The organism is Clostridium sp. CMCC3677 (assembly GCF_023845585.1).
GTDB classification, from domain to species: Bacteria; Bacillota; Clostridia; order Clostridiales; family Clostridiaceae; genus Clostridium; species Clostridium aquiflavi.
The window spans coordinates 230,687-288,357 of sequence record NZ_JAMQHS010000001.1 but is presented as its reverse complement, the minus strand read 5'-3'; the positions used below and the strand labels follow the sequence as shown (position 1 = coordinate 288,357).

The following is a 57,671-nucleotide window of genomic DNA, read 5'->3' as shown; positions in this document are numbered from 1 at the left end:
AGTTCTTCTTTACCTGACTTTTCTAATTCAAATTCTAATTCTATAGATTTATCAAAGTGATCTTCTATACACTTTTTATTTCTCCCTGTTATAATAAGTATTTCTTCAATGCCCGATGCAACGGCTTCTTCAATTATGTATTGAATTGTTGGTTTATCAACTATTGGTAACATTTCTTTAGGTTGTGCTTTAGTAGCTGGTAAAAATCTTGTTCCAAGTCCAGCTGCTGGAATAATCGCTTTTTTAACTTTCATCTTTATATCTTCCTCTCATAAGGTTATATTTTTTTGATTGTGCCCTAAATAAAGTTTTTACTTATAATTTTAACTATTCTTATGTTATCACATATTTACTAAAGTGTTAATATGTAATAGAAACTCTTAATATATACTTGCTTAATTTTTAAATATTTAAATGTTTTTTTAATATTTTTATAAAATTATAATATTTTTATTATTGTTTTAATTTAAATTACTGGTCATATATTGTTATTTTGTATTGAGGATATACTAATGTTATGTTAATATCTAAAAGTATCACTTATTAATAATAATTAGTATTACATATAATATTCTCAATAATTTTAGGAGGAAACTATTATGAAAAAAAACACAAAAGATATAATTATAATAGGATTTGCTTTATTTGCTATGTTTTTTGGTGCTGGTAATTTAATATTCCCACCATTTTTAGGTCACATGGTTGGTGATCAATATATTTTAGGTATCATAGGATTTGTCTGTACTGGAGTTGGATTACCGCTTCTTGCTATAATAGCTGCAACAAAAGGTGATGGTACATTTGAAACTATGGCTTCTAAAATAGGTCCAAAATTCGCTATAATTTTTGCGACAATATTATTTATAGCAATTGGTCCTATGCTTGCAATTCCTAGAACTGCTGCAACTACATATGAATTAACAATAAGTCCTTTAGTACCTAGTCTTAGTCCTCTTGTTTCAATGATAATATATTTTGGAATAAATCTAATTTTTGTACTAAAGAGATCTTCTATAATTGATACTATTGGTAAATACCTTACTCCCATGTTAATACTTATATTAACATTTATAATTGTGAAAGGTATAATATCCCCTATAGGACATGTTGTTTCTACTAATGTAACCGCTGTATTGTCATCTTCATTTATAGAAGGCTATCAAACAATGGATGCATTAGCTGGGTTATTATTTGCTACAGTTATTACAAATACACTTAAAGAAAAAAAATATTCGAACAAAGAATTACTTCCTATGACCTTAAAATCAAGCGGTGTTGCTGTAATTGGTTTAGCATTCATTTATGGTGGTTTAATGTTTTTAGGTGCTCAAACAAGTGGAGTTGAAATTCCAGATTTATCTAAAACAAGCTTACTATTATTAATTTCAAATGATATATTAGGTAATATTGGTACTACTATAATAGGAATTGCTATTGGCCTTGCTTGTTTAACAACTTCTATAGGATTATTAACTGCTGGTTCTTCATTTTTTGAAAAAGCATCTAATGGAAAACTATCTTATAAAATGAATGCATTAGTAATTTCATTAATAAGTATTATAATTGGTTCTCTTGGTGTTGATAAAATAGTTAAAATATCTGGTCCTATTTTAACTATCTTATATCCAGTAACTATAACTTTAATAGTTACTACACTAGCTAATAATTATATAACAAACATAAAAGCAGTTAGAATAGGTGTTTATACCTCATTAGTATTTGGAATATTAGAAATAATACCATCTATTAATTTAAACTTTATTCCTCTTGGAAAGTTAGGATTTGCATGGCTTATTCCAACTATAATTTCTATCTTAATAGGATATATTATATTTCCACTAAGAAAACAAGATGCAAGTTCATTAATATAATAAATATCTTTATTAAAACAAAATGCAGAAGGAAAAATTCCTTCTGCATTTTGTTTTAATTACTTTCTTCCTTTAAACTCATCTTTCATATCTAAAGTACTAAAGTTTTCTAATGGAAATTGCACTGGCATACCAGTCTTTCTTGATTTATATGCTGCAAGAATTATAGACATAGCATTTCTTCCCTCTTCACCGGCTATTAAAGGCTTTCTATTGTTATTTATAGCATCTATTACATCCTTAAATAATGGTGTGTGTCCTTCGCCATATACATTGTCTATTTTAACATTAACTTCTTCTTTAACAGCTTCTTCATTTTCGCCATCAAATCTCCAAGTTTCAAGTTCATTATTTGCAAGACCTCCAATGCAAACTGCTCCAGTTTCTCCAAAAATACTTAAAGTCTCTTCTAAATTCTTTGGATAAACACAAGCTGAACCCTCAACAATACCAATAGCTCCATTTTTAAATCTTATAATTATTGCTCCAAAGTCTTCTGCTTCAATGTCTCTTAAATAAGTATCACATTCAGCGTATACTCTTTCGATTTCTCCACCCATCATCCATTGAAGTAAATCTATATTATGTATACATTGATTCATTAATGTTCCACCATCTAATTCCCAAGTTCCTCTCCAAGGTGCTTGTTCATAGTATCCCATATTTCTATTCCAAAGGATTCTTGCTGTACCATTAACTAATCTACCAAATTTATTTTGTTCAATAGCTTCTCTTAACTTTTTAATTGGCTTATTAAATCTATTTTGATGACAAACTGCAAGCTTAACATTGTTTTCTTCTGCTACTTTAATCATTTCATTAGCATCTTCAATTGACATAGCCATTGGCTTTTCTATTAATGTATTTATTCCTTTTTTCATACAGTAAATAGCTATTTCTGCATGATATCCACTTTCAGTGGCTATTGTAACAACATCTATATCTTCTTTTTCAACCATTTCTTTGTAGTCTGAATATGCATGAACAGTATCTTGTGATACTCCACATTTTTCTATGTATTCAGCTTTTTTCGCTTCTGCTTTTTCTAACATAACGTCACATGTTGCAACTAATTCTGCTTCTTCAATATTTTTTGATAAAGCTTCAACATGTTTATAAGAAATTCTTCCACAACCAATAATCGCAAATTTTAATTTTTTCATAATACTACACGACCTTTTCTATATATTTAATATGCTTAAATTTTATTATAAATTATAACACTTGACCTATAAGCTTACTGTAAATTACTCTTAAGCTTAAGAATATTGTTTATACTACAATATCAACTTTATTTTAATTACATAGTTTTTCTATATACATTTTAATATAGTTTTTACTATTATATAAATATCAAAAAATACATTACTTTTGTTTATGTATTCTAAATTTAATGCTAATTTATTAGGCATAATTGTATTTATGTAAAATTCTTCTGGATTTTCAGCTTTTCCAAGCAGCGCATTTTCATCCTTATATCTTATAGATGCCAAATCAGTTATTCCTGGTTTTACTTCAAGTACCTTTCTTTGCTCATCATTATACATCTTAACATACCTTGGCACCTCAGGTCTTGGTCCAACTAAGCTCATATCGTCTTTAAATACATTTATTAATTGTGGTAATTCATCTAATTTATATTTTCTTAAAAATGAACCTATTTTAGTAATTCTATTATCATTTCCTACAGTTATTTGCTTTCCTAATTTTTCAGCATCAACTACCATAGTTCTAAACTTTAATATTTCAAAGTCCTTGCCATCTTCTCCGACTCTTATCTGTTTAAAAAATACTGGACCATCAGATCCTGTTTTTATCATAATAGATATTAAAATAAATATTGGACTTAAAATTATTATTCCTAAAGTAGAGCATATAAAATCAAATACTCTCTTAACTATCTTATTAAAATTGTTCATGAATACACTCCTACAAAATCAATTCTAAATTTACTGTTATAAATTTTTTCTATATTATTGCATAATTTATCAACAATATATTTAATAGATATTTTATCATTTTTAAATAACTTAAGTTGTAAATATATTAATTCTTCATAAATTCTTAACTTATTTCTTTAAAGCATTTAAAAATTTCACTGCTAAACCATGATAAGTATGATTTTTTAATACATAGTCATTTCCGTTTTGACCCATTTTATCCTTTTCATCATCACTTAATTCTTTAATTTTTAATACTGCTTCAACTACTGCTTCAGGATCTTCCGCTGGTACTGTTATTCCACAGTTAGAATCCTTAACTGGATCATTTGAAGCTTCTATTGCATAAATTACAGGTCTTGCTGCCATCATATAATCAAATAATTTATTTGGACTAACCCCGTAATTAAATAAGTTTTGTTTCTTTAAACTTATATAACAAATATCTAATAATTGTAATGCATTATCCATATTATCTTTTAATACTGGATCTAAAAACTCTACATTTTTTACATCATTAGCTTTTGCATAATTAATTAACTCATCTTTGACATTACCTTTTCCAACTAAAACATACTTAACTTTTTCATCTTTAGTTTTCTTTGCTGCATCTATCATTGTATCTAATACATTTGCTGGTGAATGATTTCCTGTATATCCAACTAAGAAATAACCTTGCTCTTTTAATTCTTTAAGTCTTTCAATAGTCTTTTCTGTTGGTGGATTTTTCTTTTCACCAAGTATTATTCCATTTGGAACATACACATACTTATCAGTTGAAAATCCTCTTTCTCTTATATGCTTATCTGCATTAGGTAAAATTGATACGATAACATCTGAATTTTTATAAGCAAAGTCTTCAGCTCTTTGAAGTACTACTATTGCTGGATTTTTTTCAGAAAATCCTCCAATTTCCATAGGACTAAGTGGCCATAAATCATGTATTTCAAAACAAAGTTTTGCATCACATCTCTTAGCTATTCTATGAGCTGGATATATATCTAAAGGATATGTAGATGATGCTATAACTGCATCCGGTTTATACTTATCTGCAATTTTTTTATAATTCATTCTTAATTTATACATAAAAGTTGATATGTTTTTTATTCTTCCAATTCCATTTCCACTGTATTCTGGTGTTTTCACCCATACATATGTAATTCCATCTATTATTTCTTCTTCAAAATCCTTTGTAATCTTAGGATTGTTTTTTCTTAAATGAGAAAAATCAGCACCTAATATAGTAACATTGTGCCCCATGTTTTTCCATTCTCTAGCCATATAATATGGTCTAAATTCCATTCCATGATAATCAGAACCAGCATAGTGGTTTATAAGTAAAATATTCATTTAAAATTCTCTCCTTAAATTATGTAATATATAACTTAACATTTACATACTTATAAATAGAAACTATATTGTTTTTTCAATTCCATTTGTTATACTTTTCATATTTACATTATACTAATATTTTTTATCTCATAGCTAGCATTCATAATACTCCTACCTGTAAAAGTAGGAGTATTATGAATGCTAATTCCTTATGAATATAACAATTTCTAAGTCTCAAATAGAGTAAAAATCCCATCTAAGATAAAATTTTTGTTTATAATTCTAGTAGATTATAACATAAAAAAAATTTTATTTAAATCCATAAGAATTAAATAAATAAAAAGCTTACAATCTTTATTTTATAAGATTATAAGCTTTTAACATATAATTTACTTTTAAGTCTATGATAATTTAAACTTCTCTACTGTATTGTTAAGTTTTTCAACTAATTCTTCTAATGTATAAGTTGATTCTACAATTTGATGCATAAAAGCAGTTTGCTCTTCATTTGATGCAGTAACCTCTTCTGTAGATGCTGCATTCTCTTCTGTTACGGCTGCAACATTATTTATAATATCAGCTGTTACATTCACTTTCTTTTCCATTCTATTAGTGGCCTGTGATACATCTGATACAACACTATTAACTTCATTAAATGCTTTTTCTATTTCTTCAAAATCATTACCAACTAATGTTGCCATTTTAACTCCATGCATAACTTCACTTGTTCCAGCATCCATTTTATTTGATATGATTTCAATTTGTTTTTGAACCCCGCTAATAAGTTCTGATATCCTTTTTGAAGAATTACTTGATTGTTCTGCTAATTTTCTTACTTCATCTGCAACTATAGCAAATCCTCTGCCTTGTTCACCGGCTCTAGCTGCTTCAATGGCTGCATTAAGTGATAAAAGATTAGTTTGTTCAGCTATACCACTTATTACATCTACAATTTGTCCAATTTCTCTAGATTGCTCTAATAAATTTTGTATTTCTTCAACATTATGTTTATTAGTTGCAGCTATATTCTTTATACTATCTACAGCTTCTTTAACTCCTTGTGAAACTGTGATACTCATATCACTTGATTTTTCTACTATATTTATCATATAGTTACACTTTTTAAATACTTCATTTATATCTTCAACTAATTCTCCTGTTACAATAGATGCTTTACTTGCTCCTTCTGCTTGAGATACAGCACCTGTTGCTATTTCTTGCATACTTCGTGAAACATCTTCACTTCCCTTTAATGATTCACTTGTTGCTGACGCTAAACTATTAGATACTACCATAACCTCATCAGCTGAACTACTTATGTCACCTATCATTTCCTTAAGTTTTAAAACTGTATTGTTTAATCCTTTTGTTACTTTGGAAATTTCATCTTGTCCGTGAATTTCTAATTCATTTGTAAGATTCCCCAATGCAATTTCTTCTGCAAAATCAGACAACTTAGTTAATGGCAATGTCATTTGTTTTGCTACAAATGCTATTACAAGTGCTATAATAAATACAATTGCTATTGTTATGAAAAGTAAAATTGTCATTAACCTATTTGAAGAAGCAAATAATTCTTTTTCAGATACAACACTTGCTACACTCCAGCCTGATAATGGAACTTTATTGTAAAATACAATGGATTTATTATCTCCATTTCCAAATCTAAATACACCAGATTCTTTTTCCATCATTTCTTTTCCTAATGATTGTATATTTTCATCTTGTATTTCTGATATTTTTGTTTTCATTACTAATGACTCATCTGGATGTTCAAGAATGGTTCCATCATTTCCTATTAATAAACTATATCCTTTATCACCATATTTAAATTCCTTAACCTTTTCCTGAATATGTAAAAGATTTACAGCAGATATCATTGTTCCTATTGTTTGCTCTGATTCATTATTAATTGGGGCCCCTATTACAACCAAAGTTTTACCAGTTCCCTTTGATACTACTGGATTAGATATATTATATGGCACTCCACTCATTAAATTTTTGTACCATGCTTTTTCTGACACATCACCATTTACAAAATTTCCATTTGAATATTGAGCTCTAGATTTACCATCATTATTAAATAAAGTTGCTGCTGCATTGTCATATTCTCCCGGATAATTTTTTTCTAAAAATTTAATTCTTTCTGCATTAAAATTATCTACAGCAGAAATATCTGTTTCTATTAGTTTTGCTGTAGGTGTATTAGCAGAACTTCTTACTTCTAATAGTTTCCCTTCTAGCCAAGTGTTTATATTCTCAGTTAGTTTTTTTCCTTCCTCTAATTTATTATTGATAAGTTCATTCTCAATATTTTTTCTAAATTGATAAAATGTTGTAAAACTCAAAATTGACATTCCAATTATCACAACAGGTAAAATCGTAATTAATAATTTCATTTTAAAAGATAGCTTTTTCAACATTTTTATCACTCCCGTAATTCTATTTGTAACATATATATTCTCCGCAAAACTCCCCTAAAATTAATAAACTCATTTATATAAATTATCGAATTACACTATTTACACTTAAGTATAAAATAAAAAATTATATATTATATGTTGCAATAAGAGATCTTAAATAAATCAAATAGATGTTTACTCTATTATTGTATATTTTAAATTGCAACATATAATATATTTTTTAATCAAGTAATATATTTTTTAATCAAGTTAACACATTTATAATTTTTTATAGTAAAAAGTATGTGTTATTAATAATATGTTTTTCGAATAATATACATAAAATTTTTTTATATAAATTTCTGCTTATAGTATTTGTATTTTACTTATATGCTACTGTAAATCTACTTTTTATATGTTTAGGAGTTTCAATTTCATCAATAATAGCTACTGCAAAATCTTCAAAAGAAATTTCACTTTTTCCCTTTTCATCTACAACTAAATATTCATCTCCAACTGAATATTTTCCTGTTCTTACTCCTGGTGCTATTAATGCTGCTGGACTTAGATATGTCCAATTTATTTCCTTTTCATTTCTATATATATCTAAAGACTTTGAATGAGCTAATGCTATTGGTTTCCAATCTTCAGGGAATCCTTCTGTCTGAACTAATTCAATACCACTTTCAACTTTTAAACTTCCAGCTCCACCCATTGCTACAAGTCTATTAACACCTGACTTTTTAACCAAGCTTATTAAATTATTAGTTGCATCTATTAGTGTATTCTCTTGTCCAAATTTAGGCCCAAAAGCACTAACTAAAACATCTACTCCCTCTAATTTATTTTCTAATGTATCTAATTTTAAAATATCCCCTTGTAAAACAGTTAATTTTTCATTAGTATCTTTTACCTTTGATTTGTCTCTTGCAATAGCAATAACCTCATATCCCCTATTTAGAGCCTCTTTTAAGATCATCTTTCCCGCATTTCCTGTTGAACCAATTAAAGCAATTTTCATAATATATCTTCCTTCCATTTATAAAATTAATTATTTTTTAACAATTGTCTTTTTATTATTTCTTCTAAATTTTCTTTTGATGTAATACCTTGTACTACTTCGTCACCTATAAATATTGTAGGCACGGCTGTAATGTTACTCTCTTCATAAGCCTGCTTCAATACTTCTTCTTGCTTATCTTTATATTTTCTAGTATTTAAAACCTCACTAAATTTTTCTTTATTTAAACCTATTTCTTCCGCTAACTTAGATAATATTTCAACTTTTCCAATATCTAATTCTTCTTCAAAGAACCCTCTAAAAACTCTTTCAACATATTCATTTCCTTTTCCAAACTCAACTGCATAATGATATCCTTCAAAAGCTAAATTAGTATATGGATGAGGTGAAAGCTTGGGTAATTTCATATCTATACCTAATTTTTTTGCCATTGGTTCAATAAAATTATTCCATGAATTTAATTTTGAAGAATCCTTCCAAGGATCAATTCTAGGCGATGGCTCTGGTCTTAATTCAAATGGCATCCATTGAATATTTACATCCTTTCCTTTTACAGCCTGACTTAAAGTCTCCTTTCCTAAAAAACAAAATGGACAAACAAAATCAGAATATACCTTAATATTTAATGTCATTTTAATAACCTCCTTACTTTTGTTGTAATTGATATAGTTACAACATTTTCAAAAAAATTTGTTTTCTATAGTAAGTATTAATTTGCAACAATTTATAAAATTATTAACAGTTGTAACTATGTAAGTTACATCTATTTTAAAAAAAATTGATTTACTTCTCAATTTTTTTCCTTATGCCTTTAACTATATATTCCATTGTTACATTTCCTAATACTTGTTCCATAGCTTCTTGAGCACTTAATAGTACACCTTCAAGCACACCTTGAATATTTGCACCAATAGGACAATTTATATTTGGTGATTCATGAAATTGAAATAATTCTCCTTCTTTGACAACCTCTACAGCTCTGTATACATCTAGCAATGTTATTTGATCTAACTCCTTTAATAAATAAGCTCCACCAGCACCTGCTATGACATTAACTAAACCAGCTCTCTTTAACATTCCCATTACTCTTCGTATAACAACTGGATTAGTATTTACACTACCTGCTATCCATTCAGAAGTACATAAATTGCTATCTTCCATAGATAGTATAGATAAAATATGAACTGCTACAGAAAATCTACTGCTTATTTTCATTTTTATCACTCCTGTTGTAACCATTGTAGTTCTATCGAATGCTAAAGTCAATAGTTTTTATAAACTTTTTAAGTTAAAGAATAAAAAACGAAACATGGTTATTCATATTTTTATCTTACCAAAATATAAAACAACCATGTTCTAACCTATATATTTTAATAAATCTACTTATCTTAATATGGTTGTATTTCTTTCGAAAAGCCTTGGAAATTATTCTCACCACAGAAATTTTCTAACCATATTTCACGACATTTCTCTCTAAATTTTTGCTTTTCTTCATCAGAAAGTTCTGCCATTCCTCTAATCTTATTTCCACATTCCTCTAGTTTAAAATTAACATCTAATAAAAATCCTGTTTCTTCATTTCTTACTATCTCGCTAGTTCCTCCAACATCAGTAGCTATAGTTGGAATTCCAAATGAACAAGCTTCCATAATACTTACAGGTAAACCCTCTGAACTACTTGTATTTACAAATAAGTCAACTGGATTATTTGAATAATAATTCATCAATTCTTCATTCTTTACTGATCCTTTAAAATCCACATCCATAAAGCTTAAGTTTTCTTTTGAGTACTCTTTTACTTCCTCTAGTCCATCCCCTGCACCAAAATGTATCCATTTTAATTTTAATCCAGAATCTTTTAATGTTGCTAATGATTTTGCTAATAAATCAATTCTTTTAACTGGTGACACATGACAACAACTAACTATTCTATACACACCATCATTTGATGAATTAGATATACCATAGTTTCTAGTTCCAAGATAAGCTGTTTTTATTTTCTCTTTATAAGCTGGGTATAAACCTTTTAAATAATTACTACCATCATCAGAACATGGATATACTTTATCTAAATTTTCAAGCAAATAATATCTAAGTGGTAAATAATTTAATGAATTTTTATCAGCATAAAGATCATATCTATGTGTACGACTTACTACTTTACTAGTTTTATCTCCAAACTTTTCTTTTAATTTTATAACTGCATATGCTATATCATATAACCAGTAACTATAAAATGTCTTTTTATCATAACTCTTTATATCAGAACTCATAAGAATATTCTCACATTCTTTGTATACACTCTCTGCCTTAGCTAAAAAGTATGTTAAGTAACCTCTTCTTTTTAATGATCCCTTAACTTCGTTGCTTTCCTCTTTTAAAACATATCCTTTATACTTTGAAAATGGGAAAAATTTTATTGCATTCACAGGTAACTTACGCTTTATTCCTGATGCTTTAATTCTATGTACTTCAAAATTTTCAGGAACCTCTCTAGTTTGTATTGCATTATCTGCAGTACTAGTAGCTATAAGAATTATTTTATCAAAAGCTTTTGAAAGCATTGGTATTTCATCTTCAATAAATTCCTCTCCTTTATCAAAAGGAAAGACTTTAGTTAAAAGAACTAAACAGTTTTTCATTATTTTCCCTCCATTGTTGTAATAGTTTAAGAATAACATAGCAAATTATCCATTTCAACTCACGATTGTCCACATTGATAGTTTACAATTAATACTGAGCAATTAGTATATAATTAATGTAATTAATTATAATTTAAGTTTGATTAATAGTGCCGATATGCTAAAATAATACTCATGAAAACAATTATTTAAATCTTAAGGAGGCGTACTATATGAAAGTACTAACTGTAATCGGAGCTAGACCACAGTTTATAAAAGCCGCAACAGTCTCAAATAAAATTAGAAAAAATGGAAATAGTGAAATATTAGTACATACTGGTCAACATTATGATAATAATATGTCTGATATATTTTTTGAAGAATTAGGTATTCCAAAACCTGATTATAATTTAAATATTGGTTCTTCAAATCATGGAAATCAAACTGGAAGCATGTTATGTGCACTTGAAGATATATACCTAAAAGAAAAGCCTGATATGGTTTTAGTATATGGAGATACTAATTCAACTCTTGCTGGTTCATTATGTGCTAGTAAATTATTAATTCCAGTAGCACATGTTGAAGCTGGACTTAGAAGTTTTAATAAAGCAATGCCAGAAGAGCAAAATAGAATCTTAACAGATCATATCTCTGATTTATTATTTGCACCTACATTAACTGCAGTTAAAAATTTAGCTACAGAAAATATTACAAAAGGTGTTTATAATGCTGGTGATGTAATGTATGATGCTATAAACTTATTTAAAGAAAAAGCTAAAGAAATATCTAATATTACTGAAACTTTAGACTTAACACCAAATAGCTACATACTTTCAACAATACATCGTGCTGAAAATACAAATAGTTTAGAAAGACTTACTTCAATAATAAAAGCATTAAGTGAATGCAACAAAAAAATAATATTACCTCTTCATCCAAGAACAAAGAAATTCATTAGTGAATACAATCTACATGTAGGAGACAATATTAAAATAATTGATCCAGTAGGATATTTAGAAATGATTTCTCTTCAAGAAAATTCTGCTAAGATTGTAACAGATAGTGGTGGAGTTCAAAAAGAAGCTTATTTCTTAAAGAAACCATGTATTACAATGAGAGACGAAACTGAATGGATTGAAACCGTAGAAAATGGTTGGAATGTTATTGTTGGAAGTGATTCTAACAAAATTTTAAATGCTATTGAAAGCTTTAATCCAACTGGTACTCCTGCCTCTGCATTTGGTGATGGAGATACTTCTTCAAAAATAACAGATATAATTCAAAATTATAAGAAATAATAAAAACGTGGCTTTATGCCACGTTTTTTAGTTGAAAGTGGAGAATTGATAATTGAGAGTTTTGGTTGAAAGTCTTAAAGACTTTCTAAAAATATATATTTGAAATTCCATCAGGAATTTTTTCATAAACTCTCAACTTTCCACTTTCAACTCTCAACAAAAAAGGACTACCACTGTAGTCCTTTTTTATATATTTTAAAGATGAAATTCTTTCATTGATAATTTAGAATTATATTGATTATCACTTCTTTTATAAACTTGCATGCATGATACTGCAAAACCTATAAGTATCCAATATGAAAATACATAAGTTATTGAACTTGGTCCAAAACTTGCTGGTGCAAAAGCAATAAGACCGGTTGCTGCTGCAAAACATGCCATACTCTTCTTTTTTATTCCAATAATTATATTTCCTATAAGAATATATAAATAATATATTCCATATAATGCTACTCCAGGTAATCCAAAGTCACCTAATATTTCTATTGCGTAACAATGTGGACTATATATTTTTCCTGTATGCTTCTGTTCTTTAATGAAATTTTCTACATTTCCAACACCATATCCTAGATAATTTTTATCTGTTATAGTCCCTTTTAATACATCATTTATTATAGTAAATCTAACATTAACAGAACCTTCTCCGCCTTCTTGAAATTCTATATTTTCTAAACTATGCATCTTATTATTAAGTCCATTTTCTACTATCTCTTGTCCCTCAACAGGCTTTATATTCATAACAAGATAACTATACTTATAAGATAATGAAAGAGTAATACATAATATAAGTGGATAAATTATATTTTTAACTCCAATTTTCTTAATATTAAATATTGAAAAAATTAAGAAAACTCCTACTCCAAATGCCGCTGAAGCAAATCCAGTTCTTGATGTTGTTGTACCTATTAATATAAATACTATAGTTGATATTACTACATACCATACTTTCCCAAAAATATTTTTACATCTATAAATAGCATAAAAGAAAAGTGGCGATAATATAGCAAGTGTAGCCGCTAAATTGTTAGGATTAAACGAAAATGCCATTGGTCTTGCATTTATTTGATTTTGATCCTTTTGAGGTAATCCGTCCATAAATGCATCAGCATAATGTTTTATCGGTAATTGCTTTCCTAACAATACCTCTATAAATGCAATTAAAGTAATAAGTGATATTAGAAATAATAATAAATTCACTGTTTTCTTAAGTCTATCTTTGCTCACATTATAAACCATCATATTAAATATAAATGCAAACATCATTAAATATATTGCTATATATTTAATAGATAGGCTTTTACTCATTGCCCAAAAAACACTTGCACACATATAAACAAACCATATAACATATATGATTAAAACTTTCTTATCTATATGTCTTATAACATCTCTATCTTTTATTAGTTTATATAGTGACATTAGGGTAAACACGCCTAATACTATATGAAACATATATACACTTTGAATGCCTGGTGCATAAAGTGTATAATCATAGAATGCCGACACTAAAAGTACTGCATACATTTGATTATATATATCTTTTTCTTGCACTATGTATGATGATATAACTAAGGTTATTATATACATAATAGGTATTACATAATTTCCATTAGTTACTCCAAAAATCATAGCAATTATCGATATCAGTGTTATAAATATAATTCTAGTCTTATCTTCTCTACTCATAATTACTCCTTATCAGCATTTTCTGCTGCAACTTCATCCTCATTTTTATAATGATATGTTGGAACAATAGTTTGCATTTGATGTTTAATTTCATTTATGTCGTTTAATTCTAATAATCTGCGTAATTGTTCAAGTTTATAATTTAATGTATCCATATCTTCAAAAGTTGGTTTTCCAACATATATCTTTTGATGTGCAGTATCTTTTAAACCTTCTTCGCTCATTAAAAGTTCTTCGTATAATTTTTCCCCTGGTCTAAGTCCAGTAACAACTATTTTAATATCTCTATTAGGTTCGAAACCTGAAAGTCTTATAAGATCGCAAGCTAAATCATAAATTTTAACTGGTTTTCCCATATCTAGTACAAATATTTCTCCGCCTTTAGCAAATGCACCCGCTTGAAGTACTAGTTGAGCTGCTTCTGGAATCAACATAAAGTATCTAACTATTTTTTTATGAGTAAGGGTAACTGGACCACCATTAGCTATTTGCTTTTTAAATAATGGAATTACTGATCCATTACTACCAAGAACATTTCCAAATCTAACGGCAACAAACTCAGTTTTTGATTGTTTATCCATAGCTTGAACAATCATTTCACATAATCTTTTAGTTGCTCCCATTATATTAGTTGGATTAACAGCTTTATCAGTAGAAATCATTACAAATCTATCAATATTAGCTTTGCTTGCTTCAGTAGCTAAATTTAATGTTCCAAAAACATTATTCTTAACAGCTTCTTTAGGACTGTCCTCCATTAATGGCACATGTTTATGCGCTGCTGCATGGAATACAACATTTATTTTATGTTTATTAAATACCTCATGTAATCTTTGTCTGTCTCTTATTGAACCAATTAAAACAGTAAGATTCATATCTGGGAACTCTTCTTTTAATTCATTTTGAATATCATATATATTATTTTCATATATATCAAATAATATAAGTCTTTTAGGATTATATACTGCTATTTGCCTACAAAGCTCAGAACCTATTGATCCACCTGCTCCAGTAACTAATATTGTTTTTCCTTGTATATAATCTGAAATACCTTTGTTATCTAATACAATAGGATCTCTTCCTAGTAAATCCTCTAAATCTACATCTTTAATCCTACTAACATTTGCTTCTCCACTTAGTATTTCATACATACCAGGAATTATTTGAAGCTTACAATTAGTTTTTTTACAGATATCAATAATTTCCGCTTTATTCTTTGAATCAAGAGAAGGAATTGCTATTAATATTAAATCAATTTCTTGTTCTCCTACTACACATGGTATATCATATCTATTTCCTACTATCTTTACACCTGAAATTCTTCTTCCAAGCTTTTCTTTATCATCATCAATAAGAACTATAGGGTTATATTTTAATTCTCTTCTTGCCATCATTTCATTAATAATCATAGTTCCTGCTGAACCAGCACCAACAATCATTACTCTTCTTTGATCTGATGAATATTTAAATGGTATGTATAAAAGTGTTCTTCTATATACTCTATATAAAATTCTATAACCTAATACAAAGAAAATACTTAAAAGAATACCTACAACCGAAACATTTAATGGTATGACAGAACCCCAAAATCTAGTATATCCAATTGATACTATCCCTGCTAAAATTGATCCTCCAACACCTAATAGAAATTCATCGGTTCCAGTTAAATGCCACAAGCTTTCATACATTTTAAATAAATAAAAACACACTAAATATATTAAACTTACAGCTATAACGTCTTCTGTATATATTTTTGCAATTTCTGTGAACCTTCCACTTAAAGTTATATTTATAGCAAAAAGGTATGCCATATTTACCATAAATATATCAATTATCATAATTATCAGTGTCTTCCATTTTTTCATTATAGTTTCCTCCCGTCTGGAGAGATTCTTGCCATAACTTACAGCAAGTAAGACTCTATTTTAATTATCTCATTTTATTTAAAACATTTATTAGTAGCTTTGGACAAAATCTCATGCCACTACATTGAATTAAGTATCTTATATTATTTTTATCAAACTTTTGAATTTTATAATTTTTTAGATATGACTTAACATCCTCTTGACTTAAAAATTTAAATAAATCCTTATGGAAATTAGGATCTTTACCTAAAATTGAAAAAACATGTGATATCGAGTATTGTATTTTAAATTCTGATAAGAAATTTTCTATTTCTTTTAAATTGCTATCTTTCTTTACATAATTTAATAAATCTATATATGAATAATAGCAATCAAGATGCTTTAAAGATACATTTTGAGTTACAGAATTTCCCCATATTACATAAAAAGCTAGTATTTCATTTACACTTATAACTTTATTTGAATATAGTAATGCCTTTACAACAAAAACCATATCTTCTCCATATTTTCTATTAGTGTCAAATAATAAATTATTATTTTGAATAACAGAATTTTTATATATAGCACTTCTCATGCCTATAGTTATTTCATCCTTTAACTGTAAAAGTGCTGCTTCTTTTCCTGATATGAAATCATTTAAGTAATTAGTTCTATTCTTAACTAATACATTCCCGTTGTTATCAACTTCACTATAGTCACAAAATACAATATCGCATTCAGTTTTCTTTGCTTTTTCATACATAAGTTCAACAAACCTAGAATCAATATAATCATCACTATCTAAAAATGTTATATACTCTCCACTGGCTATGTTTATTCCTCTATTTCTAGCACAACTGACTCCTGCATTTTCTTGAGTTATAATCTTAAAGTTTATATCTGAGCCTTCTAATAATGATTTTGCTATTTCAATACTTCTATCTTTTGAACCATCATCTATAAGCAAAAATTCAAACTCTTTACAAGTTTGATTTATAACAGAATTTACACTTTTTTCAATACACTCTTCTACATTATAAACAGGAGTAATTATAGATACTTTAAACAAAATTATTCTCTCCCTTTATTTATTATAATAGATTCTACATGACTTTTTAGAATCTTTTATTTAAAATTTCTTACTTTTTTCTTACATTTTAAATATTATTATTTTTTTACTATTTGAATTATACTAATATTGATCATTATATGCAATGTTTACTATATTAGTGCCTTTAGCTAAAATGCACCCATGTACTTCATAATAATAGTATAATTCAAATTACAAGTTTAAATACTTTTAAGCTTTTTTATTTCTTTTGCATGCCATACTCTTTCTTCTTCTTTTGGTAATGTCATATAATCACCATAAAGCCCAGTCAAAATTGCATCTGCATTTTTAGGTCCATAAAAATGTTCACCTTCAAATTCTAATTTAATCAAATCAAAATAATCATCTTTTTTATAGATATATTCGCTCCATGCAGTATCAACGCCATATCCCATGTACTTTGAATTTTTATCATTCCATTTGACTAAAGCTCCAAAAAACTTTCTTCTTCTTTTAGCTGTAAATATTTTTGTTATTATTTTATAAAAAGAAAATGTAATTTTATTTTTGAAAGTTAATTTTTCTGGGATATCCCTCAATCTAACGAAACTTTTTAATATGTTTCCACTTATTGATCTTTGAATTTTATAAATAAAATTATGCTTTGGTAAACTATCATAAGGGAATACATCTATATATACACCATTATGCATTTTTTCATTTTCTCCAATTGCTTTTTCAATAAGTACAGTACCATTATATCTAACCTTACAAGGTACTTGGTAAATATCATAATATTTATCACTTTCAAAAGTTTGTAAAAATAAATGGCTAGGTAAATCTTCCTTAGCTATTTTAAGAAACTTTTCATAGTCATCTCTAAGCATTCCAATATCCATATCATCATCCCATGGAATAAATCCCTTATGTCTAACTGCTCCTAATAAAGTTCCTGCATCTAAAAAGTATTTTAATCCATGTTTTTCACATATCTTATCAACATCCTTTAAAATACTAACCATCAACATTTGAGCATCTTTTAAACTTAAATTTTCATATTCTTCATCGGTATCTTTATTTTGATAATTTTTTTTTGATGTATCATCTATATTACTCATTTTTGCCACCTTCTCGATGTACTTAAGATTTTTATAATTTCCTAAAGAATAAAATATAATGCCTATTTCAGCATACATTTTAATGTTATTATCAAAATTGACTTATGTCAACAAAATGAGAACATAAGAACAATAAAAAGTGAATTTTGTACTAACATAATAATGTATATAATGATAAAATAGTTTAAGAATCAATACTTAAGAAATAATGGAGATAATAAAATATGATTAAAAATTATAAAAACTTAAATGACAATATTAAAAACTCTGAAGTTTTAATAAGTATTATTATGCCAATATATAAAGCTGAAGATTACTTAAATAACTCTATCACAAGTATATTAAATCAAACTTTAGAAAACTTTGAATTAATATTAGTAGATGATGGTTCCCCTGACAACAGTGGAAAAATTTGTGATGAGCTAGCTCTAAATGATAATAGAATAAAAGTTATTCATAAAGAAAATGGTGGTGCTAGTACTGCTAGAAACGCTGGTTTAGATATAGCTCAAGGTGAATTTATAGCTTTTGTTGATAGTGATGATTGGATTGAACCTAATATGTTTGAAACACTATTTAATTTAGCAAAAGAACATAATGCAGATATTTCACAATGCAATTATATAAAAGTAGAAAATGAAGATGAAAAAATTACAAATGATAATAAAGAAATAATAATATCTTTCAATAATATAGAATCATTAAATAATTTATATAATGAAATGTATGTTTCAACAGTAGTACTTTGGAATAAAATTTATAAAAAATCACTATTTAATGAAATAAGATTTCCTAATATGAGAATATTTGAAGATGAGGCTATAATGTATAAATTATTATTTGAATCTAACAAATTAGTATATACAAATAAAAAATTATACTACTATAGAAATACTCCTGACAGTATAATGAACGCTAAATTTGATAAAAAAAGATTATGTATGCTAGATGTTTTTGATGAAAAAGTAAAATTCATGAATAAATTAAATGATGAAAACTTATATGCTAAAACTTTAAAATGGTATATGTGGTCAATCATCGATCTTTACTTTGGATGTATAAATAATATTTCAGATGATCATGAAACAATAAACTTAATCAAAAATAAAGCTATGAATATATCAAAAAAATACTACAATAGCCCTAGCCACGAATTTAAGTGGATTATCCTATTCTCACTATTCAACAAAACACCAAAACTTTATAAAACTATAATGAATATATTAAATTAAAGCATGTGTTGATATATGCATAATTAAAGTTGGACTGGGTGATTATTAATATTTTAGTATAATGGCGGACTGGCATTGGAATTTGCTTTTTAGAATCTCTTAACAAAAACTTGTTGAATTAATTGCTTGTCAAAAGTAAATGTCCAAATTTTATATTTGGTAACATGAACTTTCACACAGTACAATGTTTCATTGGGAGCATGCATTAATTAGACTAGTATTTGTTTTTAGAGTTCTTAAAGTGAATTCCTCCGTCCAGTGAGCTTTATACTAAAATATTAACGAATTTCTAAAACTATCCCTTCACCCCTGTATCGCCAATGCCTTTCATAAACCACTTTTGAGCAATTACAAACAATATTAATAATGGAAGTATTGTTATTGTACTTGCTGCCATAACTTGTGACCATTTTATTCCATATGCTCCGCCTTCAATAAAAAATTGTCTAAGTCCTGATGAAATCAAAAACTTTTCTGGATTCTTTAAAATTAGAGATGGATACATATAATCATTATAATAAGTAACAAAATTTATTAAAATCAAAGTTACAAAGGTTGGCTTTGTTATTGGGAATACTATCTTCCATAATATCTTAAAATGAGAAGCTCCATCTATTCTTGCAGCCTCTATTAAACTTTTATTAACCTGTAAAAATGCTTGTCTTAATAAAAATATTCCAAATATACTAACTAAATTGCTTACTATCAATCCTGAAAGTGTATCTATTAAATTTAAATTAGAAAGTAAAATATAACATGGAACATATGTAACTGCTGATGGTAACATATATATTGCCATTATCACTCCAAATAGTAACCTTTTACCTCTAAACTCTAACAAAGTTAACGCATATGCTATCATTGCTGCTGTAAATACTTGAAATACCACTTCAATAAAAGAAGTAAAAAAACTATTAAACATATATTGTCCAAATTGAGCTTCTTCGAATACATCTATAAAATTGTTCCATTGTGGATTAGAAGGCATTAATTTAGGTGGAAAAAGAAATACTTCATCTTTTACTTTTAACGCACTTGATATCATCCACAAAAATGGAAAGAAAGCTATTATGCTTGCTAATATAATAAAAGCATATCTTATTACATTAGCTATTATTTTTTTATAATTTACTTTTCTTTTACTAATATTACTTTTAATGTTTTCTAAATACACCTCATTATCTCTATATAATTTTCTTTCTACCATACACAATTTACCCCCTACATAAAAAAAGTGGCTGCGCCACGCTTTTTAGTTGAGAGTGGACAATTGAGAGTTCAAAGTTTTTGTTGAAAGTCCTAAAGACTTTCTAATAATATATTTTAAAATTCCATCAAGAATTTTTTTCCTTAACTCTCCACTCTTCACTCTCACTTCTCAACTAATATTTACTCACTCCTAAGTCCTACCTGTTTTTCAATCTTATAAAACTCTATGATTTTCCATCTTAAAATAAAGTAATTAATAATGTACCCATTTTTTTGAAACAACAAATTGAATTAATGAAAGTATGCAAGTTATAGCCAAAATTACTGTTGCTATTGCAGTGGCTTCTCCCATATTGAAATTTTCAAATGCACATTGATAATACATGTATAATAATGTTCTAGTACTTCCAGATGGTCCTCCCTGAGTCAAAACCTGAATTTGATCATATGCCTGCAAAGAATTTATCATTGTTATTACACTAAGAAAAAATGTAGTAGGTGAAATTAAAGGTAATGTTATACTCTTAAATTTATTTAATGAATCAGCCCCATCAATTGAAGCTGATTCATATAAATCTTTAGGTATTTTCTCTAGTGCAGTTAAATAAAAAACCATAGCCCATCCAATACTTTTCCAAACAGTAACGATAATTACTCCAATCATAGCAGTATTTGAACTTTGCAACCATTGTAATTTAGGTAAATTTAACAAAGTTAATATATAATTTGCAAATCCATAGTCAGGTTCAAATATCCAACTCCATACAATAGAAATTGCAACTGTAGGTGTAATCCATGGAGAAAATATTATAACCTTATATATTGCTGAAGATTTAAACTTTGTTCTTAGCAATAATGCTAAACTTAATCCACCAACTATTGTTGGAAGTAATGTTCCCACTGTAAATATCACTGTATTTTTTAACGCCTCATAAAATAATTTGTTAGAAAATAACTGTTTATAATTTTTCAATCCAACAATACTATATTCAGCACTTATATAATCCCAATCTGTAAAACTTATAAACAGTGATTTAAAAATTGGAACTATCCAAAATATCATAAGTGGAATAATAGCCGGCAATACAAATATAAGTATAGTAAAAATTTGATCAAACTTTTTAATATTAGACTTCTTCATAACGCTCTCCATAACCCCTTAAATAAAATTTGGATTTCTATTGAATACATCTCTATCTATTTAATAAGCAAACTTACAATATCAACACTCTATTAAAATAGTTGTTAAAATTCCAAAACTTATCCACAGTAGTAAATACTTTTCCACCATTTTTGTAAACGTTCTGTTGATATATTATAAGACTTTAATTTCATGCTATGTTTTGGCAAAGTGTTGATATATGCAATAGGCAACGTGGCATTGCATATATCAACACATATTTAGAACATAGGTTAAAGTTTTATTACTTTTTTAAAGTTTTATCTAATTCTGATTGTGCTAATTTTTGGGCTTCATCTAAAGCTTCTTGTGCTGATACATTTTCTAATTCAACTTTATCTGCTGCAACTTTTAAAGCATCATATATTTTTCCATTAGTTGGGTCAATAAAAGATTTACTTGCATGTAACGCTTGTTTTATTGGAATAAGTGCTTGCGGATTTTTTTCCACATATTCCTTAAATGTATCAGTATTACATGCCGCTTTATTAACAGGAATATACCCTGAAGCTATTGACCATTTTGCATTAACTGATGCACTTGTAAAGTATTTAATAAATTCATAAGCTCCTTTTTTAGCCTCTTCATTAGCTATACTTGGAATAACTAAAAGTCTTGCTTCTGCAATTGGTTTTGCTTCTTTTCCATCTTTAAATGCAGGTTGTTCAATAGCACCTAGCTTTTCAAAATCTAAATCACCTTGATCTCCTGATGACCCTGTATATCCCCCTGCTTTATCTTGCATAACATCATCAATTGTTGAATACCAGTATTCCCATCCTTGTCCACTTGAATTAACTTTCATGATTTTATCATCATGTATCCACATTCTAAAATTATCCCAAACTTCTACCCATTCAGGTGAATTTATTAATACATTACTTCCATCTTCACTTAAAATACTTCCACCATTACTTAATGATGCATCAATTAAATTGTCAGCTCCCCACATAGGCTCCCAACCATAAAACTTAACTTCATCACTATCCTTTTTAATTACTTTTTTACTTGCTTCAGCAATTTTACTCCAAGTATTTAATGAATCTTTAGATATGCCTGCATCCTCAAACGCCTTTTTGTTATAATATAAAACTTGTGTTGTTCCAAACATAGGAAAAGCGTATAGTTTATTATCCTTTTTGCATGAATCCCAAAATGATTTTATGTAATTATCACTATTAAAATCACTATCTGTTGTTGTATAATTACCTACATTTTCAAGTACACCTTTATTATTTAAAATTGAAGCTTTATCTGGTTCTAAAATTACAAGTGCTGGCGTTTTTTTAGCTGCAATAGCTGCTTGTAAATTTTTAAAAGTCGTATCATAATCCTCCTGTGAAACTCCTTTAACCTCATACTTATCTTGAGAATTATTAAAATCATTTATTATATTGTCCATGTTTTTCCCAAGCTTTCCTCCAAGACCATACCAATATTCAACTTGAATTTTTCCATTTCTGCTTAAAGTTTCTTTGCTTTTCCCTTCATTACAAGAGATTAATCCCACAGAAATCATTAAAGCTAATCCAATTCCAAACCCTCTCTTTAATATACTTTTCATTTACTTATCCCCCTTATTAATACCATTTCCTTTGTTCATTTTATGAACAACTATATATTACCATTGTTCAATGTTCAACACAATATGTTCATTCTAATTTTTTACATTTTTTCCTGTTATTTTTTATAATAAAAATTTTACGCAACAAAAAAATGCAAACTAAAATTCTAGTTTACATTTTCATATACTCTCTATTTTAAATATTAATGATTTTTATTATACATCACCATTTATTGCTTCTAAGTTTTCTTTTGATATCTTATGTTCACTATTTAAAAGTGTTCCATCCATATCAGACACTATTAATTTTATCATTACTGCTACCTCCTTATGCTTTTTTAATTATAGCTCTTTTATGTTGATTTAACTATGTAATATGTATCTTTTCCTTGTTTTTTAGCATAATAAAGAGCATTATCTGCACTTAAAAATAGTTCTTCAAAATTCTTACCACCCTTTGGATATATAGAAATCCCAATACTTCCTGATACCTTGTATACACCATCTTTTCCAGTATAACTTTCTCTAAATCCGCTAACTAATTCATCAGCTTTTTGACAAACAAACTCCTCTGATTCAATATCTTTTAAAAATACAATAAATTCATCTCCACCTATTCTTCCTATTATTGAATTTTCACTAAATATATCTGTTATTTTAGTTGAAATATCTTTTAAAACGTAATCACCAGTTAAATGTCCTAAATTATCATTTATAGATTTAAAATCATCAACATCTATAATAAACAATGCATGTTTATCCTCTTTAGAGCTTTCATTTATATACTCTTCAATCATATTTTGAGCAGTTATTTTATTGTAAATTTCAGTTAAACTATCTCTTTCTGCTTTAAACAATAATTTTTCGTTTTCTCTTTTTTCATGGTCAATATCTGTTATTACACCTATAACTTTTATTGGCATATCATTTTCATCTAGAATTATATTAATTCTAAATTTACACCATATATATTCACTATCATTTTTTCTTAATCTAACTTTACATTCTCTATATTCATTGGTATCTTTTATTTCATCGATTATCCCATTAAACTTTTCTCTATCATCTTCATAAATAATATTTAATGTATTTAAATCCTGGCCTTCAATAATAGGCTCATAATCAAATTTGTGATTCCAATTATCAGAGTAACTTATTATATCATTATTAATATCCCACTGAAAAATAATATCATCAGTTTGCTCCATTATAACTCTATAACTTTCTTCACTTAATTTAAGTTGCATCTTATTCTTTAAAATTTCATCCATTAATTCGTTAAATGCTTGAGATATTTCTCCAAATTCATCTTTTACATTATATATAAATCTACTTTTATAGTTTCCTTTTTTTATTTCTCTTATTGAATTTAATAATCCATAAATAGGTTTAGAGAAGAAATTAATAATAAGAATATATGTTATAGCTACAACTGCTGAAATTATTATAGATATAAAAAACATAATATTAATACTTTCATTAAGAGGGTCCTTAAACTCTGACCACTCAACTCCACTCAAAACTACCCAATTAGAATTAGGTATTTTATAAAAATAACCTATTTTTTCAATTTCATCAATGCTATATTCAATTAATCCACTTGAATTATTTTTAAAGTCTATATTTTTCCATGCTTCTTCTAAAGTATTAGGTCTATCTATATTATATATATCTTCATCTAAGCAATCACTTATAGTTGCAGCTACAGTTCCTTTGCTATCCATAACTGCAATTTTACCAGTATTAAAAAAGCGTACCTCATTAACAACTTTTTCAAAGTACTGCATATTAATAACACTTTCTATAACACCTTGATACTCATCATGGAAAAATATTGGTATTGCTATAATTGCACTTTTTTCTCCATTATTAAATTTCTCATTTTCTATAATATCTGTAATAACAGTTTCTTTATTATTAAATTTTATTATATCGTTTTTATCAAAAACAGCTTTATTACCAATACTATCACTGTCACTTGATGCTATTATTGTATTATCTTTGCTAATTAATGATGTTTTAACTAAATATGGTTGTTCCTGCTGCCTTAAGTTTAAAATATCAAATATAATTTCTTTTCTAAATTTCATTTCCTCAGATTTATCTAATATATTATTATTGAAATCATCTAGAAAATCATGAGTTATTGGCATATTGGAAATAACATTAAGATTAATTAATCTTTGATCAAAAAAATCTTCTAAATGAGTTGATTGATCTCTTGCTGCTATTATTACATTTTCTTTAATTAATTCAATAGACCGCTGAGTAAATTTTGTAATATATATATTCATAGTAATTAAAACAGGAATTATCGCTAATAATACTGCAAAAATAATAGATTTCTTTTTTATATCCATCACTCCACCTCAATAATTCTTACAATGTTTTTCTTTTTATTTCGATAAATATCTACTATAAATATAATACCTAACTTTATAGTACCATGTATAGTTTATTTTAATTAAATTTAATAAAAAAAATATCCTTCCAAAAAAATAAAATCTTTAGGTAAATTTATAATAATTGATTTACCTAAAGATTTAATTAATGCTTAAATTTTTATTTTGCTTTTGCAAGTTCTATTTCTTCAACTTCTTGTTCTGGCTCTTTTGCAATAAAGTAAACTCCTATTATAACTAAAATACTGCTTAAAATAGTTAGTTCATTTATTTTATTTCCTAAGAATATGGTATCAAATACAATTGCCCAAACAACATATGTTATATTTACTCCCATTGCCCTTGTTGCTCCAATTTTATATATTGCTGTGTAGTAAAATAAATATGATACCGTAGCTGCTAATGCCGTTCCTGCAATCCAAAATATGGCACTATATTTAAAGATATTAAAGCTAAGTCCTATACCTCCTACTATTGGAACAATAATTAATCCATATACAACAGCTGACGTAAACTGTCTTATTTGCAAAGCAAATTCTGACGTTACTTCATCACCTTTCATTCCATAGGCACATACTACACATTCACTACCCCAACCAAATGCACAAATTATTGCAAATATAAAACCTATAGGATTAGCAGCACTTGTTGTAGATGTATAGCCTAGTATAGAAACCCCTAATATAGCTGCTACTAAACCAATCCATGCACTTTTATTAATTTTTTCTTTTAGAATTATAGTAGCAAGTACTGCTCCAATCGCTGGATATAATGAAGATATAATAGCTGTATAAGATGGTCCTATGTACTTTACTGATAGTAAATATCCACTCATGCCAATTGGGCCTCCAAGCAATGCTGCAAGAGCAACCCATAAAGCACTTTTAGTTTTAACTGCACTAAAAAAATCACCTAATTTTTTTCTTAATCCAAGATATATAAATGTCCATATTGCAGAAAAACTATCATGTAAAAAGGCTGTTATTATAGGGGCAAGTATTATAGCTTGTTTTGTTTCTATAAATGGTGTCATTGCTAATATAAATCCCATAAGAACTGTATCAGCCCCCCATGATATAGCTGAAATAATTCCACACCCTACTCCTTTTTTATAATTATTATTAAAATTCATTTTAAAGTCCCCCTTTTATTGCTGTTAATCAACATATTAAATATTATTTTCTTTAATTTATCTAAATATTGCTCAAAACTTCCGTTCATTTTATGAACAAATTAATATTATCATTGTTCATTGTTCAAAGCAATATGTTCATAAATATATTTTTTGTGTAAACATTAAATCTTATTAATTAGAAGTAGAGAGTTGATGCTATGGTTAAAAGCCATAAACTTTAAGATTTTAAAGTCTCCTAATTTCTTACACAAAAAAAGAGTAAAGTTACTAATAGCTTTACTCTTTTATACATTATGTCATTTAAATTGTTTTGTATTTAATATTCCTTTTAAAACATAAAATATATTTAATTAAATAATTATTAAAATAATTATATTATGTCAAATTTAAATTACACTCTTAAAGATCCGTCTTCATTTAAATAATATACATTTCCACTTTCATCTTTTATAAGACCACTTTCCATAATACCACTTGAATTTAAGTAATACCATTTGTCACTATCTAAAATCCATCCATTTTTCATAACTCCATCTTTCCCTAAGTAATACCAATGTCCATTATGAAGTAACCAATAAGTTTTTTTATCTCTTGTAGATGGGTCTATAAAATACCACTCACCCAAACTTTTAACCCATCCTACTTCATCATTGTCATTATAATTTTTATTATAATCTATATATAATTTACAAATTTCTTTTTCATTTTTCTTATCTTTTATAATCACTTTAGTTAAGCCAATTTGAAGATTATCTATAAGTATAACCATATTTTTTCTATCTAAAACACAATTTGCAAATTTCTCATTTTTATTTGGATTTAATATATCTATTTCAATATTATCTATATTAAGTTCATTTAAAAATTCATAATTAATTACAGCTCTTTCAACATTATTATATATACTTGTCTTGTACACATTTTCCTCTTCAGATACCTTTATGAGTTTTTCACAACTTAATAAATTTAAATTATCTGTTGAGTCACTTGATTCTATTGTTGTTGCATATACCTTTAAATCTGTATTAACGATTACAACATTTAAACAAAGTGTAGCCATAAGTACTAATAAGCTTCTTTTTATAATTCTCCTAACCATATAAGAATCCCCCTCTTTTTTAGCTTTTGAATTACTACATATTCTTTTATTTACTTATTAATAACTTATGTAACATTGCTTACTGATAGAACTAAAAAAGCGTGAAATTTCAAAAATAAAATTTCACGCTTTTAGATTTTCTATAATCAACTTTTAATTTAAGACTCTGTTTTAAATACTCTTAATTCATTATCTTTTAAATTTTCTAAGTAAAGTATTTGTAAGTTGTAAAAATACTTCGTCTTTAGTTATAAATAAAATTCCTACATATACTATTCCACATGCTAACACTGATACTGCTGAAATTAAAAATACACTATTTATAAAATGCTTAATTAAAAATATTAGTGGAATAAATAGTAATGAATAATAAAAGTACTTAACATTTTCAAATGCGAATAAATTTATATCTATTTTAATAACTTTTCTTACAAATCTATATTCAAGTACTATAACAATTAAATTTGCAATAAGAGTTGTTATAATTGCATTTGTAGGTGTAAATTTACCTGTTATAGCTAAGCCTATATTTAATATAACATTTAAAACCCCACCAATTAATACTAATTTAACATCATCTTTTTCTCTTCCATTAAGGTATATCATTTGATTAGATATTATTCCTTCAACCCCAATAGTTAACATGTAAATTGAAAATATAAACATTACAGGTGCTGCTGCTATAAATTTAGGTCCTGCATACATAAGTATTATCTCTTTTGAAAGACATATCATGCCAATAGATGCTGGGAATAAAAACATAAAATATATCTTTATAATTCTTTTTAAAAGAGACATATACTCTTCCTTGGAATCATTACCTAAATAATTTGAAAGTCTAGGCATAGTTACTTGAATAATAGTAAGCATTAATGTATTAATTATTGTCATTATCTTTTGGGCTAAACTATAATATCCAACATCCCTAGTTCCTGCACCTACTGCTCCACTACCCATCATTAATTTATCTAATTGAGTATATAAAATATTTACATTAGATAAGATAACAACAAAAAACATTGGCTTAATGTGTCTTTTAAAATGTAAATTTTTAAAATTAAATTTCACTCTTTTCTTTATGTATACAAAACTTAATATATTGTTTAAGAAATTAAAACCTATAACTAAGTATAAATATAATTCAAAATCATTAATATTTCTTATACAAAAAATAACTAGTAAAGAATATATTATTCTAACAATCATAGTCTTTATAGCTATGAAATCATAATTCTCTAATGCTTCATTAATCCATTCAACATAAAAAAGATTAAAAACAAGATTAAAACCTAAAATCATACAAGTATAAAAATCAGGTCTACCTCTTCCTACTGTATATATAAAAATCATATATATTGAAGAAACTAATATATTGGTAAATAGAGTGAATAAAAATAAACTCGTAAATGTTTGTTGAAGCTTTTCTTCATCATCCCTAACTTTACTTATTTCTCTCAGTCCATATTGAGAAATTCCAAAACAAGCAAATATTAAAAACCATCCTGTTAGTGATTCTGCATATGAAATATATCCATATAAATCTTCACCTAAAGTTCTTGTTATTACAGGACCAACTAATATTGGTAATACAATATTAAATAAATTTAACGATCCTTTAAACAATGCATTTTTCGATATTGATTTTGACATCTATGTAGTCCTCCTATAATCACTAAATGGATTATTTTACTTCTACTATATTTTACACTAACTAAAGAAGTTGTCAATTAAGTCTATTTTATACTAAGTTTATTTTTTAAGTACTCTAAATCTTCAAGTGAATCTATTTCAAAAATATCATTACATCCTATTTTGTTAACATAAATATCTAAATTATTAAGATTTTCTACAACTATATCATCCCAATATAAATCTTTAAATTCTTCTTGTTCTACCTTTTGAGCGATTTTTTCTGCTATAATTTTTCCATCTTTTTCACTCCAATAAGATGCTCCTGACATTATATAGTCCGGTTCATTTCCATCTTTACCTATATCAACTCTATATAATTTATCACTTTCATCATACTTTAGTATCCATTCACCCACAATATTTTCCTTGCAAGCAGAATAATACTCTGAATGCTCTGGTTTAGCTTTAGGTAAAAAGTTTTTATTAATGTAGTTATCCGCATCAATAACAAAAGCATCATGAAGATATTCTCTTGCTAAATACATTGTATAAATATTATTATAAACGTCATATTTATCATTAACTATCTTAACTAAATTATATTTCTTAACTAAATTATCAAACTTTTCATGTAAATATCCAGTTAAAACTACAATTTCATCTATTCCTATCTCTTTTAAATTTATTATTTGTCTTTCAAGTAACGAAATTCCATTAACCTCCACTAAAGACTTTGGTATTGTATTTGTAAGCGGTCTAAGTCTAGTTCCCATCCCAGCAGCTACTAATATTGCTCTCATATGTTTTTCTCTCCTTAAATCAAATTACTCCATCCAGCTTTGTTTATACATATTTTAACGCTTTGTTTTTATGAATGTTAATATTTTAGTATAAAGGCGCAGTGGCGTTGGAATTTTATTTTTAGAATTCTTAAATCAAATTCCTCTGTCCATGATCTTTATACTAAAATATTACTATACATTTAAACATGGTTATTAAAATTAATTCTGTCTCTACTTTGTATATATGTTGATATATGTAATAAACAAAATGGCATTGTAATTTGACTTTGAGAATTCTTAATGAGTATTGTCACATTTATTGCTTGTCAAAAATTATATTTGGAGCAAGCTGAAATGGGACTCTACTCATTTTAGTATTCCTAAGTCAAATTACTCCGACCAGCTTTGTTTATACATATATCAGCGCTATACTGTAAAACAGAGTTACATTCCTAAAATTCAGCTTCTAATTTATTTAAATTTTCTTTTACTCTATTGTATCTATCTATTCCATAAGTACCAAAATCATCGCCTTCATTTTCTTTAATTAATGTCCATACAGCCCATAATAAATCTTGGCTTATTTGATGAATTAATAATCTTTTTCTTGAATTTTCATCTGCCTCACCATTGAAATAAAGTCTAAACATTAATTCTATATCATCTTCTGAAAAACTATTTTCTAAAGAAAGAGCTGCTAAGTCCCACATGTCATCATTTATGCCGCTATATTCCCAATCTATTAAGTAAATTCTACCTTCCGTATCCTTCACTAAATTTTCTGATACTAAATCATTATGAGATGGAACAAATACTCTATCTAACTCTTTTAAAATCTGTTCTAATTTCATAAATCTTTCTCTTACTTCATCATAATCATCAAAGAATTCTCCATGGGAATTTTTTAAAATATCTTCGTATTTTTCAAGTTCTCTAAATACATTAAACTCATTTTTCATTGGGAACTCATTATCCTCATGTAAATTTCTTAATATTCTAGTAACTTGTTTTAGATTCTCTTCCTTTTTAACACTTCTTGGAGTTAAAGTTTCTGCATTTTCTATAAAAGTAGATATTTTTATTCCAGTTTCAACATTAAAATATGGAGTTTCAACATTATATCCTCTCTCAGAAGCAATTGAAGAATTAAACATTTCATTCTTTCTACTTATCATACTTTCAGTTCCAATACCAGCAATTCTTAATATATATCTTTTTCCTTTAACACAAATTCTATAATTTTTATTAGTCATTCCTCCAGCAGATACAACTTCACTTATATCATCTTCGGATACTTTCATAGCTTCTCTAACTATGGTCTTTACAGTGTTAATTTCATAATTAAGTTCACGTCTTCTTATAGTTGGATAAAGATGATTCAAAATATTTTCATATTCTTTTTTAGTGTCAGCATCTCCCCAAGCAAGATCATCTATTTTAACAAAACCAATATTATAATCTCTAGCAACATCTAATAACACATATTCATAATTTAAATATGGATTTATATTATCTTTAAATTCTTCAAGCATCATTTGATATAATTTATGAGACACCTTAGTTATGCCTATCATTTCACCATCTATTCTATTAAATTGATGTATGTCTTTAGACATTTTAAATAGATGATTATCTCTTATTTCAACAAAAGCCTCATCTCCTGATCCACTTTCATTAGTAAGAAGAATACAGTCTCTGCTTTTACTTTCTACAAGCTCTTTAATTGCTCTTTTTTCAAAAATTAAATCATTTTCTATTAATAAGAAATCCTCTTTAACATACTCTCTAGCCAGAGATAATGAATACATAGTTCCCGTCCATTTATATTTATCGCTCTTAACTAAAGTTATATTTTTATTTGATTTAAAATACTCATCATAATAATTACTTTCATAACCTGTTATTATAGTAATTTTATTAATTCCATTTTCTTTAAGTATGTTTAAAGTTCTATCTATTAACTTAAAATCTTGAATTTCAAGCATTCCAACAGGTTTTCCAAAGTCCTTTGCTCTTCCAGCAGCAAGAATTACAGCTTCTTTGACAGGTTTATTATCTTCTTCATGGATTTTCAACCTAGTATTTTTAGCTGAAGCAAGATTTTCTTCTAATATCTTCATTCCCTTTTCAGTTACTCTATATAAAATTCCCCTATTATTTATAATTCTCTCTATAGTTCCATCAAGAGTAAATTCCTTTAAAATTGAATTTACTTTTCCTAATGAAATATTTGTTCTCTTTGATAGCTCTCTTTGATTAATATTAAAATTATTGTTTAATATTTTTAATATTTCCAATCTATCTTCTAACATATAACTTCCCCCTTTGATTTACACTCTACACATTTAAACTATATGAATATTTTATTTATATGTATCTAAATTATATTATCCAAAATTTTAATTTTTAGGCTTATGCTTTTTTAACATCTCTCTGCTTTCCAATTTAAAATTTCCACCCAAAATTTTTGTTCATAATATGAACTATAATAAATTATATTATACTTTATTAAAAATGTAAATATATTCAACAAAATTTGTTATTAAATAATTTAATCCTACTATACTTCATAGAATTTCCAAAAAATAAGCTATATTTTAAGTTAAATTGCAACTTAAAATATAGCTTTAAAATATTATATTAATTTTTATTAAACTCTAATACCAATAGAACAAAATTGCCTATGGATTTTGTTAGACATGCACACTTTTCAAACGTAGTGCAAGGTTAACTATTTTACATTACTCATTATAGTATTTTTAAAATTCATCTTATCATCTGCATTTTCAAATGCATCATTAGGAATAACTATTCCAGGATTATCATTTGAAATTACATACAAACAATTATTTATCTCCGTAACATCTGTAATGTTATTTAATAAAAGTTTCGTCTTTTCCTTATTTCTATTAATTATCAACCCGTCTTTTTCCAAAAATACTTCTATAGTTCTTCCCAAAGATTTTTCATTTTTCTTAAATAAGTCCTTAAAATTTTTCTTTGCTCTTTTAATCCAGTATGTAGGTAATTTAAAATATCCAAATATTCCTGTACCAGCAAAAATTACACCTAATACAATAGAAAATATTGGACTTTCTCCTTTACTATATTCTTGAATTCCTAAAACGCAATACAGCACACCTATAAAAAGACCTATTCCCAAAAACAAATTTCTTCTTAAAGTAGCCAATCTATCCTTATTACTTTGGCTAGTCATTTTATAAATAGAAAAATCCACCCATTGTTCTTCAGTATTTTTATACCTTAACTCAATCAATTCTCTTCCCCCCAAATTTTCGTTAGTATATAAATTAATATTATCTTTAACATATAGCTTTTTATATTATAAATTAGATTTAAATTAAATTTTATTATCACTATAGAATCATAATTTTCTACTATAATAATCACTTTACAATATAAACACTACATTCAGAGAAAGCAATTAATTTATATTCTAATTATATTACAATTTGTAAACATATCCAATAACATTAATATATACTTTTGCATAGTATATATTATAATTTTCCTCTCATTTCATATAAAAAGAAATAGAATACATACTTAAATCTTATACTTATTACAAAATTTACTTACTATGTATTCTATTTCTCATTAAAGTATATAATTAAATATGCATAGATAAACTACCACCATTTAATTTAGCAATATCTTTTAACATATTCATTACCTTATCATTCTTTAATAATCCACTTAACTTTGGATTACTACTTAATAAAGATTCATCACCTATAGATATGCTTCCATCGCCATTAAATTTAAAATCTATATTTTCTTTTTTCTCTTCCTTTTCTTCTTTTTCCTTGTCGGCTTCTATTAGATAATCAAGCATAGTTTTTGATGCTCTTTTTATAGCTTCTTTTTCTTCTTTACTTAACGGACATTCAAATCTTTGCCCATTTACTACAACCCATCTTTTTTCACCATCTACACCAAGCTCCTCCCACTGACACTCAGAATTATTGGTTGTATAGCTTGATATTTGCATAAATGTTGACTTATCCACATAAATAGTAGTATTGCTAGCTGTCCCCTTATCTAATTGAGGTCCCATTATAGCCCTACTTCTACTAGCAGCTATTCTCACATCTTTAGATAATTCTAATTTATCAGCATTATTATAAACATTTTTTATAGTGTCTTTATGAGTATTATTATCAATATTTTTCCTTTGATTAATATTTGCATTTTCCATATATCCATTATATATTCTATTATTTATTTCCATAATTATCCCCCTTATTTTCTCTATTTAATTTATCGATAAAATTTTACAATACTTTATTTGGCTTTAAATATTCTTAAATTATATAATTTTTATATAAAAAGCAGTAAATAACTTTATATTTACATAAAATTATTTACTGCTTAATAAACACCTTTTAAATTATTGGCTATGTTTTAAATGTGTGTTGATATATGCAATAGGTAAATTACTTCTAATACATTATTCCAAAGTTAGAGAATGAATACCAACCATCATCTATATACGCCTTTTCATTTTGAAGCATTCTACCACCTGATTCAAAATAGTACCAATTCCCGCCTAAGTATAACCAACCTACTTGCATTGCTCCATTTGGATTAAAGTAATATTGGTTTCCTCTTTCTTTGTCATAAAACCAACCTGTTATCATTCTTCCGTTATTATCAAGATAGTACCATCTACCATCAGTTTGTTTTATCCAACCAGTGTCTCTATATCCTGATTTGTTAACATAAAACCAATTACCGTCAACCTTTACCCAAGCATCTTTAACTTGTCTTCCTCTTTTGTCAAAGTAAATGTATTTTCCTTTTACTTTTCCCCATTCTTCATACTTGCTCATATCAATCCAAATTTTATTGCTTTCATCATAGTATGCGTCATTTTTGTCATCATCATCATCATCGTCGTCGTCATCATCTGGATCTTTGATGTCATCTAAAGGATCATTGGTTCTATATATAGTTAATTCATAGGTCTTCTTTGTACTTTTATCTTCAGCTACTACAACTATATCAACTTCTGTTTTCCATTGACCTTTAAGACTTATTGATATTGGACTTCCTGTAAATTTTTCTCCATCTACAGTAATGCTCGAATAATTTTCATCTACAGGTATCGGTTTAACTTTAACAGATTTTACATCTTGATCAACACGTGCCTTAAATGTATCATGTTTAGAATTAAATTCATAATCACCTGTATTAAGTTCTATATCTTTTAAGTCAGCATTATTACTTCTTCCATCGTGTTTAATGACTACAGTATACATCTTTTTATCCTTACCATTTTCAGCAGTAACAACTATTTGTAAAGTTGTAATTCCACTTTCCTGTAAAGGAATTTGACTTTTAGTACCTGATGTCAAATTATAAATTTCACCTGTTTCAACAACTTTTGCTTCAGTTATATTTGCCTTAGGCTCATCAACTATTGCTGTAACATCCACAACTTTTGTATCTGGTTTAACTACTAAATCATAATTTAAAGTTTCTCTTGAAAATCCTGAAGTTCCATTTTCTTTCTTTAACTCTCCAGTATTGAAATTTAAGTAACTTAAATATGCATTTTGAGCACTTGGTATTTCTTCACCACCATCATCTGAATCACCTTGTATATTAAATATATACTTGTCTGATGCTAAATCTCCATCTTTGTAAACAGTAATAGTTAACTGCTTTCCACCTGAATTACTCAAATCAAATTCAGAGCTTCCATACCTTTGAATAGATTCCTCAATTCCATTTACTTTAACTCTTGCTACTGTTTTTTCTAATCCATCTTTATATGTAATTCTTATCTTTTGTGATGGATCTGTTACATATAAATCATATTTATGAATTGATGAGTTAAAGTTTATTTCTTTATTTCCACCATTAGCTTCTTTTAAAGTAATATTTCCGAATTCAAAATCAAACGAAGATTGTTTGCCTTTCAATACAACTGTTAATTCATAAGTTGCTAATAATGCTCCTAATTGATCTGATGAGTCAGATCCTTCATAAACATCTACATAAAGAACATTTGCATTTGGTTTATCACTAGTACTATCATTAAACGATACAAATTTATCAAAATCTTGTTGTTTTATTTTTACTTTTCCATATTCATCTAAGTAATGATTACTCAGTTTTACTACATACCCCTCATTCTTACCAAAGCTAGGAGTCATTTTGACTTTTCCAGCACTTTCATCTAAATAAATATTTCCCTCATATCTTTTAGGTTGTCCTGGTATGCTAACATCTTTAAATTTTTTTCCAATATAGCTAGTAGCATCAGTTATAGTGTCATTATTATATTTATTTTCTATATCTAATTTTCTTAATGTATAATCGTTATTAGAATTTTCATCTGTAAACTTTAACTTAATAGAATAATTTTTACCTAAACTCTCTTCATTAGGCATTTTAATTACCATTATTTTAGAATCTGTCTTTTTTAATGATCCTTTTAAATTATTATTATCACTTGTTATCTTGTCTTGTTTTTGTCCATCCATCCATACATTAGCACCATTTAAATTAAATGATTCCTCAAAATTTATTATATAATCTAAGTTTTGAATTTGGTCATTTACTATATGTTCATAAGTAAAAAAGCTTTCAGTATCAGTTGTTAAAAGCTCTTTAGTATATAAAAAAGGTACTTTATTTTTATCAGTTTCTGGATTATAAGTATCTCTTGAACCTACATAACTTTCGAAATCAATTTTTTTTATCTTGCCTTGAGCATAATTTTCAGCATGTTCAATAGTTATTGGAGTTGATTTACTATCTATTGAATCTACTGTTACAACAGGATCCTTTTTTTCTTTTTCTTCATAGTATTTTTTACCATTTTCATCGTATTTAATAGTATATATTGTTTCTTTAACAGTTATAGTAGTTTTTTCTGTTATCTTATAATTAACTTCATTAGTTCCTAGTGGTACATTTCTTACTGTAATACCATTAGTAACTTCATTAGAAGTTGATTTATTTTGAGTTTTCTCTAACTCAACATCAATATCATTTAATTGGTCTTTCAAAATTTTATTAATTGAGTCAATATCTATTGTTCTATCAATATTAGTAATTGTTTCAGTGTCTATTCTTTCTGAAGCATTTTCTTGTGAGTTATTAGTAATATTCTCTTGTTTATACTTTGGTAAATTTATTTGAAATTCTTTAAATCTACCTTGAGTGTTATAAATTGTTTTAGTACTATCAACTTTTACTCCTGTGTCAATAGTATTACCATCAAGTTTTGTACCTGTAACAGTTAATGCATATTCTGGTGCACTAATGTCTAGGGTTGGTCCACCATCCGCTTTTGCAGTAGCAGCTTGTACTTCTTTTACACCAAATGATGTTGGTAATAAAGAAAAAATACACGTTAGTGCTACAAATAGTGATATAATTCTCTTTTTATTAATTTTCTCCCCCATGTTCATCCTCCTAATATTTTTTCCCAAATTTATTATATATACTTATATATTATCATATTTTAGCAATAGAATAATATATTTGCATTAGACTTATTTCTAATTATTTCTCAGGAAATATTCAAAAAACTACGTTTTTTTTAAAATATTAATCATATTATATTTTTCGTCCAAATATAATATAGCTTTATATAAAATCATCATTAAACGGTAAAATATATCTATGAAAATTATTCCAAAGAACAAAATCACTAAGGCGACTTTGGAGCCGTCGATTTTTTTAGCCATGCGCTCTTTCCAAACGTAGTGCAGGAATAATGGTGCGGCATATGATTATTTTTTATTCTTTAGGGGTACTCATAATACCTTTAAAACACATTATTTTAAAAGTTATCCACAAATTTTTTAATAATATAAATTCCTAAAGAATAAAAAAAGAAGGCTTTACGCCTTCTTCTATTTTAAAATGAATTTGCTACTGATTCTGCAACACCATCTGCTATTTTATGTTGATAATTTGAATCAGCACAATTTGCTGCTTCTGTTGGATTACTTATAAATCCTGCTTCTACTAATACTGATGGCATATTTGTATTTCTACACACAAATAAATTACCATCCTTGCCACCTCTATTAACCGCACCTGTTTTATTTACAATGCTATTTGTAATATTAGTAGCCATTCTTCTACTTGTTGAAATCTTAGAATCACTATAAGCACCACCAAAACTTGAGTCTTGAGCTTTTGTGCTGTAATAAGTTTCTACACCACTTGCAGATGTAGCATCTGCTGAATTATGATGCACACTTATAAAGAAATCAGCATTAAGTTCATTGGCAAGATTAACTCTTTTAGTAAGACTTTGAGTAACACTTAAAGTTTCCCTATCAGTTTCATTTCTAGTCATAACTATTTTATAACCCATAGATTCAAGCTTCACTTTAAGTTTCATTGCAAGCTGCATATTTAAATCTCTTTCAGAATAAGTAACTCTATTATGGGTTGCATAAGCCCCATCATCTCCACCATAATTATGGCCTGGATCAATTACTACTAGCTTAGAAGATGATGATCCGCCATCAACTCTACTTTGTCTTTTTCCATCCGGTCCTATTTTCCAACCATCTATAACAGTATCTTTAAGCATTTCACCTGATGATGAATGTAAATAATAAGTATCATTACCTACCATAGTCCATCCTGTTGCCATGTCTCCACTATTGTTTAGATAATACCATTTGTCTCCATTAAGTTTTATCCAACCTTTTGCCATAGCGCCATTAGAATATAGGTAATACCAATGTTCATATGGTTTAATCCATCCAGTTAACATACTTCCATCAGTATTGAAATAATGCCAATTTCCGCTTATTTCAAACCAACCTACTCTCATAGCTCCGCTTATATCTAGAAAATAAGTTTTACCATTTATTGAACTAAATCCTGTAACCATAATTCCATCACCTTGAAGGTAATACCACTTACCTCCATCATTTAACCAACCTTTTTGCATTCCGCCCCAAGATTGAAGATAATACCAGTGATTTTTAGTTTGTAACCAGCCTGTAGCCATAGAACCATCACTATATAAATAGTACCAATTTCCATCTGGCTTTATCCAGCCTGTTGCTTTAGTTCCATCTGATTTATAATAATACCAATTTCCATATTGTTGTTTCCAACCAATTGATGATGAAATATTAGTACTATTATCATTTGAATCTTCTATAGGTTTTGTTGTTTGCGGTACGCTCGGTTTTGTTCCTGTTTCTGGAAATTCAGGAATATAATTTTCTTCTTCGTTAGAACCTGGTACATCTGGTTTTGTGTTTTCTTCGTACTCGCTGTCTATTCCTGAGTAAGTTAATAAATTATTATATAATGCATTAACTTCTTTACCATATGTAGGACTTGGCGCCCATCTTCCACCTAATGAATTAACAGTAGTTGCTTTCCCTTTAATACTTACAAAATGCCTTGGATCATATGTACCTTCTTTTGGATAGCCCTGAGCACCTGCATATAACGCAAGATGATCTAAGTGGGCTTGTACTCCTTCGTCCCAAGAGTTAAATCTTTGATGTGCATTTGGATCTGTATCTCCTCCACCTTGTGACGTTTTCATTCCACATGGATTATTATAGCTTTCATTTAATACTCCACCAAACTTACCATATCCAGTTTCCTTGGCAGCTTGTACATATGCTATCCCTGGATTAACATCTCCACATTTTTCTGCATATTTCCAATAAAGCTCTGCTAAACTTGCAAATGTACTTGTAGCACCTTTTGATTCAGCCCATTCTTTAGCTTGTTTGGCAGTAACTTCCGTATCTGATACTATCTTAATATCAGCAAAGTCTCCTTTAGTACTGGCTTGCACATTAATTGTCGGAACAATTGAAAATACAATAGTCAAAGCAAGAAATAGTGAAATAACCTTTTTATTAATATTCAAAATCTTTCTTTCCCTCCATTCTCCTCTGAAATATATAATTTAAAATATCATCTACAAAATTCTCCAAAAAATTTGCATTAATATTCTAAAATCACACTAATTCTAACATATGCAAAAAAAAAAGTAAATTTTTATAATTAACTTTCTAATTCTGTCTAAAGCCTTTATTCTACTTAATTATACTTAATCAGCAAGTTTTTTATGGTTTCATTTTCCATAGAAAAAAATAAAAAATCTTCTACATAAACCTTAAATTTACGTAAAAGATTTTTTTATTTAACTTTTCTAAGTTTCTACAATTAATTTAATTGATTTTCAATTGCTTCGGCTATTGCTTTTGCTACAATTGTCTGATTGTTTGAATCCGCACATCTTGCTGCTTCATTTGCATTAGTTATAAATCCACATTCAATAAGTATTGCTGGCATATTAGTGTTTCTACAAACATTTAAATTCCCATTTTTAGGTCCTCTATTTGTAGCACCTGTTTTGCTACATATATTATTTACAACACTTGTTGCCATTGCTTTACTTTTCTCAATTCTTGATTGGTTAGGTGATTTTCCACCCATTCTATCATCTTGAGCATTAGTGCTATAAAATACTTCCACTCCATTTGCAGATGCTGCATCTGCTGAATTATGATGTATACTTACAAATAAAGTAGCATTAAGATCATTAGCTAATTTAACTCTTTTATCAAGACTTTGCATAGCTGCTAATGTTTCTCTCTCTGATTCATTTCTAGTCATAGCAACAGTATAACCTTTATTTTCAAGTTCTGATTTAAGTTTTGCTGCAACTTGCATATTTAAATCTCTTTCTGAATAAGTAATCCCATTATTGGTAGCGTATGCTCCATCATCTCCACCAAAGTTATGACCTGCATCCACTACAATAGTCTTGCTTAAACTATTATTAGAATTATTTCCAGAAGTTACATCATTTTTATCTGACTTCCTTCTTCCATTTTTATCTATATCATAACCATCAACTTTTGTATTCTTAAGTAACTTTCCACTTTCCAGGTCTAAGTAATAGTAATATCCACCACTTTGTACCCATCCTGTGCTTCTACTTCCATTATCATTTAAATGATACCACTCATCACCTAAGTTTAACCACCCTGTTGCCATAGCTCCAGTATCATATAAGTAATAACATGTTCCATTTAAATTAAGCCATCCTGTACTCATTTCTGAATTTTCATTAAAGTAATACCAATAATTATTTATATTTGTCCAACCTGTTTTATTGATTCCATTTTGATCAAATACATAAGTTTTATTATCTATTAACTTTATTCCTGTAACCATACTTCCATCACCTTGAAGATAATACTTATTTCCATTATCTAAAAGCCAACCTAATTTTAACTTTCCACTATTTTCAACATAGCACCATTTTTCGTCTATTAAATTCCAACCTTCTTTTGAAAGCATAGCACCTGACTTATCTAAGTAATATAAATCATTTGCATTTTGTAAAAATCCAGTTGCCATTATACCGCTTGTCTTTAGGTAATACCAATTATTATTTATACACTTCCAACCAGTCACCATAATTCCATCAGCATCGAAATAATACCATGAATTATCTAAATTCGTCCATCCTACAGACATCTCCCCTGTAGAATTTAAATAATACCAGTTTCCATTAGGATTAATCCATCCAGCTGCCTTGCTTTCATCTGAATAATAATAGTACCACTTTCCATCTTGTTCTTTCCAGCCAATATCTGAACTAACATTTGTTTCTCTATTAAGTGTTGGCTCAACAAAAGAATTGTCAAACATTATTACAGAATCAGTTACCAAAGAATTAGGTTTCTTTTCAACAGGTCCTGGTGGTGCAAAATAAGATGAATCATCATTGTCATTTAAATTATCTTCATCATCTTTTTGCTCATCTTTATCAACCGTAATATTTGAATAATCACATAATTCTATATAATATTTGTTTACTTCTTCTCCATAAGTAATACTTGGAGCCCATTTTCCACCTAATGAATTAACAGTTGGTGATTTTCCTTTTATACTTATGAAATGTCTTGGATCATATGTATCACTTTTAGGATAACCATTAGCCCCTGCATAAAGTGCTAAATGATCCATGTGAGCTTGTACGCCTTCATCCCAAGTATTAAACTTCTTATGAGCATATTTATCTCCATCTGATCCACCTTGTGAAGTCTTCATTCCACATGGATTACGAAAACTCGAATCTAATACTCCTCCAAATCTTCCAAATCCAGTTTCTTTTGCTGATTGTACATATGCAATAGCTGGATTAACATTTCCGCAAGTCTCTGAATACTTCCAATAAAGGTCTGCTAAACTTAAAAATTCTTCAGTTGCACCTTTAGTTTTTGCCCATTTTTTTGCATCACTTGCAGTAGCTTCTGTATCTGATATTATGTTTATATCCTTTACAGATGCTTGTACAATAGTTGATGACATAAAACCTAGTGCCATTACAAATACAAATAAAAATGACACTATTTTACTTTTAATATTCAAAATAGTATTCCCCCTTCCTAGTTGTCATATTTTTAACATAATTATCCATTTTTCTTATAAATATAATCTAATTTTATCACATGAAGTTCTTGATGTAAATTATAGTTATCATGGATAATTAATCTATAACAACTTCCTTATAAATAAAATATATGCTCAAAACAATAAATTTACCAATTTTTTAATAATGCTCTATTTTAAATAAAATTCTTACTTATTACAAATTCTAATATAAATCCCCATAATTCCAAACAATATATTCTATTAGTGCATTAAACATTTACTTTATATAGCTTTTAACCGATAATATAAATAAACATTTATAAGTCAGGAGATGATTATATGAACATAATTAAAAAAAATGGAAGAATTGAAGAATTTCAAATGTCAAAAATTAGACAATCAATACTTAACGCATCAGAAGAAGTTACAGAACCATTATCAGATGCTGAACTTAAATTAATAGAAAAAGAAGTTAATAATATTTTATGTAAATTAAATAGAACAGAAACTTCTTCTTATGAAGTGTTTGCTATATGCTTAAATGTACTAAAAGAATTAGGATTTAAAGCAATATGTAAGTCATATCTTGAAGGCTCATTAAGTTTTTAAAAAAACGATTGTGCCACCCTTCAATGAACAATTTACAGTTGACAATGGACAATTATGATTGAAAGCCACTGGTTTTCTTAAAAAATATATATTTAGAAATCACGTTGTTATTTCATCCTAAATTGTCAATTGTTCATTGTTCATTCAAAAATATATATTTTAAAATTCTAATATAGAATTTCTTTCAGCACTCTAAATTCCCTACTCTTTATCTGGTAATCTCAATTTTCAACTAATATTTGCTCATAGATATAGTTTTTTAAGTCTTTAAAACTTAAAATTTTCTATAATTTGCTGTACAATAAAAAACATAGTCATACATTAAAGGGAGGATGTTATTTATGAAATATAAATTAGTATGTATCGATATGGATGGTACTTTATTAAATGGTCACAGTAATATTAGTGAAAGAAACAAAGATGCTTTAAAAAAAGCTGTTAAGAAAGGTGTGCAAGTTGCTATAAGCACAGGGAGAATATTTGCTTCTGCTGATTATTTTGCTGACCTTATAGGTATAAAAACAGATCTTATTTCATGCAATGGAGCATACATAAAAAATAGATCAACAAATGAAGTAATGTATAGTAATACCTTAACTAATGAACAAGTATTAAAGATTCATGATTCTATAAAAGGACATGATTTTAAAATAATATATTATACTCATGATACAGCTATTGTTGATTCTCTATTTCCTGAAAATCATACATACAATGTAACAAATAAATTAGTCAGTGATGAAAAAAAAGTTAAATTTTTCATTACATCTGATATAAATAAAATTCTTGAAAAATACAGTAATAAAATAATAAAAGTAATTTGTTTAGATAATAGTAAAGATAAAAATACTTTATTTGAAGTTAAAAATAATTTGTTAAAATTTTCAGATATAGAGACTGTAAGTTCTGGTGATAACAATTTTGAAGTTATGCAAAGGGGTGTTTCAAAAGGAAATGCTGCAAGAATTCTTTCTGAAAAACTTGGAATAAAGCAAGAAGAAGTCATCTGTATAGGGGATAACGAAAATGACCTATCAATGATTAAATTTGCTGGACTTGGGGTAGCTATGGGAAATGGTTCAGATGTAGTAAAAGAAGTTGCCGATTACATTACAGATACAAATGTAAATGATGGTGTTGCAAAAGTAATAGAAAAGTTTATACTTTAGTCAAATAAAGAAATGTTACTTAATAGAGGTGTTAATATGAATAAAAATAAACAAAAAAGAATAGCTGTTATAAATGATTTATCTGGATTTGGTCGTTGTTCTTTAACTGTTGCACTTCCAATAATATCTGCTATGAAAATACAATGTTGCCCATTGCCCACTGCAATTTTATCTGCAAATACAGCATTCCCAAATTTCTTTTTTGATGATTACACAGATAAGATGGAAAATTTCACGAACCATTGGAAAGAACTCAACTTAAACTTTGATGGCATATGTACAGGTTTTTTAGGTTCTAAAAATCAAATTGATATTGTCATAGATTTTATAAAAAAATTCAAAGATAATAATACACATATTTTAGTTGATCCTATAATGGGCGACAACGGAAAAATATATTCAACATATACAAATGAAATGTGTAATGAGATGAAATTACTAATAAAATATGCTGATATAATAACTCCAAATCTAACTGAGGCCTGCAAGTTAATAGATATGTCCTATCCAAATAGAACTCTAAATGAAAAAGAACTAGAATTTATAGCTAAAAGCCTATGTGAAAATGGTCCTAAAAAAATTGTAATAACAGGATTACAAAATAATAATTATGTACAAAATTATATTTATGAAATTGGAAAATCTCCAAAGATAATAAGTGTAAAAAAAGTTGGAAAAGATCGTTGTGGTACAGGAGATGTGTTTAGTTCAATATTAGCTGCTGATATGGTAAATAATTTAGATATTATAGCTAGTGTAAAAAAAGCTAGTGATTTTATAAGCAAATGCCTAGAATTCACATCAGAATTAGACATCTCAGTACATGAAGGTATCTGCTTTGAAGAATACTTATGTGAATTAAAATAACATAATTAATTGGGGCTATGTTTTAAGTGAATGTTGATATTTTAGTATAAGGGCGAACTGGCGTTGGAATTTGCTTTTTAGAACTCTTAATGAAGATTTGTACAATTAATTGCTTGTCAGCAATCTTTGATTGGGAGCATGCATTAATTGGACTAAGCTTTATTTTAGAGTTCTTAAAGTAAATTCCTCTGTCCATGAGCTTTATACTACAATATCAACACTGTTTTAAAACATAGCACAATATTATTATATGTATTTTTCTAAATTCATTTTTATTTTTTCTTTTGGTAAGAATCCTACTTCAGTACTTACATCTTTACCATCTTTAAATATTATCATAGTTGGAATACTAAATACGCTAAACTTGCTAGCTAATTCTCCACTTTCATCTACATTAACTTTAAAGAATTTAACTTTATCCTTCATTTCTTCTTCTAATTCTTCAAATATAGGCGCTAACATCTTACAAGGTCCACACCAATCCGCAAAAAAATCTACTATTACAATTCCTTCTTTTATTGCATCATCAAATTCATTAACTTTTAATATTTTTGACATAATTTATTACCTCACTTTATTTTATTATTTTTTATAACAGTTTATTTTTAAATATATAAATCTTATAGAGTATAATCATTTATAACCTTTAACTTAGTTTTTAAATATATGGCTATGTTTTAAGTGATTGTTGATATTTTAGTATAAGGGCGAACTGGCATTGGAATTTGCTTTTTAGAACTGTTAAGTGAGAATCTAAATTTTATATTTAACTTTTCGAACTTACTCAGTGAATGTACATGAGTCGAGTTTCCTTTTAGTCTTACAATTAATTGCTTGTCAGCAATCTTTGATTGGGAGCATGCATTAATTGGACTAAGCTTTATTTTAGAGTTCTTAAAGTAAATTCCTCTGTCCATGAGCTTTATACTACAATATCAACACTGTTTTTAAACATAGCCAAATATATTTTTATTTTTTATTTTTTTCATCTACATAAGAAACTGCAGATAATGCTGCAATATTTCCTTCTCCTGCTGATTTAATATATTGATAAGGCACTCCTACTATATCTCCAGCTGCAAAACATCCTTTTATATTTGTTTTCATCAGTCTATCAACTTTAACATGATTTTCATCTAATTCTAACCCAGGAACTAATTGACCAGGTGATATACTATCTCTTAATATAAAAATACCATCAGTTTTAATTTCTTTGTTAGATAAAATTAAAGAATTAACTTTAATATCGCCTTTTATCTCTATCGGTTTATCTTTTATAATCTCAATACCTGATTTAACATCTACTTCCTCAGTATACATAGGTATATAATATACCTTTGATGCTATTGATGCTATAAAATTAGCTTCTTCTTCATCTTTCTTATTATAAGCTATTATAGTAACCACTTTATCTTTGTATAAAGGTGCATCACATGTTGCACAATATCCAACACCCTTACCTAAAAACTCTTCTTCACCCTTAAATGGCTTACCAAAATTCACTCCAGTAGCTAATATTATAGAAGTAGCTTCATACATCTTTTCATTTATCATCAATGAAAAATAATCTCCCATTGCATAAATGTTATTTACTTTTTCTTCTGTAATATTTATATCCATAGATTTTAAATGATTAAGAAACTCATCTCTTATTTCCAATCCACTTTTCTCATAAAAACCTAAATAATTATTTATTGTATGAGCTTTTACTAACTTATTACTAATATCTTTACTTCCAAAGATTATAAAGTTCTTTTTTCTTATTCTTGCATTTAATGCTGCTGATAACCCCGCTGGTCCACTTCCAATAATGGCTATATCGTATCTCTCTCCCATAAACTTTTCCTCCTAACCTTAATTAAGAATAATCGATCTAAAATATATTATTACTAAAAACCAATATTTAAATACATTTAAGTAATATAAAAATTGAATACTTTAGTCTTAATTATAAATTCAATTTTACAAAATTAAATTTATTAAAATATATTTGTTTGATTTATTATATATCTTTATTATTAATAATGTCAAACAATTTTATAATTATTATAAAAATAAAAAGCTACATTATTTTCAAACTAAAATTTTATAATAATAACCATAATTTTATAAATTATTTTTAATTGCTTATTAATAATTGGCTCTGTTTTAAATGCACTGCAAAAATATTTTATTTTGTAATATATTAAAATTAGTATTAAAATTACTTAAAGTAAGATATTTAATCTATGTTTTAAATTAGTAAGGAGGCTTTTTATGTTATATTATGATTATCATATGCATTGTAATTATTCTGCAGATTCACAAACTCCAATGAAAGACATGATAGAAAAATCTATTGAGTTAGGACTTAAAGAAATTTGTTTTACTGATCATGTTGATTATGATGTATTAGGAAATCCAAATGTTAAAGTTGATTATGATAAATACTTTAAAGATATAAATTTTTATAAAGATAAATATCATGATAAAATTTCTATAAAAAAAGGTATTGAAATGGGACTTCAAACTCAAGTTTTAGAGCGTTGTTCTAAAGAAATAAAAGAAAATAATTTTGATTTTGTAATTGGATCTATACATACTATAGATAGACATGAACTATTTACAGGTGATTTTCACAAAGGAAAGACTCAACATGAAGCTTATGAGGGATATTATAAAAGATTATTAGAAATAATCAACTTATATGATGATTACTCTATTTTAGGACATGTTGATTTAATAAAAAGATATGGCAATTATGACACTCTTTTAAAAGATGAGCTTTTCTCTGACTACTTAGAAGCAATCTTAAAAAAAGTTATTGATTCTGGTAAAGGAATAGAAATTAATACTTCATCATTCAAATATAATCTTCCTGATTTAACACCATCTAAAAATATTCTTAAAATGTATAAAGATTTAGGTGGAGAAATAATTACAGTTGGTTCTGATTCACATATTCCAACTCAAATAGCTACTAAATTTGATTATATTCATGATGTTCTAGGTTCCATGGGATATAAATATATTTGTAAATTCAATAACATGAAACCTGAATTTATAAAAATATAACATAAAAAAGGGACTTCACCACGCTTTTTAGTTCATAGTGGAGATTTGAGAGTTATTTATTGAAAGCTTATTTTAAAATTTCTCTATGAGATTTCATCATGAACTCTCCACTTTAACTTCTCAATTCCCCATTAAATTTTATATATTTTAGGCTAATATTGATATATGCAATAGGCAAAAAGTGGACTAAGTTTAATTACTCAGTCCACTTTGCTTATGCATATATAAACATGCTTCTAAAACACATCCATATATTAAATTTTTTCTAAATAAAATTTTATTATAAAGTGAATTTTTTAACCATAGAATTAAGATTATCCGAAATCTCTATTTCATTTTCCACAATAGTAGATATTTCTTCAACTAATTGTGAAACTAGTTCTATACTTGAAACAATCTCTCCACTATTAGATGCTGTATTTTGAGATGCTTCTGCAATATTTTGTATTGCATCTCCAACTTCATGTGTAATGTATTCAATGTTATTTGTCATCTCAGATATTTTTATAGATATATCTTCAATAGCATTTGCATCCTTATCATATTGATTAGCTATTCCAACAAATTCTTTGTAATCTGGAGTTACAGTATCTTTAATAAATAATAACATCTGCGTAGAATCATTAGTTAATTTATTAAATGCTTCTTGCACTTTACTTATAGTCTCAATAATTTCTTTTACTGTATCTGATGTTTGTGTTGCAAGATTACCTATTTCAGAAGCAACAACTGCAAAGCCCTTTCCTTGTTCACCAGCACGTGCAGCTTCTATTGAAGCATTAAGTGATAATAAATTAACTTGTTCTGCTATATCAGAAATAGCTTTAGCCATAGCCCCTATATTTTCAACTATTTTAGCATTTTCAATACTTTGTTTTAAATTTGTTTCATGAACTTCTGATAAACTAGTTGCTTTGTTATAAGAATCATTACTCATTTTTTCTATATTATATGCCCTCACCTTTATGTCTTTTGCCATATCATGACTTTTAATTGTTTCCTGTGACAATAAACTTATTGAAGAGTTAACTTCTTCTACAGAAGCATTAACTTCTTCAGTAGTAGCACTAGAATTAAGCATAGATTCACTTATATTTTTAACTGAATCTTTAATAACCTTATAATTCTCTACTAAATATTCAGTTGATTTATTTAAATTTTCTGTTATGCTATTTACTTTGTTTGCATCATTAGATATTTCCTGTATCATATTCTTATTTTCTGATAACATTTTATTTAATGAATTGCTCATTTGACCTAATTCATCATTAGATGTTACTTCAAGTTCATCAATAGAAAAATCTCCATTTGATAAGTTTGATGCTAAATTATTAACTTTCTTTATAGTTTTAGTTAGATATTGAACTTGCCATATTATCGCTAATGTAGTTAATATTATAGCTAAAATTCCTACCACTATAAGTTTAGACATTAAATCATTTATAGGTTTGTTCAATTCTGAAATAGGTATTTGCATAAATAACTTCCATCCAAATGGGTCTACCGTAGTATAATAAGCTTCATACTTTGTATCATCAATAGAAAAATTACTTTTCCCATCAGTATTATTTAATAAAACATTTCCAAATTCTGAAAGTGATTTATTGTCATCTTCATTAATTTTAGTTTTCATTATTTTTTTATAATCACTGTTAGTTATGTATTTCCCGTCATTATTTATCAATAAGGCCTTACCATTTTCACCAATTTTGAAATTATTTATTAAATCCTGAATTGATGGAATTTCCATATCAACACTAATTACACCAATAAAATTATCATCTGCATCATATATAGGTGTGGCACAAGTGCTCATTATAGTATCTAATGTTTCATCATAGTATAAATCACTAAATACTGTTTCTTTATTATTATTCTTAGCATTCTTATACCACTTATAATTAAAATAATTATATTCAGCATTGCTATAGTCATATGTCACTAATGCTTTATTATCTTTCTTATGAATATATGGTCCAACATATTCTTTGCTTGCATCATAAACATACGGTTCAAACCAAATTCCAGCACCAAGTACCAGATCACTTTTAAATATTGTTTTTCCAATCATTTCTTCATATTGTGATAAATATGTAGTTTTATAAGTTGATCCAACATTTAATGCAAGTTGACTAGACATTGATGAAATTTCTTGCATCTTAAGATTTATTGCATTTACTGTAGAACTTAATTCTGCTTGCATGTTTTCTTCTACTTGTGTGTCTATAATACCCTTGCTACTTTTATAACTTATACCCGCTAGCAAAACCATTGATAAAATAGTTACGAATAGTAGAATTGTAAGCATTCTTGTACTTATTTTTTTAAACCTCATTACAAACTCCCCCTTTTTATTTATAATTAATCACTCTTTTTATTTATAATTAATCACTAAATAGTAATTCTTTATACGTAAATTATAAACTTATTAAATTTAGTGTACAATGTTCCATTTAATAATAATCATAAAAGTATATCATGACGTTAACTAATCTCTGTATTAATTCTCTTCAGTAATTCTTATACTTATATAGTCAAATGCTACTGCTTGTTGATTATTAATTTCATAAGATTCATCTATTAATTGACAATATTTTTCTCTCTCTATATATTGTCGAAACAAAGAAACTTAACTTTATAAATCTATTGTAAGACAAAAAAGATGACTTCTGAAAATACAGAAATCATCTTTTTTTAAATTCATCATATCATTTTTGCATACTAAAAATCACATACTTTTTACTTTATCTAATTAAACAATTATTTACCTTGTAAATATCCATCTATAGCTTCTGCTGCTTTTTTACCAGCACCCATAGCAAGTATTACTGTTGCAGCACCTGTAACGGCATCTCCGCCAGCATAAACACCTTCTTTAGTAGTTAAGCCATTTTCATCTGCAACTAAACACTTCCACTTATTAATATCTAATCCCTCAGTTGTTGAAGATATTAGTGGATTTGGAGATGTTCCAAGTGACATTATTACAGTATCAACATCCATAACAAATTCTGATCCTTCAACTTCAACTGGTCTTCTTCTTCCAGAAGCATCTGGCTCTCCAAGTTCCATTTTTACGCATTTCATTCCTTTAACCCATCCATTTTCATCACTTAATATTTCAGTTGGATTTGTTAAAACATCAAAGATTATTCCTTCTTCTTTAGCGTGATGTACTTCTTCTGCTCTTGCTGGAAGTTCAGATTCACTTCTTCTATAAACTATATGAGCTTCTGCACCTAATCTTAAAGCAGTTCTTGCAGCATCCATAGCAACATTTCCGCCACCAACTATAGCTACCTTCTTACCAGCTTTAACTGGTGTATGATATCCTTCTTTAAAAGCTTTCATTAAGTTAACTCTTGTTAAGAATTCATTTGCAGAGAATACGCCATTTGCATTTTCTCCATTTATACCCATGAATTTAGGAAGTCCAGCACCTGATCCAATAAATACGGCATCAAATCCTTCTTCTTTCATTAATTCATCTATTGTTATTGTTCTACCTATGATAACATTAGTTTCAATCTTTACTCCTAATTTCTTAATATTTTCAATTTCAGCTTTAACAACTTTTTCTTTAGGTAATCTAAATTCAGGTATTCCATAAACTAGAACTCCACCTGCTTCATGTAAAGCTTCAAATATAGTAACATCATATCCTCTTTTAGCTAAATCTCCTGCACAAGTAAGTCCTGCAGGCCCACTTCCAATAACAGCAATTTTCTTGCCGTTTAATGCTTCTGTTTTTGCTAAATCTATATTATTTTTTCTTGACCAATCAGCAGTAAATTTTTCTAATTTACCTATTGCTACAGCTTCACCTTTTATTCCTAATACACACTTACCTTCACATTGGCTTTCTTGTGGACATACTCTGCCACAAACTGCTGGTAATGCACTATATTTAGCTATTTCTTTAGCTGCATTTTCAAAATCTCCATCTTTAGCTTTAGCTATAAATCCTGGAATATCAATTGATACAGGACATCCTTCAACACATTTAGGGTTTTTACATCCTAAACATCTCTTAGCTTCTTTTACAGCTTCTTCTTCATTATATCCTAAACATACTTCTTCAAAATTCTTAGCTCTTAATTCTGGAGCTTGTTCAGTAACAGGTGTTCTTTTCATTCTATCTTGCATATTCATTATTTATCACCTTTACATCCACAACCACCGTGGCTATGAGTGTCCCCTTCTTCAATCTTTAATTGTGCTCTTCCTTCTTCACTTTTGTACATAGTTTGTCTTCTCATTGATTCATCAAAATCAACTAGATGTCCATCAAATTCTGGTCCATCAACACAAGCAAACTTAACTTCATTTCCAACAGTAACTCTACAAGCACCACACATACCTGTACCATCTACCATAATTGGATTTAAGCTAACAGTTGTTTTGATTCCAAGCTCTTTAGTTAAAGCAGCCATAAATTTCATCATTATCATAGGTCCAATAACTACTGCATGATCATATTTATTTCCTTTTTTAACTAAATCACTTAAACAGTCAGTAACTCTACCGTTAAAGCCGTATGATCCATCATCAGTTGCTATGTAAAGATTTCCTGCAACTTTTTTCATTTCTTCTTCTAATATTAATAATTCTTTATTTCTTGAACCAACTATAACATCACATTTCATTCCATTTTCATTCATCCATTTAACTTGAGGATAAACTGGTGCCGCACCAACTCCACCTGCTATGAAAATAATATTTTGTTTCTTTAAATCTTCTAAATTTTCATGAACAAATTCACTTGGTTGACCTAATGGTCCAACAAAGTCACAAACATAGTCGCCTTCTTCAAAAGTTGCTAATTGTTTAGTTCCTTGCCCAACAGTTTGGAAAACTATTGTTACAGTTCCGTTTTCCTTATCGTAATCTGCTATTGTTAAAGGAATTCTTTCACCTTTTTCATCATTTTTTACAATAATAAATTGACCAGGTTTTGCTGATTTTGCTACTCTTGGAGCTTCTATATCCATTAAAAAGATATTATTTGTAAGTTCTCTTTTACTAACTATCTTATACATCATTTGTCCCCCTATAGTTTTTATCAATTTTAACTGTTTTTACATATGTAATCAATGGTTTTTATATTATAATATGTAATATTTTTCTTTTAAATCTTATTTTTTACATCAAGTTCCCAATAATAACAAAAGCTCTCTAAAGTGAGAGCTATTGTTTTTATTAAATTATTGAAAATTAATTCTAGTTTAAATATACGTTATTAACTTCTAATATTAGAAATTAACTTTAGTTCCGTAGAATGTACATCCAAGTAATTTTTCCATTGTCTTATCATCTATTGCCCTAGGACTTGATCCTGTACATGCATCTAATACTGCATTGTGAGCTATAAATTCAACATTAGCCTTAAAGTCTGCTTCTTCAACGCCATATTCTTTCATTGAATGAGGAATATTTAATGCATCATTGAAATCATTGATTAATTTAATTAATGAATCAGTTAATTCAGCATCAGTATTTCCTTCTAATTTTAATGCTCTAGCGATATCTGCATATCTATCTTCACATTCTGTTCTGTTATATTGAATTACATATGGTAAGAATATTGCATTAGCACATCCATGAGGGATATGGAATACAGCTCCTACTTTATGAGCCATAGAATGAACTATTCCTAGTAATGCATTTGAAAAAGCCATTCCTGCTAAACATTGTGCTTCATGCATTAAGTTTCTAGCTTCTTTATCTCCTTCAAATGATTTAACTAAATGTTCATTTACCATTTCTATTGCTTTCATAGCTAATGGATCTGAGAAGTTTGATCTTAAAGATGCAGTATATGCTTCTATAGCATGAGTTAATGCATCCATTCCAGTATGAGCTACTAATTTAGCTGGCATTGTTTGAGCTAATTCTGGATCAACTATAGCTATATCTGGAGTTATATTAAAGTCAGCTAAAGGATATTTAATTTTTGCTTTATAATCTGTTATTACTGAGAATGCTGTAACTTCTGTAGCAGTACCACTTGTTGATGGAATAGCTACGAATTTAGCTTTTTGTCTTAAATCTGGTAATCCAAATGGAACAACAGCTTGTTCAAAAGTAAAATCTGGGTATTCATAGAATATCCACATAGCTTTTGCAGCATCTATTGGTGATCCTCCACCCATTGCAACTATCCAATCAGGTTCGAAGTTTCTCATAGCTTCTGCACCCTTCATTACTGTTTCTACTGATGGGTCTGGTTCAACACCTTCAAATAATTGTACTTCCATTCCTGCTTCTTTTAAATAATCTTCAACTTTTTGAAGGAATCCAAATCTTTTCATTGATCCACCACCAACTACTACAAATGCTTTCTTTCCTTTTAAAGTTTTTAGTGTTTCTAAAGATCCTTCACCATGATATAAATCTCTTGGTAATGTAAAACGTGCCATAATCTGTTCCTCCTAAAATATATCTTTATTTTCTTAATTACTTTTATTACTTAATATATTACTTTTTTGTTATTTTATAATTAAATAACTTACATAAATATATATAGCAAGAACCATGCCACATTGTTATTACTTTATCAATCTTTTCTGTTCAAGCCATTCTTTAAACAATAAAGATATTACTAAATAAAATAATGTCCTAAAACAATACACTTATTCATAAATAAAACGTATTGTTTTAGGACACTGTCCGTTTATATTACACTTTTGCAATAAAATAATATTTTATTTTATAAAAACTCTGTTAAAAATTAGTTTATTTTCAACTTATAATACTAAAATAAACATACTTTAAATAAATGTTGATATATGCAATGAGTCAGTGGCATTGTAATTGGACTTTGAGAATTCTTAATGAGTATTGTCATATTTACTGCTTGTCTCAATTTTATATTGGGAACAAGCTAAAATGGGACTATACTCATTTTAGCATTCCTAAGTGTAATTACTCAGTCCACTTACTCATGCATATATCAACACTATTCAAACATGTTTATTCCACATTATACTTTTTTATTTTTAAGTATAATGTATTTCTACTTATTCCCAATGCTTGTGCTACTTTAGTCATATTATGATTATAAGATTTTATAGCTTCCTTAATAGTTTTCTTTTCTAATTTCTCTAAATTAAAATTTTCTCCTTTGATTTCAAGAGTTTCACAAGTTGAATAACAACACTCATCAATAACTTTTTCAGAAATCATATCTTTTCTTTCATCATCACTATCTTCTAGTAAATCAAATGATAAAATCCCATCTAAATTAACTATATTTTCAATATAATTTTCTAATTGCCTTATATTTCCTGGCCAATTATATGATAATAAATTCTTATATAATTCTTTATTAATTTCAGGAATTCTTTTATTTAGCTTAAAAGATTTTATTCTTAAAAAATATTCTATAAGCTTTTCAACATCCCCTTTTCTCTCACGTAATGGAGGTAATGTTATTGGAATAACGCATAATCTATAATAAAGATCTTCTCTAAATGTACCTTTTTCAACTTCTTTTTTTAGCTTTTTATTTGTAGCAGCAATTACTCTAACATCAACAGAAATTTCTTTATTTCCACCAAGCCTAGTTACCCTGCCTTCTTGCAATACTCTTAAAAGCCTAACTTGCATATCAAGTGGCATTTCACCTATTTCATCTAAAAATAAAGTTCCACCATTAGCCACTTCAAATTTTCCTGGTTTCCCCCCTTTTTTACCACCAGTAAATGTACCATCTTCATAACCAAAAAGTTCACTTTCTATTATATTCATAGGTATAGCTCCGCAATTTATAGCTACAAATTTATTAGTTCTTCTTAAACTATAATTATGCATTGCTTGAGCTAAAACTTCTTTTCCAGTTCCGCTTTCTCCCTGAATTAAAACAGTTGAAGGACTATTCGAAATAATTTTGCTGTTAATTACTACATTAGCAATGGCAGCGCTTTCTCCTATGATATCATTAAAAGTCCAAAAAGCTCCTGTTGGATTCTTTAAATCTCTATCTTCCTTTTCATTTATCATTGTCACAACCATTCCGATTATTTTTTCCTTATGTCTAATTCCTTTAAATTCTAGTCTAGTCTTATATTTACTTGTATGCTTAAACTTAAAGTCTTTAATCACATTATTTTTATTTATGTCTAATTCTTCAAGTATATTGCCCATATTAGGTAAAATATAATGTAATTTTTCGTGTAATAGTGATTCCTTAGGCTTATTAAACATTTCTACACCAAAACTATTAATATTTACGATCTTCTCATCTTTATCAACAATCATAATTCCTTTATCTAGGTTATCTATAATACTTTCCATATAATTATAAGTTTGAGTTAATATATTATTTATTTTCTTATTATCAAATTCATTTTCAATTGCCTTTACACCAAAAACAACTAATCCTAAAGTATGAGGATGTTTCATATTACTTCTTCCACTTAAATTTAAAGTTCCTATTATTTTCCCGTCAGTATCATGAATTGGTGCTGCTGAACAAGTTAAACTTTGTAATCCCTCTATATAGTGCTCATTAGCTGTTATTTGAACACAATCATCTTCTTTAATAGCAGTTCCCATTGCATTTGTACCTATATTTTGTTCATCCATATATGCACCGACTTTAAGATTAATGCAATCTAATTTGCTAGCATTTTCTTCTGCTCCTTTTATATATAAAATGCATCCATTTTTATCAGTCAAAACAATAATAAATTCATTATCCATAACTGCTGAAAAAACCATATCAATGTATAGCTTTGATATTTCTATTAATTCTTTATTATCAGCTAGTATTTTTTCTAATTCTATCCCTGAAAGAATTTTTTTTGAATAACTCGATTTCTTTTCAACTCCATAATTCTCACTTCTTTTGTGAGAATCTTCAACCATTGTCTTTCTGCTCTTCATTAAAAATCTCCTGTTCACTTTTAAGTTAAACCACTCTATAATAAATTATATTTTTATGCACACACTCTTTTTAATTCTATATTTTAAATTATACTAATATAAAATCATATATAAATTATTATAACCCAACTTTTTTATTTTTTCTTTTAATTAGGCAATGTTTAAAGGTTTGTAATCTCTTTATATAATAAAATGACCAAGAAAAATCAAAATTTTCTCAGTCATTTTTATGTTTATAATTTTTTATTTT

General features: G+C 27.4%; 43 protein-coding genes and 1 pseudogene (2 of these 44 running past the window's edge). 7 read left to right on the top strand and 37 right to left on the bottom strand.

Going from position 1 to position 57,671, the window contains the following annotated elements; all coding sequences use genetic code 11:
• Positions 1 to 254: the 5' end (the start) of a UTP--glucose-1-phosphate uridylyltransferase GalU gene (gene galU, locus NG901_RS01130; protein ID WP_252211809.1), read on the bottom strand. Its footprint begins 619 nt before the window's first position; only the first 254 of its 873 coding nucleotides appear in the window; its start codon is at positions 252 to 254; its stop codon lies beyond the left edge, outside the window.
• 345 nt (positions 255 to 599) lie between these two features.
• Here galU and brnQ point away from each other — a divergent pair, with 345 nt between their 5' ends.
• On the top strand, positions 600 to 1,871 hold the full coding sequence (brnQ, locus tag NG901_RS01125; protein WP_252211808.1) for a branched-chain amino acid transport system II carrier protein: 1,272 nt from the start codon (positions 600 to 602) through the stop codon (positions 1,869 to 1,871).
• Between the two features lie 59 nt (positions 1,872 to 1,930).
• Here brnQ and NG901_RS01120 read toward each other — a convergent pair whose 3' ends face one another.
• From NG901_RS01120 to NG901_RS01085, 8 genes are all read right to left on the bottom strand, one after another.
• Positions 1,931 to 3,034 carry a Gfo/Idh/MocA family protein gene (locus NG901_RS01120; RefSeq protein ID WP_252211807.1) on the bottom strand — a complete coding sequence of 368 codons (1,104 nt, stop codon included), beginning with the start codon at positions 3,032 to 3,034 and terminating at the stop codon, positions 1,931 to 1,933.
• A 150-nt stretch (positions 3,035 to 3,184) separates the two neighbouring features.
• The gene (locus NG901_RS01115) at positions 3,185 to 3,790 is read right to left on the bottom strand and encodes a sugar transferase (protein WP_252211806.1); all 606 of its coding nucleotides are present in this window, start codon (positions 3,788 to 3,790) and stop codon (positions 3,185 to 3,187) included.
• Positions 3,791 to 3,940: 150 nt separating this feature from the next.
• On the bottom strand, positions 3,941 to 5,161 hold the full coding sequence (locus NG901_RS01110) for a glycosyltransferase family 4 protein (RefSeq protein ID WP_252211805.1): 1,221 nt from the start codon (positions 5,159 to 5,161) through the stop codon (positions 3,941 to 3,943).
• 383 nt (positions 5,162 to 5,544) lie between these two features.
• Positions 5,545 to 7,563, bottom strand: coding sequence for a methyl-accepting chemotaxis protein (locus NG901_RS01105; RefSeq protein WP_252212094.1), 2,019 nt, complete (start codon positions 7,561 to 7,563; stop codon positions 5,545 to 5,547).
• 364 nt (positions 7,564 to 7,927) lie between these two features.
• Positions 7,928 to 8,566, bottom strand: coding sequence for an NAD(P)-dependent oxidoreductase (locus tag NG901_RS01100; RefSeq protein WP_252211804.1), 639 nt, complete (start codon positions 8,564 to 8,566; stop codon positions 7,928 to 7,930).
• Between the two features lie 26 nt (positions 8,567 to 8,592).
• Positions 8,593 to 9,198, bottom strand: coding sequence for a DsbA family oxidoreductase (locus NG901_RS01095; protein WP_252211803.1), 606 nt, complete (start codon positions 9,196 to 9,198; stop codon positions 8,593 to 8,595).
• Between the two features lie 151 nt (positions 9,199 to 9,349).
• The gene (locus tag NG901_RS01090) at positions 9,350 to 9,781 is read right to left on the bottom strand and encodes an Rrf2 family transcriptional regulator (protein WP_252211802.1); all 432 of its coding nucleotides are present in this window, start codon (positions 9,779 to 9,781) and stop codon (positions 9,350 to 9,352) included.
• A gap of 173 nt (positions 9,782 to 9,954) precedes the next feature.
• Positions 9,955 to 11,208 carry a glycosyltransferase gene (locus NG901_RS01085; RefSeq protein WP_252211801.1) on the bottom strand — a complete coding sequence of 418 codons (1,254 nt, stop codon included), beginning with the start codon at positions 11,206 to 11,208 and terminating at the stop codon, positions 9,955 to 9,957.
• Positions 11,209 to 11,420: 212 nt separating this feature from the next.
• On the opposite strand from NG901_RS01085, the gene wecB reads away from it, so the two are divergent.
• The gene (gene wecB, locus NG901_RS01080; RefSeq protein WP_252211800.1) at positions 11,421 to 12,485 is read left to right on the top strand and encodes a non-hydrolyzing UDP-N-acetylglucosamine 2-epimerase; all 1,065 of its coding nucleotides are present in this window, start codon (positions 11,421 to 11,423) and stop codon (positions 12,483 to 12,485) included.
• Positions 12,486 to 12,680: 195 nt separating this feature from the next.
• Here wecB and NG901_RS01075 read toward each other — a convergent pair whose 3' ends face one another.
• The 4 genes from NG901_RS01075 to NG901_RS01060 form a co-directional block, all read right to left on the bottom strand.
• Positions 12,681 to 14,171, bottom strand: coding sequence for an O-antigen ligase family protein (locus NG901_RS01075; protein WP_252211799.1), 1,491 nt, complete (start codon positions 14,169 to 14,171; stop codon positions 12,681 to 12,683).
• A 2-nt stretch (positions 14,172 to 14,173) separates the two neighbouring features.
• A complete protein-coding gene (locus tag NG901_RS01070) occupies positions 14,174 to 16,036 on the bottom strand; it encodes a nucleoside-diphosphate sugar epimerase/dehydratase (protein WP_252211798.1) in 1,863 nt (620 codons plus the stop codon).
• 64 nt (positions 16,037 to 16,100) lie between these two features.
• Positions 16,101 to 17,084, bottom strand: coding sequence for a glycosyltransferase family 2 protein (locus NG901_RS01065; RefSeq protein WP_252211797.1), 984 nt, complete (start codon positions 17,082 to 17,084; stop codon positions 16,101 to 16,103).
• A gap of 221 nt (positions 17,085 to 17,305) precedes the next feature.
• Positions 17,306 to 18,184 (bottom strand): LicD family protein, encoded by an 879-nt coding sequence (locus NG901_RS01060; RefSeq protein WP_252211796.1) that lies wholly within the window; start codon positions 18,182 to 18,184, stop codon positions 17,306 to 17,308.
• A gap of 224 nt (positions 18,185 to 18,408) precedes the next feature.
• On the opposite strand from NG901_RS01060, the gene NG901_RS01055 reads away from it, so the two are divergent.
• Positions 18,409 to 19,416 (top strand): glycosyltransferase family 2 protein, encoded by a 1,008-nt coding sequence (locus NG901_RS01055; RefSeq protein WP_252211795.1) that lies wholly within the window; start codon positions 18,409 to 18,411, stop codon positions 19,414 to 19,416.
• A 295-nt stretch (positions 19,417 to 19,711) separates the two neighbouring features.
• Here the strand turns inward: NG901_RS01055 and NG901_RS01050 are convergent, their stop codons facing one another.
• From NG901_RS01050 to NG901_RS00980, 15 genes and pseudogenes are all read right to left on the bottom strand, one after another.
• A complete protein-coding gene (locus tag NG901_RS01050) occupies positions 19,712 to 20,623 on the bottom strand; it encodes a carbohydrate ABC transporter permease (RefSeq protein ID WP_252211794.1) in 912 nt (303 codons plus the stop codon).
• Positions 20,624 to 20,878: 255 nt separating this feature from the next.
• Positions 20,879 to 21,766: a carbohydrate ABC transporter permease gene (locus NG901_RS01045; RefSeq protein ID WP_252211793.1), complete on the bottom strand. Its 888-nt coding sequence runs from the start codon at positions 21,764 to 21,766 to the stop codon at positions 20,879 to 20,881.
• 283 nt (positions 21,767 to 22,049) lie between these two features.
• Positions 22,050 to 23,369, bottom strand: a complete 1,320-nt coding sequence (locus tag NG901_RS01040; protein ID WP_252211792.1) for an ABC transporter substrate-binding protein — start codon at positions 23,367 to 23,369, stop codon at positions 22,050 to 22,052.
• Positions 23,370 to 23,600: 231 nt separating this feature from the next.
• Positions 23,601 to 23,684: pseudogene (locus tag NG901_RS01035) on the bottom strand (HAD family hydrolase); the annotation flags it as partial.
• Positions 23,685 to 23,722: 38 nt separating this feature from the next.
• Positions 23,723 to 25,729 carry a diguanylate cyclase domain-containing protein gene (locus NG901_RS01030; RefSeq protein WP_252211791.1) on the bottom strand — a complete coding sequence of 669 codons (2,007 nt, stop codon included), beginning with the start codon at positions 25,727 to 25,729 and terminating at the stop codon, positions 23,723 to 23,725.
• A gap of 202 nt (positions 25,730 to 25,931) precedes the next feature.
• Positions 25,932 to 26,903, bottom strand: a complete 972-nt coding sequence (locus NG901_RS01025; protein ID WP_252211790.1) for a DMT family transporter — start codon at positions 26,901 to 26,903, stop codon at positions 25,932 to 25,934.
• A gap of 394 nt (positions 26,904 to 27,297) precedes the next feature.
• The gene (locus NG901_RS01020) at positions 27,298 to 28,005 is read right to left on the bottom strand and encodes an N-acetylmuramoyl-L-alanine amidase family protein (RefSeq protein ID WP_252211789.1); all 708 of its coding nucleotides are present in this window, start codon (positions 28,003 to 28,005) and stop codon (positions 27,298 to 27,300) included.
• Between the two features lie 189 nt (positions 28,006 to 28,194).
• Positions 28,195 to 29,655 carry a flippase gene (locus NG901_RS01015; RefSeq protein WP_252211788.1) on the bottom strand — a complete coding sequence of 487 codons (1,461 nt, stop codon included), beginning with the start codon at positions 29,653 to 29,655 and terminating at the stop codon, positions 28,195 to 28,197.
• Between the two features lie 83 nt (positions 29,656 to 29,738).
• The gene (locus NG901_RS01010; RefSeq protein WP_252211787.1) at positions 29,739 to 30,437 is read right to left on the bottom strand and encodes a sugar phosphate nucleotidyltransferase; all 699 of its coding nucleotides are present in this window, start codon (positions 30,435 to 30,437) and stop codon (positions 29,739 to 29,741) included.
• A gap of 434 nt (positions 30,438 to 30,871) precedes the next feature.
• Entirely contained in the window at positions 30,872 to 32,731 is a 1,860-nt protein-coding gene (locus NG901_RS01005; RefSeq protein ID WP_252211786.1) for an NTP transferase domain-containing protein, read from the bottom strand.
• 419 nt (positions 32,732 to 33,150) lie between these two features.
• Positions 33,151 to 33,696, bottom strand: a complete 546-nt coding sequence (locus NG901_RS01000; RefSeq protein ID WP_252211785.1) for a YcxB family protein — start codon at positions 33,694 to 33,696, stop codon at positions 33,151 to 33,153.
• 354 nt (positions 33,697 to 34,050) lie between these two features.
• Entirely contained in the window at positions 34,051 to 34,671 is a 621-nt protein-coding gene (locus tag NG901_RS00995; RefSeq protein WP_252211784.1) for a hypothetical protein, read from the bottom strand.
• Positions 34,672 to 34,882: 211 nt separating this feature from the next.
• The gene (locus tag NG901_RS00990; protein ID WP_252211783.1) at positions 34,883 to 37,858 is read right to left on the bottom strand and encodes an N-acetylmuramoyl-L-alanine amidase family protein; all 2,976 of its coding nucleotides are present in this window, start codon (positions 37,856 to 37,858) and stop codon (positions 34,883 to 34,885) included.
• Positions 37,859 to 38,316: 458 nt separating this feature from the next.
• Positions 38,317 to 40,314, bottom strand: a complete 1,998-nt coding sequence (locus NG901_RS00985) for an N-acetylmuramoyl-L-alanine amidase (protein WP_252211782.1) — start codon at positions 40,312 to 40,314, stop codon at positions 38,317 to 38,319.
• Between the two features lie 299 nt (positions 40,315 to 40,613).
• Complete coding sequence (locus tag NG901_RS00980) at positions 40,614 to 42,833, bottom strand: N-acetylmuramoyl-L-alanine amidase (protein ID WP_252211781.1); 2,220 nt, start codon at positions 42,831 to 42,833, stop codon at positions 40,614 to 40,616.
• Between the two features lie 342 nt (positions 42,834 to 43,175).
• Here NG901_RS00980 and NG901_RS00975 point away from each other — a divergent pair, with 342 nt between their 5' ends.
• The 3 genes from NG901_RS00975 (at position 43,176) to NG901_RS00965 (ending at position 45,481) form a co-directional block, all read left to right on the top strand.
• A complete protein-coding gene (locus NG901_RS00975; RefSeq protein WP_252211780.1) occupies positions 43,176 to 43,445 on the top strand; it encodes an ATP cone domain-containing protein in 270 nt (89 codons plus the stop codon).
• 341 nt (positions 43,446 to 43,786) lie between these two features.
• Complete coding sequence (locus tag NG901_RS00970; protein WP_252211779.1) at positions 43,787 to 44,614, top strand: Cof-type HAD-IIB family hydrolase; 828 nt, start codon at positions 43,787 to 43,789, stop codon at positions 44,612 to 44,614.
• A gap of 36 nt (positions 44,615 to 44,650) precedes the next feature.
• Positions 44,651 to 45,481, top strand: coding sequence for a pyridoxamine kinase (locus NG901_RS00965; RefSeq protein ID WP_252211778.1), 831 nt, complete (start codon positions 44,651 to 44,653; stop codon positions 45,479 to 45,481).
• Positions 45,482 to 45,727: 246 nt separating this feature from the next.
• Here NG901_RS00965 and trxA read toward each other — a convergent pair whose 3' ends face one another.
• Together trxA and NG901_RS00955 are read right to left on the bottom strand one after the other, a co-directional pair.
• Complete coding sequence (gene trxA / locus NG901_RS00960) at positions 45,728 to 46,039, bottom strand: thioredoxin (RefSeq protein ID WP_012423094.1); 312 nt, start codon at positions 46,037 to 46,039, stop codon at positions 45,728 to 45,730.
• A 411-nt stretch (positions 46,040 to 46,450) separates the two neighbouring features.
• Positions 46,451 to 47,317, bottom strand: coding sequence for an NAD(P)/FAD-dependent oxidoreductase (locus NG901_RS00955; protein WP_252211777.1), 867 nt, complete (start codon positions 47,315 to 47,317; stop codon positions 46,451 to 46,453).
• Positions 47,318 to 47,737: 420 nt separating this feature from the next.
• Between NG901_RS00955 and NG901_RS00950 the strand changes: the two genes are divergently transcribed.
• Positions 47,738 to 48,535 carry a histidinol-phosphatase HisJ family protein gene (locus NG901_RS00950; RefSeq protein ID WP_252211776.1) on the top strand — a complete coding sequence of 266 codons (798 nt, stop codon included), beginning with the start codon at positions 47,738 to 47,740 and terminating at the stop codon, positions 48,533 to 48,535.
• A gap of 280 nt (positions 48,536 to 48,815) precedes the next feature.
• Here NG901_RS00950 and NG901_RS00945 read toward each other — a convergent pair whose 3' ends face one another.
• The 7 genes from NG901_RS00945 to NG901_RS00920 all read right to left on the bottom strand — a co-directional run.
• On the bottom strand, positions 48,816 to 50,870 hold the full coding sequence (locus NG901_RS00945; RefSeq protein ID WP_252211775.1) for a methyl-accepting chemotaxis protein: 2,055 nt from the start codon (positions 50,868 to 50,870) through the stop codon (positions 48,816 to 48,818).
• 165 nt (positions 50,871 to 51,035) lie between these two features.
• The gene (locus NG901_RS17055; RefSeq protein WP_286675128.1) at positions 51,036 to 51,158 is read right to left on the bottom strand and encodes a hypothetical protein; all 123 of its coding nucleotides are present in this window, start codon (positions 51,156 to 51,158) and stop codon (positions 51,036 to 51,038) included.
• 137 nt (positions 51,159 to 51,295) lie between these two features.
• A complete protein-coding gene (gltA, locus tag NG901_RS00940) occupies positions 51,296 to 52,687 on the bottom strand; it encodes an NADPH-dependent glutamate synthase (protein ID WP_252211774.1) in 1,392 nt (463 codons plus the stop codon).
• The gene (locus tag NG901_RS00935; RefSeq protein ID WP_252212093.1) at positions 52,687 to 53,574 is read right to left on the bottom strand and encodes a sulfide/dihydroorotate dehydrogenase-like FAD/NAD-binding protein; all 888 of its coding nucleotides are present in this window, start codon (positions 53,572 to 53,574) and stop codon (positions 52,687 to 52,689) included. Before NG901_RS00935 ends, gltA begins: the two co-directional genes overlap by 1 nt.
• Before the next feature lie 213 nt (positions 53,575 to 53,787).
• The gene (locus tag NG901_RS00930) at positions 53,788 to 54,954 is read right to left on the bottom strand and encodes an iron-containing alcohol dehydrogenase (protein WP_205455250.1); all 1,167 of its coding nucleotides are present in this window, start codon (positions 54,952 to 54,954) and stop codon (positions 53,788 to 53,790) included.
• Positions 54,955 to 55,507: 553 nt separating this feature from the next.
• The gene (locus NG901_RS00925; RefSeq protein WP_252211773.1) at positions 55,508 to 57,421 is read right to left on the bottom strand and encodes a sigma-54-dependent Fis family transcriptional regulator; all 1,914 of its coding nucleotides are present in this window, start codon (positions 57,419 to 57,421) and stop codon (positions 55,508 to 55,510) included.
• 243 nt (positions 57,422 to 57,664) lie between these two features.
• A protein-coding gene (locus tag NG901_RS00920; protein WP_252211772.1) for a 3D domain-containing protein crosses the window boundary here: on the bottom strand, positions 57,665 to 57,671 show its 3' portion. 437 nt of this gene lie beyond the right edge of the window; 7 of the gene's 444 nt are visible here — the last part of the coding sequence; the start codon falls outside the window, past its right edge; it ends in the stop codon at positions 57,665 to 57,667.

Excerpts from the sequence above, each read along its gene's own strand:
- wecB (WP_252211800.1), top strand. The coding sequence starts at position 11,421 with ATGAAAGTACTAACTGTAATCGGAGCTAGACCACAGTTTATAAAAGCC.
- NG901_RS00965 (WP_252211778.1), top strand. The coding sequence starts at position 44,651 with ATGAATAAAAATAAACAAAAAAGAATAGCTGTTATAAATGATTTATCT.
- NG901_RS00995 (WP_252211784.1), bottom strand. The coding sequence starts at position 34,671 with ATGGAAATAAATAATAGAATATATAATGGATATATGGAAAATGCAAAT.
- NG901_RS00970 (WP_252211779.1), top strand. The coding sequence starts at position 43,787 with ATGAAATATAAATTAGTATGTATCGATATGGATGGTACTTTATTAAAT.
- NG901_RS00990 (WP_252211783.1), bottom strand. The coding sequence starts at position 37,858 with ATGGGGGAGAAAATTAATAAAAAGAGAATTATATCACTATTTGTAGCA.
- NG901_RS01070 (WP_252211798.1), bottom strand. The coding sequence starts at position 16,036 with ATGAAAAAATGGAAGACACTGATAATTATGATAATTGATATATTTATG.
- NG901_RS01010 (WP_252211787.1), bottom strand. The coding sequence starts at position 30,437 with ATGAGAGCAATATTAGTAGCTGCTGGGATGGGAACTAGACTTAGACCG.
- NG901_RS01095 (WP_252211803.1), bottom strand. The coding sequence starts at position 9,198 with ATGACATTAAATATTAAGGTATATTCTGATTTTGTTTGTCCATTTTGT.
- NG901_RS01115 (WP_252211806.1), bottom strand. The coding sequence starts at position 3,790 with ATGAACAATTTTAATAAGATAGTTAAGAGAGTATTTGATTTTATATGC.
- NG901_RS00945 (WP_252211775.1), bottom strand. The coding sequence starts at position 50,870 with ATGAGGTTTAAAAAAATAAGTACAAGAATGCTTACAATTCTACTATTC.
- NG901_RS01050 (WP_252211794.1), bottom strand. The coding sequence starts at position 20,623 with ATGGTAGAAAGAAAATTATATAGAGATAATGAGGTGTATTTAGAAAAC.
- NG901_RS00975 (WP_252211780.1), top strand. The coding sequence starts at position 43,176 with ATGAACATAATTAAAAAAAATGGAAGAATTGAAGAATTTCAAATGTCA.
- NG901_RS00930 (WP_205455250.1), bottom strand. The coding sequence starts at position 54,954 with ATGGCACGTTTTACATTACCAAGAGATTTATATCATGGTGAAGGATCT.
- NG901_RS00950 (WP_252211776.1), top strand. The coding sequence starts at position 47,738 with ATGTTATATTATGATTATCATATGCATTGTAATTATTCTGCAGATTCA.
- NG901_RS01005 (WP_252211786.1), bottom strand. The coding sequence starts at position 32,731 with ATGTTAGAAGATAGATTGGAAATATTAAAAATATTAAACAATAATTTT.
- NG901_RS01100 (WP_252211804.1), bottom strand. The coding sequence starts at position 8,566 with ATGAAAATTGCTTTAATTGGTTCAACAGGAAATGCGGGAAAGATGATC.
- brnQ (WP_252211808.1), top strand. The coding sequence starts at position 600 with ATGAAAAAAAACACAAAAGATATAATTATAATAGGATTTGCTTTATTT.
- NG901_RS01045 (WP_252211793.1), bottom strand. The coding sequence starts at position 21,766 with ATGAAGAAGTCTAATATTAAAAAGTTTGATCAAATTTTTACTATACTT.
- NG901_RS01075 (WP_252211799.1), bottom strand. The coding sequence starts at position 14,171 with ATGAGTAGAGAAGATAAGACTAGAATTATATTTATAACACTGATATCG.
- NG901_RS01030 (WP_252211791.1), bottom strand. The coding sequence starts at position 25,729 with ATGGATATAAAAAAGAAATCTATTATTTTTGCAGTATTATTAGCGATA.
- NG901_RS01090 (WP_252211802.1), bottom strand. The coding sequence starts at position 9,781 with ATGAAAATAAGCAGTAGATTTTCTGTAGCAGTTCATATTTTATCTATA.
- NG901_RS01025 (WP_252211790.1), bottom strand. The coding sequence starts at position 26,903 with ATGAATTTTAATAATAATTATAAAAAAGGAGTAGGGTGTGGAATTATT.
- NG901_RS01120 (WP_252211807.1), bottom strand. The coding sequence starts at position 3,034 with ATGAAAAAATTAAAATTTGCGATTATTGGTTGTGGAAGAATTTCTTAT.
- NG901_RS01015 (WP_252211788.1), bottom strand. The coding sequence starts at position 29,655 with ATGTCAAAATCAATATCGAAAAATGCATTGTTTAAAGGATCGTTAAAT.
- NG901_RS01040 (WP_252211792.1), bottom strand. The coding sequence starts at position 23,369 with ATGAAAAGTATATTAAAGAGAGGGTTTGGAATTGGATTAGCTTTAATG.
- NG901_RS01060 (WP_252211796.1), bottom strand. The coding sequence starts at position 18,184 with ATGAGTAATATAGATGATACATCAAAAAAAAATTATCAAAATAAAGAT.
- gltA (WP_252211774.1), bottom strand. The coding sequence starts at position 52,687 with ATGAATATGCAAGATAGAATGAAAAGAACACCTGTTACTGAACAAGCT.
- NG901_RS01055 (WP_252211795.1), top strand. The coding sequence starts at position 18,409 with ATGATTAAAAATTATAAAAACTTAAATGACAATATTAAAAACTCTGAA.
- NG901_RS00935 (WP_252212093.1), bottom strand. The coding sequence starts at position 53,574 with ATGTATAAGATAGTTAGTAAAAGAGAACTTACAAATAATATCTTTTTA.
- trxA (WP_012423094.1), bottom strand. The coding sequence starts at position 46,039 with ATGTCAAAAATATTAAAAGTTAATGAATTTGATGATGCAATAAAAGAA.
- NG901_RS00925 (WP_252211773.1), bottom strand. The coding sequence starts at position 57,421 with ATGAAGAGCAGAAAGACAATGGTTGAAGATTCTCACAAAAGAAGTGAG.
- NG901_RS00955 (WP_252211777.1), bottom strand. The coding sequence starts at position 47,317 with ATGGGAGAGAGATACGATATAGCCATTATTGGAAGTGGACCAGCGGGG.
- NG901_RS01085 (WP_252211801.1), bottom strand. The coding sequence starts at position 11,208 with ATGAAAAACTGTTTAGTTCTTTTAACTAAAGTCTTTCCTTTTGATAAA.
- NG901_RS01020 (WP_252211789.1), bottom strand. The coding sequence starts at position 28,005 with ATGGTTAGGAGAATTATAAAAAGAAGCTTATTAGTACTTATGGCTACA.
- NG901_RS01110 (WP_252211805.1), bottom strand. The coding sequence starts at position 5,161 with ATGAATATTTTACTTATAAACCACTATGCTGGTTCTGATTATCATGGA.